General features: G+C 38.7%; 55 protein-coding genes and 1 other RNA gene (2 of these 56 running past the window's edge). 28 read left to right on the plus strand and 28 right to left on the minus strand.

The window, feature by feature from the left end; translation table 11 throughout:
• The 6 genes in view from QZZ41_RS06280 to thyX are tightly spaced (at most 14 nt apart) and all read right to left on the minus strand, a layout consistent with a single transcriptional unit that may run on beyond the window.
• Window positions 1-988, minus strand: the 5' portion of a protein-coding gene (locus QZZ41_RS06280) for a U32 family peptidase (protein WP_295069569.1). The gene continues 230 nt to the left of window position 1, outside the view; the window shows 988 of its 1218 coding nt (coding positions 1-988); its start codon is at window positions 986-988; its stop codon lies off the left edge, out of view.
• Complete coding sequence (gene mltG / locus QZZ41_RS06285; protein WP_295069571.1) at window positions 988-2460, minus strand: endolytic transglycosylase MltG; 1473 nt, start codon at window positions 2458-2460, stop codon at window positions 988-990. Before mltG ends, QZZ41_RS06280 begins: the two co-directional genes overlap by 1 nt.
• A complete protein-coding gene (locus QZZ41_RS06290) occupies window positions 2453-3013 on the minus strand; it encodes a 5-formyltetrahydrofolate cyclo-ligase (protein ID WP_242872795.1) in 561 nt (186 codons plus the stop codon). The genes mltG and QZZ41_RS06290 overlap by 8 nt, the downstream gene beginning before the upstream one ends.
• A gap of 1 nt (window position 3014) precedes the next feature.
• Window positions 3015-3557, minus strand: a complete 543-nt coding sequence (locus tag QZZ41_RS06295; protein WP_295069573.1) for a DJ-1 family glyoxalase III — start codon at window positions 3555-3557, stop codon at window positions 3015-3017.
• A 13-nt stretch (window positions 3558-3570) separates the two neighbouring features.
• Window positions 3571-4461, minus strand: coding sequence for a phosphatidylglycerol lysyltransferase domain-containing protein (locus QZZ41_RS06300; protein WP_295069575.1), 891 nt, complete (start codon window positions 4459-4461; stop codon window positions 3571-3573).
• 14 nt (window positions 4462-4475) lie between these two features.
• A complete protein-coding gene (thyX, locus tag QZZ41_RS06305) occupies window positions 4476-5246 on the minus strand; it encodes an FAD-dependent thymidylate synthase (protein WP_295069577.1) in 771 nt (256 codons plus the stop codon).
• Window positions 5247-5470: 224 nt separating this feature from the next.
• Here thyX and QZZ41_RS06310 point away from each other — a divergent pair, with 224 nt between their 5' ends.
• Window positions 5471-6745, plus strand: coding sequence for a hypothetical protein (locus tag QZZ41_RS06310; protein ID WP_295069579.1), 1275 nt, complete (start codon window positions 5471-5473; stop codon window positions 6743-6745).
• A gap of 30 nt (window positions 6746-6775) precedes the next feature.
• Here QZZ41_RS06310 and QZZ41_RS06315 read toward each other — a convergent pair whose 3' ends face one another.
• The 4 genes from QZZ41_RS06315 to sigK form a co-directional block, all read right to left on the minus strand.
• On the minus strand, window positions 6776-7738 hold the full coding sequence (locus QZZ41_RS06315; RefSeq protein ID WP_295069581.1) for an ATP-binding protein: 963 nt from the start codon (window positions 7736-7738) through the stop codon (window positions 6776-6778).
• A gap of 11 nt (window positions 7739-7749) precedes the next feature.
• On the minus strand, window positions 7750-8751 hold the full coding sequence (locus QZZ41_RS06320; protein WP_295069583.1) for a DnaD domain protein: 1002 nt from the start codon (window positions 8749-8751) through the stop codon (window positions 7750-7752).
• Window positions 8752-8872: 121 nt separating this feature from the next.
• Window positions 8873-9772 (minus strand): NAD-dependent epimerase/dehydratase family protein, encoded by a 900-nt coding sequence (locus QZZ41_RS06325; protein ID WP_295069585.1) that lies wholly within the window; start codon window positions 9770-9772, stop codon window positions 8873-8875.
• 74 nt (window positions 9773-9846) lie between these two features.
• The gene (sigK, locus tag QZZ41_RS06330) at window positions 9847-10530 is read right to left on the minus strand and encodes an RNA polymerase sporulation sigma factor SigK (RefSeq protein ID WP_295069587.1); all 684 of its coding nucleotides are present in this window, start codon (window positions 10528-10530) and stop codon (window positions 9847-9849) included.
• 200 nt (window positions 10531-10730) lie between these two features.
• On the opposite strand from sigK, the gene rpe reads away from it, so the two are divergent.
• The 11 genes from rpe (at window position 10731) to pfkA (ending at window position 23081) form a co-directional block, all read left to right on the plus strand.
• Window positions 10731-11390 carry a ribulose-phosphate 3-epimerase gene (gene rpe / locus QZZ41_RS06335; RefSeq protein WP_295069589.1) on the plus strand — a complete coding sequence of 220 codons (660 nt, stop codon included), beginning with the start codon at window positions 10731-10733 and terminating at the stop codon, window positions 11388-11390.
• Complete coding sequence (locus tag QZZ41_RS06340) at window positions 11384-12379, plus strand: RnfABCDGE type electron transport complex subunit D (protein WP_295069591.1); 996 nt, start codon at window positions 11384-11386, stop codon at window positions 12377-12379. Before rpe ends, QZZ41_RS06340 begins: the two co-directional genes overlap by 7 nt.
• Complete coding sequence (locus tag QZZ41_RS06345) at window positions 12372-13007, plus strand: Rnf-Nqr domain containing protein (protein ID WP_295069593.1); 636 nt, start codon at window positions 12372-12374, stop codon at window positions 13005-13007. The genes QZZ41_RS06340 and QZZ41_RS06345 overlap by 8 nt, the downstream gene beginning before the upstream one ends.
• Window positions 12991-13563 (plus strand): Rnf-Nqr domain containing protein, encoded by a 573-nt coding sequence (locus QZZ41_RS06350; protein ID WP_295069595.1) that lies wholly within the window; start codon window positions 12991-12993, stop codon window positions 13561-13563. The genes QZZ41_RS06345 and QZZ41_RS06350 overlap by 17 nt, the downstream gene beginning before the upstream one ends.
• Before the next feature lie 31 nt (window positions 13564-13594).
• Complete coding sequence (locus QZZ41_RS06355; protein WP_295069597.1) at window positions 13595-14797, plus strand: putative glycoside hydrolase; 1203 nt, start codon at window positions 13595-13597, stop codon at window positions 14795-14797.
• Window positions 14798-14837: 40 nt separating this feature from the next.
• Window positions 14838-15797, plus strand: coding sequence for an HPr(Ser) kinase/phosphatase (hprK, locus tag QZZ41_RS06360; RefSeq protein WP_295069599.1), 960 nt, complete (start codon window positions 14838-14840; stop codon window positions 15795-15797).
• A 40-nt stretch (window positions 15798-15837) separates the two neighbouring features.
• Entirely contained in the window at window positions 15838-16743 is a 906-nt protein-coding gene (murB, locus tag QZZ41_RS06365; RefSeq protein ID WP_295069601.1) for a UDP-N-acetylmuramate dehydrogenase, read from the plus strand.
• 24 nt (window positions 16744-16767) lie between these two features.
• Window positions 16768-17640 (plus strand): RNase adapter RapZ, encoded by an 873-nt coding sequence (gene rapZ, locus QZZ41_RS06370; RefSeq protein WP_295069603.1) that lies wholly within the window; start codon window positions 16768-16770, stop codon window positions 17638-17640.
• An 8-nt stretch (window positions 17641-17648) separates the two neighbouring features.
• Window positions 17649-18572, plus strand: coding sequence for a DNA-binding protein WhiA (gene whiA, locus QZZ41_RS06375; RefSeq protein ID WP_295069605.1), 924 nt, complete (start codon window positions 17649-17651; stop codon window positions 18570-18572).
• Window positions 18562-21969, plus strand: a complete 3408-nt coding sequence (locus tag QZZ41_RS06380; protein ID WP_295069607.1) for a DNA polymerase III subunit alpha — start codon at window positions 18562-18564, stop codon at window positions 21967-21969. The genes whiA and QZZ41_RS06380 overlap by 11 nt, the downstream gene beginning before the upstream one ends.
• Window positions 21970-22118: 149 nt before the next feature.
• On the plus strand, window positions 22119-23081 hold the full coding sequence (gene pfkA / locus QZZ41_RS06385) for a 6-phosphofructokinase (protein ID WP_295069609.1): 963 nt from the start codon (window positions 22119-22121) through the stop codon (window positions 23079-23081).
• 40 nt (window positions 23082-23121) lie between these two features.
• Here the strand turns inward: pfkA and QZZ41_RS06390 are convergent, their stop codons facing one another.
• Complete coding sequence (locus QZZ41_RS06390) at window positions 23122-24039, minus strand: S1 RNA-binding domain-containing protein (protein ID WP_295069611.1); 918 nt, start codon at window positions 24037-24039, stop codon at window positions 23122-23124.
• A gap of 85 nt (window positions 24040-24124) precedes the next feature.
• Window positions 24125-24481 (minus strand): hypothetical protein, encoded by a 357-nt coding sequence (locus QZZ41_RS06395; RefSeq protein ID WP_295069613.1) that lies wholly within the window; start codon window positions 24479-24481, stop codon window positions 24125-24127.
• 170 nt (window positions 24482-24651) lie between these two features.
• Here QZZ41_RS06395 and QZZ41_RS06400 point away from each other — a divergent pair, with 170 nt between their 5' ends.
• From QZZ41_RS06400 to QZZ41_RS06420, 5 genes are read left to right on the plus strand one after another with little or no spacing between them, the layout of a single operon-like run.
• Window positions 24652-24840: a DUF951 domain-containing protein gene (locus QZZ41_RS06400; RefSeq protein ID WP_074713920.1), complete on the plus strand. Its 189-nt coding sequence runs from the start codon at window positions 24652-24654 to the stop codon at window positions 24838-24840.
• Window positions 24841-24889: 49 nt separating this feature from the next.
• Window positions 24890-25963, plus strand: a complete 1074-nt coding sequence (gene prfA, locus QZZ41_RS06405; protein ID WP_295069615.1) for a peptide chain release factor 1 — start codon at window positions 24890-24892, stop codon at window positions 25961-25963.
• A 5-nt stretch (window positions 25964-25968) separates the two neighbouring features.
• The gene (locus tag QZZ41_RS06410; RefSeq protein WP_295069616.1) at window positions 25969-26982 is read left to right on the plus strand and encodes an L-threonylcarbamoyladenylate synthase; all 1014 of its coding nucleotides are present in this window, start codon (window positions 25969-25971) and stop codon (window positions 26980-26982) included.
• A complete protein-coding gene (gene coaE, locus QZZ41_RS06415) occupies window positions 26979-27626 on the plus strand; it encodes a dephospho-CoA kinase (protein WP_295069618.1) in 648 nt (215 codons plus the stop codon). Before QZZ41_RS06410 ends, coaE begins: the two co-directional genes overlap by 4 nt.
• A 51-nt stretch (window positions 27627-27677) precedes the next feature.
• Window positions 27678-29081, plus strand: a complete 1404-nt coding sequence (locus QZZ41_RS06420; protein ID WP_074713917.1) for an aminopeptidase — start codon at window positions 27678-27680, stop codon at window positions 29079-29081.
• 91 nt (window positions 29082-29172) lie between these two features.
• On the opposite strand, the gene QZZ41_RS06425 is transcribed toward QZZ41_RS06420, so the two are convergent.
• The 9 genes from QZZ41_RS06425 to QZZ41_RS06465 form a co-directional block, all read right to left on the minus strand.
• The gene (locus tag QZZ41_RS06425; protein WP_295069621.1) at window positions 29173-31287 is read right to left on the minus strand and encodes a polyribonucleotide nucleotidyltransferase; all 2115 of its coding nucleotides are present in this window, start codon (window positions 31285-31287) and stop codon (window positions 29173-29175) included.
• Between the two features lie 163 nt (window positions 31288-31450).
• Window positions 31451-31717, minus strand: coding sequence for a 30S ribosomal protein S15 (gene rpsO / locus QZZ41_RS06430; protein ID WP_074713915.1), 267 nt, complete (start codon window positions 31715-31717; stop codon window positions 31451-31453).
• A 236-nt stretch (window positions 31718-31953) separates the two neighbouring features.
• Window positions 31954-33825 carry an ATP-dependent zinc metalloprotease FtsH gene (gene ftsH, locus QZZ41_RS06435; protein ID WP_295069673.1) on the minus strand — a complete coding sequence of 624 codons (1872 nt, stop codon included), beginning with the start codon at window positions 33823-33825 and terminating at the stop codon, window positions 31954-31956.
• Window positions 33826-33881: 56 nt separating this feature from the next.
• Window positions 33882-35216 (minus strand): tRNA lysidine(34) synthetase TilS, encoded by a 1335-nt coding sequence (tilS, locus tag QZZ41_RS06440; RefSeq protein ID WP_295069622.1) that lies wholly within the window; start codon window positions 35214-35216, stop codon window positions 33882-33884.
• Between the two features lie 2 nt (window positions 35217-35218).
• Entirely contained in the window at window positions 35219-36574 is a 1356-nt protein-coding gene (gene dnaB / locus QZZ41_RS06445) for a replicative DNA helicase (protein ID WP_074713913.1), read from the minus strand.
• Window positions 36575-36586: 12 nt separating this feature from the next.
• Window positions 36587-37033 (minus strand): 50S ribosomal protein L9, encoded by a 447-nt coding sequence (gene rplI / locus QZZ41_RS06450; protein WP_295069625.1) that lies wholly within the window; start codon window positions 37031-37033, stop codon window positions 36587-36589.
• A 20-nt stretch (window positions 37034-37053) separates the two neighbouring features.
• Window positions 37054-39027 carry a DHH family phosphoesterase gene (locus QZZ41_RS06455; RefSeq protein WP_295069627.1) on the minus strand — a complete coding sequence of 658 codons (1974 nt, stop codon included), beginning with the start codon at window positions 39025-39027 and terminating at the stop codon, window positions 37054-37056.
• Window positions 39028-39048: 21 nt separating this feature from the next.
• Window positions 39049-40881, minus strand: a complete 1833-nt coding sequence (locus QZZ41_RS06460) for a ribonuclease J (RefSeq protein ID WP_295069629.1) — start codon at window positions 40879-40881, stop codon at window positions 39049-39051.
• 549 nt (window positions 40882-41430) lie between these two features.
• Window positions 41431-42684: a sodium:alanine symporter family protein gene (locus QZZ41_RS06465; RefSeq protein ID WP_295069631.1), complete on the minus strand. Its 1254-nt coding sequence runs from the start codon at window positions 42682-42684 to the stop codon at window positions 41431-41433.
• 115 nt (window positions 42685-42799) lie between these two features.
• On the opposite strand from QZZ41_RS06465, the gene QZZ41_RS06470 reads away from it, so the two are divergent.
• From QZZ41_RS06470 to rnpB, 3 genes are all read left to right on the plus strand, one after another.
• Window positions 42800-43252 (plus strand): PH domain-containing protein, encoded by a 453-nt coding sequence (locus QZZ41_RS06470; protein WP_295069633.1) that lies wholly within the window; start codon window positions 42800-42802, stop codon window positions 43250-43252.
• Entirely contained in the window at window positions 43242-44705 is a 1464-nt protein-coding gene (locus QZZ41_RS06475; protein WP_295069635.1) for a PH domain-containing protein, read from the plus strand. The genes QZZ41_RS06470 and QZZ41_RS06475 overlap by 11 nt, the downstream gene beginning before the upstream one ends.
• 32 nt (window positions 44706-44737) lie before the next feature.
• An RNA gene (gene rnpB, locus QZZ41_RS06480) (RNase P RNA component class A) lies at window positions 44738-45085 on the plus strand.
• A 35-nt stretch (window positions 45086-45120) separates the two neighbouring features.
• On the opposite strand, the gene QZZ41_RS06485 is transcribed toward rnpB, so the two are convergent.
• The 3 genes from QZZ41_RS06485 to QZZ41_RS06495 form a co-directional block, all read right to left on the minus strand.
• Window positions 45121-45984 (minus strand): AraC family transcriptional regulator, encoded by an 864-nt coding sequence (locus QZZ41_RS06485; RefSeq protein WP_295069637.1) that lies wholly within the window; start codon window positions 45982-45984, stop codon window positions 45121-45123.
• A 93-nt stretch (window positions 45985-46077) separates the two neighbouring features.
• Window positions 46078-46329: a hypothetical protein gene (locus tag QZZ41_RS06490; RefSeq protein ID WP_295069639.1), complete on the minus strand. Its 252-nt coding sequence runs from the start codon at window positions 46327-46329 to the stop codon at window positions 46078-46080.
• Window positions 46330-46379: 50 nt separating this feature from the next.
• Window positions 46380-47201 carry a DNA glycosylase gene (locus QZZ41_RS06495; RefSeq protein WP_295069641.1) on the minus strand — a complete coding sequence of 274 codons (822 nt, stop codon included), beginning with the start codon at window positions 47199-47201 and terminating at the stop codon, window positions 46380-46382.
• A gap of 112 nt (window positions 47202-47313) precedes the next feature.
• On the opposite strand from QZZ41_RS06495, the gene QZZ41_RS06500 reads away from it, so the two are divergent.
• From QZZ41_RS06500 to QZZ41_RS06520, 5 genes are all read left to right on the plus strand, one after another.
• Window positions 47314-48168: a TPM domain-containing protein gene (locus tag QZZ41_RS06500; protein ID WP_295069642.1), complete on the plus strand. Its 855-nt coding sequence runs from the start codon at window positions 47314-47316 to the stop codon at window positions 48166-48168.
• A 69-nt stretch (window positions 48169-48237) separates the two neighbouring features.
• Complete coding sequence (locus tag QZZ41_RS06505) at window positions 48238-50094, plus strand: ABC transporter ATP-binding protein (RefSeq protein WP_295069644.1); 1857 nt, start codon at window positions 48238-48240, stop codon at window positions 50092-50094.
• Between the two features lie 29 nt (window positions 50095-50123).
• Window positions 50124-50816 (plus strand): GTP pyrophosphokinase family protein, encoded by a 693-nt coding sequence (locus tag QZZ41_RS06510; RefSeq protein WP_295069646.1) that lies wholly within the window; start codon window positions 50124-50126, stop codon window positions 50814-50816.
• A gap of 147 nt (window positions 50817-50963) precedes the next feature.
• Window positions 50964-51266 (plus strand): DUF6514 family protein, encoded by a 303-nt coding sequence (locus tag QZZ41_RS06515; RefSeq protein WP_295069648.1) that lies wholly within the window; start codon window positions 50964-50966, stop codon window positions 51264-51266.
• A 92-nt stretch (window positions 51267-51358) separates the two neighbouring features.
• Window positions 51359-51592, plus strand: coding sequence for a PC4/YdbC family ssDNA-binding protein (locus QZZ41_RS06520; protein WP_028516597.1), 234 nt, complete (start codon window positions 51359-51361; stop codon window positions 51590-51592).
• Between the two features lie 34 nt (window positions 51593-51626).
• On the opposite strand, the gene QZZ41_RS06525 is transcribed toward QZZ41_RS06520, so the two are convergent.
• Window positions 51627-52493 (minus strand): undecaprenyl-diphosphate phosphatase, encoded by an 867-nt coding sequence (locus QZZ41_RS06525; RefSeq protein WP_295069675.1) that lies wholly within the window; start codon window positions 52491-52493, stop codon window positions 51627-51629.
• Window positions 52494-52550: 57 nt separating this feature from the next.
• A complete protein-coding gene (locus tag QZZ41_RS06530) occupies window positions 52551-53219 on the minus strand; it encodes a Crp/Fnr family transcriptional regulator (RefSeq protein ID WP_295069650.1) in 669 nt (222 codons plus the stop codon).
• 101 nt (window positions 53220-53320) lie between these two features.
• On the opposite strand from QZZ41_RS06530, the gene nrdD reads away from it, so the two are divergent.
• Both nrdD and QZZ41_RS06540 read left to right on the plus strand, forming a co-directional pair.
• Complete coding sequence (nrdD, locus tag QZZ41_RS06535; RefSeq protein ID WP_074713897.1) at window positions 53321-53587, plus strand: anaerobic ribonucleoside-triphosphate reductase; 267 nt, start codon at window positions 53321-53323, stop codon at window positions 53585-53587.
• Window positions 53588-53650: 63 nt separating this feature from the next.
• A complete protein-coding gene (locus QZZ41_RS06540; protein ID WP_295069653.1) occupies window positions 53651-54202 on the plus strand; it encodes an NADH peroxidase in 552 nt (183 codons plus the stop codon).
• Between the two features lie 86 nt (window positions 54203-54288).
• Here QZZ41_RS06540 and QZZ41_RS06545 read toward each other — a convergent pair whose 3' ends face one another.
• Window positions 54289-54681 carry a hypothetical protein gene (locus tag QZZ41_RS06545; protein WP_295069655.1) on the minus strand — a complete coding sequence of 131 codons (393 nt, stop codon included), beginning with the start codon at window positions 54679-54681 and terminating at the stop codon, window positions 54289-54291.
• Window positions 54682-55141: 460 nt separating this feature from the next.
• Here QZZ41_RS06545 and QZZ41_RS06550 point away from each other — a divergent pair, with 460 nt between their 5' ends.
• Window positions 55142-56461 (plus strand): hypothetical protein, encoded by a 1320-nt coding sequence (locus QZZ41_RS06550; protein ID WP_295069657.1) that lies wholly within the window; start codon window positions 55142-55144, stop codon window positions 56459-56461.
• A gap of 233 nt (window positions 56462-56694) precedes the next feature.
• On the opposite strand, the gene QZZ41_RS06555 is transcribed toward QZZ41_RS06550, so the two are convergent.
• Window positions 56695-57671 carry the final stretch of a hypothetical protein gene (locus QZZ41_RS06555; RefSeq protein WP_295069659.1) on the minus strand. The gene runs 1075 nt beyond the window's last position, so only the last 977 of its 2052 coding nucleotides appear in the window; its start codon lies beyond the right edge, outside the window — the gene reads right to left on this strand; it ends in the stop codon at window positions 56695-56697.

The following is a 57671-nucleotide window of genomic DNA, read 5'->3' on the forward strand; positions in this document are numbered from 1 at the left end:
CAACAACAGCAACAACATCATAATTTCTGATGTAACCGCTGTTTTCATAGTACTGTGATTCTTCGGGAGTTCCGAAGAAAAAACCGTTACAATATTTTCTGTGGCTTACCTTATATACTTCGTCTCTTATCCATTCAGGAAGGGTGAAGTTATCAGGATCTTTGTAATAATGATCCACAGCCATTCTGTAAGCGTTAGTTACAACAGCTACATAATATGCGGATTTTGCACGGCCTTCTATTTTCAGACTCTTAACACCTACCTGAGCAAGCTTGTCTATATGCTCAATCATACACATATCCTTTGAATTGAGGATATATGTACCTTTTTCATCTTCGTAAACAGGGAAGAACTCACCGGGGCGTTTTTCTTCCATAAGGTGATAGCCCCAGCGGCAAGGCTGAGCACATTCACCTCGGTTAGCGTCTCTGTTTACAAGATACTGTGAGAGCAGGCATCTGCCTGAAAAAGAAACACACATTGCACCATGTACAAATGTTTCAATATCGAGATCAGAAGATGTTTTTGCACGTATCTCAGCTATTTCATCAAGTGAAAGCTCTCGTGCAAGAACAACTCTCTTTGCGCCCATATTATAAAGTTCGCGTGCAGTAACATAGTTGACGATACCCGTCTGAGTGGAGATATGTATCTCCATATCAGGCGCATACTTTTTTATAAGCATAAGTAAACCTATATCGGCTACAATAAGCGCATCAACTTTAGCATCTACGGCTTCTTTTACAAATCTTTCAAAGAAAGGTATTTCAGAATTCCTCGGGAGCGTATTACAGGTAAGATAGACCTTGACTCCTTTAGAATGAGCAGCCGCTACAGCTTTACATAGCTGCTCAAAATCAAAGTTGAGCGGTGATGCACGCATACCGAACTGTTTTCTTCCGAGGTATACTGCATCTGCACCGTAGTTCAGAGCAGCTGTAAACCTTTCTTCATCACCGGCAGGGGCAAGAACTTCAAGTTCGTTCATCAGTATTCCTCCGATTCAGCTGCAGCAGCGGCTGCGGCAGCCTCTTCTGCCTCACGGCGTTCTTTTTCAGCTTCCTGATCAGCCTGTACTATAGCCTTGTTCTGCTCATGCTCATCATTAGTCTTAGCAAATTTTGTTTCGCCTGTGTAGATATTAGCAATGAAATAGTAATCATCTGAAGGCATCTTTTCAAGAACTGCATCTATAGCTTCTAAACCTGGGTTACATATAGCTCCGGGAGGGAGTCCCTTGCTTACATATGTGTCATATGCATTGATTATATCCTTGTTGATTACTTCCATGTGCGAACGTATTATTTCAGAGTAATTCTTTGTCGGGTCAGACTGAAGCATTCCTACTGTTTCTGCGTCAGTGTGTTCAAGTCTGTTCCAGAATACACTTGCAACATGATTCATTTCCTCGCGGTTATTAACTTCCTTTTGAACTATAGATGCAAAAGTGATGAGCTGATCCAGTGAAAGGTTGAGCTTAGCCATTCTTTCCAATCTGTCTTCGGTCATTTTCTGATTGAAGTTGAAATATATCTTCTGGCATACTTCTTCCGGATCCATATCTTTAGTAAAAGTATAAGTATCGGGGAAGAGATATCCTTCCATACGTGTTTCAGTAAACTTCAGAGTATTTGTATCTTTTGAAAGATACTTTTCAAAATCAAATCCATAATCTGATGCATTGAAATTGAAGAGGAAATCGTCAGCCTTGCAGACACCTTCGTCATCGAGCAGTTCAGCTGCTTCATAAAGGTTTATACCCTCATAGAAAGTTATTGATACTGCTTCCTTCTGTGACTCTTCCTCAACGCTCGTAAGCTTGTTTATGATCGTTTCATATGCCATGCTCGGACTTACAAAATGCTCGCCTGCAAGATATACGTCAGCTGACTTTCTGAATTTTGTAAAGAGCTGGAAGCATTTAGGGGAATTAATGATTCCTTCATCATAAAGAAGCTCGGATATCTCCTTTGTAGTGGCATTTTCTGGTACAACTATAAGCTTGGTATTATCGCTCTTGCCAATGCCAAACATATCTCTGCCAAAGGCAATGATAACAAGTGAAAGGCATATGGAAACAGCAAAAATAAATACCGTAAGAATAAGAACGCCCGGTAAACGGCTTCTTTTCTTCTTCTTTTTCTTATGGTGAGCGTTGTTTCGCTTTACGGCAGCATTATTTCTCTGAGGAATGTAATCCTGCTGTACAGGTGGAGGAACAGGACGATCATTCTTTGGAAGTTCAGCTTCCTGTCTTCTGACATTGGCAGAATCTCTTACTGCCATTTCAGGCTCTTTTGCATGAGACACAACTTTTTTTACAGGAATTTCAGCTTTTGTCTCAGCGACCTCTTCTTTTATTTCTTCTTCTTTTTTTAATGCCTCTGCTTCGCTTGATTTTTTAGCTTGATCCAGCTGATTGAGGATATCATTGATAACATCATTATTGTTATCAGCCATTGCAGAGCACCGTCCTTTCTTCAGTTACAATAAGATTTACGACAAGATCATGCTGCATGAGAGGAAGCTGCTTAACAATGAGTTCTTCATAAGCGAGAGCAATTGTGAAAATATCGGGATTTTCAGAGATGAACTCGTCATAGTATCCTCCGCCGTATCCGAGTCTGCCGCCTTCTTCTGTAAAAGCGAGCCCAGGGATTATGCAGACAGTTTTATCGGTTATAACAGGCTTTGGGAGAGCACTGTCAGGTTCGGGAATACGGTACATACCTTCATGAAGATCGGCAACTGATTCAATAAGATGAAAAGTCATTGAACGCTCAGAGCCGCATTTAGGAAGTGCCACATTTTTTCCCATTTCTATAAGCTTATCTATGAGCAGATATGTATCTACTTCCGAACCAAAAGAGGCGTAAAGCAGTACATTATCGGCTTCTTCTATTTTTTCTTCTTCAAGCAGTCTTTCGGTGATATCAAGATCTTTCGAGACTTTATCACGTATTTCCGCTCGAAGATGGGAATATTCTTTTCTAAGTTCTTTTTTATTATCCATATCAGTCACATAAAATAGCATTTCGCTGTCTTTGGCTTTCAGCCTTTGAATGACATTTTTCAACAAGTTTTAAACCAAAATCAACGGCAACACCTGCGCCTCTTGCGGTAATAAAGATACCGTCTTCAGCAACTCCGTCGTTTCCGATGTTTGCGCCGTCGAGCTGAGTTTCAAATCCCTCATAGCATACTGCGGTCTTGCCTTTGAGAAGTCCTTTGTGTCCGAGTATTGAAGGAGCAGCACATATAGCACCGATGTATTTATTGTTTGAAACACAGTAATCAATGGCAGCCTGAACATATTCAGACTTTTCGAGATTAAGTGTACCCGGCATACCTCCGGGGAGAACGATCATTTCAAGTTCATCTGTAAGAGGAGCTTCCTGAGCAATTGTATCGGTAACAACAGGGATACCGTGTGAACCTGTGATTATATTATCGCCTACACCTACAGTTATGACATTTTTGCCTGCACGTCTGAGCAGGTCGATAGGTGCAATAGCTTCTGTCTCTTCAAATCCGTTTGCAAGAAAGACGTAGATCATTTTCTTTATCCTTTCATTTAAAAGTTACAATACATTTTTTCAGAAGAAAAGCAGGGTGATATGACTGCTTTGCTTTGCGCAGTCCTTCTATCCCAAGATCTTCCTCACGATTGATATATTTATATTGAGCGGCAGCTTCTTTAGCGAAGCAATTGTTTATGCCTGTATAGATGCCGTCATATTTTGTATCTGCTTTTTCAATATGAACACAGAATGTTTCATTATTAAGCTGATCTCCGATAGTGAAAGCAGCTACTTCACCACCGATACGTATAACTCCACCTTTAAGTCCAAGTTCATGGAAGTAGGTGAAATATGTGTTTATAGCGTATTGTTCGGCTATATATGAATGATCGTGTTCTTCATTTCTGTTATTGTACTCAATAGTACTGAAAGTGATGCAGTCGTTAAAGTCATTTTCTGTCATCATTTTGAACTCAGCATCAAGCTTGCTGAAATGTGCAAGATGATTGCGCTTTCCATGATATTTTCTGCCCGAAAGAGTTATCAGATCCTGAGTATTATATATGTAATCCCAGTCGCCGTCATCGGTCGATACCGAGAAACTGTCAGGAAAAACTTCATTTAGCATTTGAAGCGTTTTTTCTGTAATTCCTGCAACTCTTAAAGGCTTCCCGAGCTTTTCGGAATAAGCCTTCATTTCCGAAATAACTTCACAGTAATCACCTTCGCCTGACGGAAAAAAGAAACGGGGGATACCGTCTTTTGATCTGAACGAACAGCATATATAAAAATCCTTATAAAAAGATATTTGCGAATCGCCAAGTCTTTTCCACGCCATATTATTGGCAAAGCTGTATTCGCAGCCCATAAACTGTGATTTGCTCAGTGCAGCGGTGATACGTTCCCTGTCGGTTATGGCAATATCTCTGAATTCAAGCATTATATCACCTGATATTAGTTCTTTTTCAAAGAAGAGAAGTACTCTTTGACTTCGTTTATTCTTCCGCAGGTCATTTTGCCCTCAGGACATTTTCCACTTGAAACGCATGAAGGACCTGCATGAGAAAAGATATGAGGTGCTACTTCAAGGCATTGTCTTAGCATTTCATTAGCTACGGCTCTTATCTCCCACTGTGCTCGGTTGCAGCAACGGTGGTGGAAAAAATTAAAAAGAGATCGTACATTCATTGTAACGACAATTTTTGTCTCACAGGCATTGGGGAGTATGAAACGAGCATCCTCATTTGCAAGCTTTGATGCCTTTGAACGAGCTGTTTTTTCATCAAGCCTCTGTGCGATCAATTCCTTTGTATGCTTTTCGGTAAGGAGTTCGGCGATCTTTGCGTAGCTGTCAGTTATTTCAGCAATAACTCTGTCGTACTCCGATTTTGCCTCGGGAAGTTCCTCGATAGCAGGAGGTGTTATAAACTCAAATCCATTCTCGTTTACGTATCTCTGACTCTTCTGTGAATACGAAGCAATACGATGTCTGACAAGCTGATGAGTACAAGCTCTTGATACACCTTCAATTCCAAAAGTAAACGAAACGTGTTCCATGACGCTTTCGTGTCCTATGGACGCAAGCATATCAATGAAACTTTCGGTTTTTTCATCTGTGAGTCCGTCTCTGAGTGACTCAATATCGCTGCTTGAGTAACAGAGCTTTGCTGCTGTTGCAACAAGTCTTTCGGGATCAGGAGTATGTGACAGGAGTTTTACCTTCAAAACAGGACACCTTCCTTATTTAAAATAAAGCATATACAATTATTGTATCATTTATTTGTCATTAAGTCAAGGAAATAACATAAAAATATTTAAGATAATTTATTTAATAAGGTGGTTTGGTGATAAATAGAAAAAATTTTTCATTTTACTATGGACAAAATAAAAAAAATGTAGTATAATAAAACAGTATCTGGAATCTACAATTATATCGGAGGAATTTACAGATGAATAAGTTTAATAAGTTTGCTGCAGCTGCTGCGGCATTCGCACTTGCTGCTGCTTCTGCAAGCTGTAGCGCACCTGAGGCAATTACATTCGGAAAGAGCTCTCAGACAGCTCTTACTGTTGATGGATATGAAGTACCCGCAGGCGTATTTATTTATAATGAGATATATGCTTATAATACTGCACAGTATGAGCTGTACTCACAGAATGGTCAGATGCCTTCCTTAGAGGATGTCAAGAAGGCAACTATCCAGTCGAAAGATGCAGTGGATTGGATACAGGATCAGGCAACTGAGGCTTGCAGAGATTTTGTTGCAAGCGAAAAGGAATTTGAAAAGATAGGCGGCGAGCTTACTGCTGATGAACTGCAACAGGTCAAGGAATACCTTGCTCAAAGCAGTTCTAATTCTACTCTTTCCGCAAACGGCGTTGGTGAAGAATCTCTCAGAAAGATAGTTGAGAATTCATTCAAGACAGAGGCAATTTTCAAGCATTATTATGGAATTGATGCTGAAAAAGGATGTTCGGAAAGCGAATTGAAGGAATATTATCAGGACAAGACTACGAGAGTAAAGTATTTCACTATAAGCCTTGTTGATGAAAATGGTGAGCAGTACGGTGCTGATGAGAAGCGTACACTTAACAAAATGGCTGATGAGTACGTTAAGGATATCAATTCTCAGAGTTCGAATGATAAGAAACTCAAGAAGATAGATGAGTGTGAGGAAGAATACAACAAGTATGTTGAAGAGCGTGCAGCAAAGGCTGCTGAAGAAGCTGCTAAGGAAGCAGGGGAGACAGTAACCACAACAACTACAACTACAACGACAACTACTACCGATGCAAGCACAACTACTACGACAACTGATCCTCATGCAAATGAAGTACTTGTAACAAAGTATACAACTACAGTTGCTGAAGAGAATAATGATGACACAGCTACAACTACTACATTGTCGGCTGAACAGGAAGCTGCTAAGAAATCACAGCAGGATTACAATGATTATCTGTTCAACAAGCTGGATAATTATAAGGCTGAAAAGTATCAGTATGATGATGATACGATCTATATAGTTATCAAGGCTGATATCAAGGAAAGAATGACAGAGGATGATCTTTGGAGCAAGGATCAGATAGATTCTCTCCTTAGTGAGCGTTATTATAAGGATTTCCAGGATATGATGAAGGGGATTTCCGAGAGTTTATCTGTTAGTAAGAATACTACTGCATATAGCAGATATTCACCGTTCAAGCTTGATCTTGAAACAGAATAAAAAAATAAGGCTGCCGTAAAGGCAGCCTTTTTATATGCTGTTTTTTCTTATCTGTAATCTGACATCTTCGCCCTTGAATTCGAGACATGAATACATAGAAACGATACGTGAAACTACTCGTTTGTCGTATCTTCGTGCGATACCTGCAAGGTCCAGGTTAGTGCTTATTATCGAGGGTTTACCGCAGTTAAGACGTGTATTGATGATGTTATAGATAGTTGCATTGTAAAACTGTGATTCATATTCTGTGCCCATATCATCGAGAATAAGCAGATCGGTATTCATTACAAGATCTATCATTTCAGATGAATGTTCATAGCTGAAATGTTCTTTTTCGATGTTCCTTAGAATGTTTATAGCAGAGTCATATATGACACTGTAGCCCTTTTCCAGAACTTTATTGGCTATAGCAAGTGAAAGATGTGTTTTGCCAAGACCTGTCTGACCAAACATGAGTATACTTTTTGAGTTGGGAGAAAAAGTTGAGGCATACTGCATGGTATATTCCAATATTTTCTTCATAGCCAGATAGTTTTCGCCGGAATAGTAAGAAAGTGAAAATCCTTCAAAGCTTGAAAGTTTTAGCTGTGAACTTTTATTAAGCTCGTCAGCTGCGATCTTTCCACAAAGACTACGTAAGCATTCACAGAATTTATTGCCGTTATATCCTGTATCACAACACTTGGGGCAGGTATAGTGCATATCAAGATAATCTTCGGGATAACCGTGTTCAGCGAGAATTTTTCGTGACATTGCCTGCGCACCGAGATTATACTGTTTTAACTGTTCAATCTTATCTGTAACATCTTTGCCTTTGTTGTTAGATATAATAGAAATAAGCTCTTTTCCTGTATTGAAAAGTACTTCATTTATCTCGCGTATCTGAGGTATTTTGCTGTTTACTTCACTTATTCGCTGCTCGTTTTCGCTGACAGCTTTCATACGTCTGTTTGTTAATATAGACTGAGCTTTATCAAAAATAGAGCTGTCCATTTTCTACCTCCTCAGTATAAGAACTGATTTATAATTGATTCATATCCTTCCATATCTGTGTCTTTGATGTCTTTTTTGGAAGGATTTCCTTTTTTATTCTTTTTGAAATCACTTTCGGCATTTTTTACGTCTTGTACTGTCATAAAACCGCTGTCACGCCATGAAAGAAGTATTTTGTTTATATAATCGAAGCTTAATTTGTTTATCTGTTCGATAGTTTTTTCGTATGCATAGTGTATGAGTTCAAGCTGGAAACCTGCGCTTTTCCACTGTTCTATGAACTCAGCCTGCTTTGCAGTAGGTCGTCTGTTCATTTCAAATTTTTTCATAATGCTGAGTATGTAGTCTTTTGTGGCGTTACGTTTTTGAATTTCGTCTTGTGCAGCTTCCATAGTGTTGATATCATTTTCAGCCCATGCGGAAGCGATTTTTTCAACATAAGCTGTGTTTGTTTTTTCAATTGAAGCACAGTAGGTAAGAAGGATAATGATAACTTCCTTTTTTAAACCGAGATGATCATACATCCAGATTATCGAATTCATTTGACTGTTTTTCAGTGTGCCTATAATTGACTCAGCAACTTTGAAAAGATCTCTTATATCCTGAGAGTCCTGCATTATCGCTGCGATCTCGCCTCCGCTGAGATTAATCTTATGGTCAGGGAGTTTAACAGCTGTGGACTGTTGCTGTGAAGCAGACTGAGATGTTGTGTTCAGCGGCTCTGGCTGCTGAGGCTGTACCATAATCGGATTGGATACTGTTTGAGAAATAGTTCCTTGAGGAGTTATAACATTAGCTTGCTGCCAGAAAAGTACAGCATCTTCTGCGGCTTGAACAGTAACACCTGTATTCGCTGATATATCCTCACTCGTACAGATTTTACCTGAACATCTCAAAAGATACAGAAGAACTTTGATCTGATCACCTGTAGCGAGTTTGAGAAAATTGTCGGCAACAATAACGGGAACGCCGAACATAGCTCCCCATATGCCGCAGTTAACTTTATATTCCAACGAATACACCTCCAAAAACACTGTAAAAAACATTATAACATATTTTTGGAGAGTTGTCACTGTACAAATTATACAATCAAACGATAAGCAAATAGTGCACTTTTATTATGATCAAGTTTTATCAAGCAAGATTTTTTTCGATATATTCTATAAGAGGCTTTCTTACTATCAATTCGCGGTTGTTAATAAACCATTCATATGATTCTCTGAGAGAATCGCTTAATGGAGTAAGATCAGGAAGTATGCTGCTCATTCGGTCAACATTTAAAATATACTCATATTTGTAAAAGGGGAAATAGCTTCTCTGCGCTATTTCAGCTCCTACATTCTTAAATATCGGCGTTTTGCCAACGATCGAATAACAAAGTGATACCCATTCTTTAATACTTACAGGAACAGGATATCCTGTATTGAAAATGTGTTCTTTTACATCTGTAACAAGAATTTTTTCGATTAGTCTGCACATATCACCTATATGTGAGAATTGAAGCTTCATACTGCCGTCTTCAGGAAGATAGAACGGTCTGTCTTGTTCTGCACATTCAAAAACAAAAGCTTCGCGGTAAAGATTATTCATAGGTCCGCAAAGATAAGGCGGTCTGATAATATATACGTCAGGGCATTTCTGCAATAAGGCGTTTTCGGCTGCGATTTTATCTGTACCGTATTTACCCCATATTGAGTTTGGTCCGACCTCCATTGTTTCATAGAAAGGCTGCGGTAATGTTTCGGGATATACTGCACTTGAACTTATAAGAATGTATTTATCAAAGCTTTCCAAACCGTTTAGGAGCAATTCGACATCTTCTGAATTATAGGCTGTTACATCTATAACTGCATCGAAATGATATAGTTTCAGAATGTTACCAAGATTTTTTCTGTCGCCGATTATAGGAATAACATTTTGGGACTGTGGTTTGCTGCCACGGTTTAACACATATACAGTGTTGCCACGTTTAGAAAAATATTCAGCAGTATATCTGCTGGCGAAAACTGTTCCGCCTGTTACAAGAATATTCATGTACTTCCTCCTAAAATAAGTTACTTAAATTATATCATAGATTTTGTGTAAGTACAATATATTATCGTGTTACTTTACAGCGTATTACTTTCAAACATTTTCTTTAATTTGCTGATAGATTTCTTTTCGAGTCTTGAAACGTATGACCTTGATATACCGAGTTTATCGGCAGTTTCGTTTTGCGTATGGGGCGATGTTCCGTATAGCCCGTATCTATACACAATTATATCGAATTCACGTGGGTCAAGACATTTTTTCAGAAAGCTGTATAGTTGCCGAGAGCGTATCATGATATCCACTTGTTCGTGTATATCAGTTCCGTCATCTATCAGATCCATTAGAGTTAGTGAATTTCCGTCTTTATCTGTTTCAATAGGCTCGTTTATATAAATATCTCCTGCGGACTTTTTGGCGGCACGGTATTGCATGAGAATTTCATTTTCGATGCATCTACTTGCGTAAGTTGAGAATTTCGCACCTTTTGTATAGTTAAAAGTTGATACTGCTTTTATTAATCCCACAGTTCCTACGGAAATAAGCTCATCCTGTTCGTCGGAGGTAGAAGCGTATTTCTTTACAATATGTGCCACAAGCCTAAGGTTATGTTCAATTAACTTTGAACGTGCAGATGTATCCCCGTTTGACATTTTATAGAAATACTCTTTTTCTTCTTTTGGGGATAAAGGCTTAGGAAATACAGAAGTATTGTCAATGTGAAGTGCGAAGAATAATAAGCTCCTTAAAAGTTCGGTCAGCATATGAATTACCTCCAATGTGATATAGAGAATAATATGCGTAAAAGCTTGGGAAATATAGTGGGGACAAAAAAATAAAATAAAAAACAATATAAGTATATTGACGTTCTGCGATAAATATTATATAATAATAGTGTATGGATTAAGAAAGATTTACTATCGCTTACTGAAACAGGCGGTCAAAATACGGAAGAAGTGATTATTTGAAAAACTATGTTTCAGCATCTGTACTGAGTGCAGATATGCTCGATTTTAGGAATGAAATAAGAAAACTTGAGAAAAGTGATATTGATATGCTGCATTTTGATGTAATGGACGGCATATTTGTCAATAATATTACATTCGGACTTCCTGTTCTGCAACAGGTAAGAAGTGCGACAGATATGACACTTGATGTTCACCTTATGATCGCAGATCCTTTAAAATATGTAAAAAGATTTGCTGAATTTGGCGCGGATATTATATCATTTCACATTGAGAGTGAAAGTGATACACTTGAAACAATAAAAGTAATCAAAGAATGTGGTATAAAGGCGGCGATCGCTATTAAGCCTGCTACCCCGGCGGAAGATGTTTATGAATATCTCCCGTATCTTGATATGGTTCTTGTTATGACTGTTGAGCCAGGATTTGGCGGTCAGAGTTTTATGCCTGAAACAGTTGATAAGATAAGAAAAATAAGAGAAAGAGTAAGCTCACTTGGAATTGAGGCAGATATTGAGGTCGACGGCGGTATAAATGATAAAACTGCATCTATTGTCTTGAATGCAGGGGCAAATGTTCTTGTTTCGGGAAGTTATCTTTTTAAATCAGATGATATGAAGGCAGCAGCAGCTGTTCTCAGGGAAGGCAAGTCATGCTGAAAAAAGCAAGAAAAGAACGCCTTATCTGGCTTGATATCATGATAACTCTTCTCACGCTGGAACTTATGTCTTATTTCTATTATGGAATACGTTCTGTAGTGCTTGCAGGAGTTTGTGTTATTACAGCTTTCATTGCTGAAATTGTTTCCCTCAGAATGATGAAGCGACGATTTACAGCAGATGATCTTACTTGTACATCTGATGCTATGATACTTGCACTGATGTTTCCTGCTGTCATGGATTACAAAATAGCAGTAATAGCAGTTCTTTTTGCCGTTATTGCTGCAAAGAATGTTTTTGGCGGACGATTGAATATGATCTTTTCGCCTGCGGCTACAGCATATATTTTTGTACTTACTTCATGGGGACATCAGCTTTTGCAGTACACAGAACCTCATGTAAAGACAGGTATATTTGAGACACCAACAGGTCTTGTTAATTCTGCATCTCATACGTTTAATATGACTGGAAATGTTGACCATACTGATTTTGAACTGCTGCTTGGTAATTTCAGCGGACCATGCGGTTCTGTAAGCATACTTCTCCTTGTGGTAGCTGCTGTAGTTCTTATTTTCAGAAGAAGTATTTCAGCTGGAGCGTTTATCGGAACAATATTCGGCACAGGATTTTTTGCTTGTGTTACTCCTATGATAAGCTCAAGGGCTGATTCTTTCAAATATTCTCTTGTTATGAATATGGTTCTTTTTTCGGCTATATATATAGTGTCAGATATCAGGATCGCGCCCAAAAGAAACTATTATGCTTTTTTTTACGGACTTTTCATAGGTGTCATATCTTATGTACTTGTGCTTACAATGGCAAAAGAAAATGCTATAGTCATTGTTTCCGTCCTCTTTACTCCTATAGCTCTTGGCTTTAAAAATCTTGAAAAACGGATCGAAAAGGCTGCTTCTGAACATACATCTGAGGAAGATAATGAAGATTCTGAGAATGTAACAGCAGGAAAGGAGATGACTGTAAGTGAATAGTCGCAAGAAAAATCTCTTCGGCGGTATTCTTCATGATAATATCGTCCTTTCGGGACTTATGGTCATTTCTCCCGTTATAATATGCGGTGATACGCTGAAAAATGCTCTTGCTCTCATATATGCTTTTTCAGCCATAACATTTTTATCGGTTCTTATTTCTTCTTTTGTTCCGAAAAAATTGCCTTATACTGCAAAAATAATCATTTATGCACTTATCTCTGCGGCAGTTTATATACCTGTAAAACTTGCTGCTGAGGAGTTCTATCCTGATTCTATAGAAAGAATTGGCATATATTATCCGCTTCTTGCAGTAAATTCACTTATTGTTTTTCAGACTGAAGCGAAGTTCTTTAAAATGAAAAAGCTTGATATGATGATCTCGCTAATATTCTGCATTATTGGATTTGATGCGGTTATGCTGTTAACGGGCTTTTTACGTGAGCTTTTTGCATATGGTACTATAAATAGCAAGATCGTTGATGTGAATACACTTATAAGCGGACTATCACAGCCTTTCGGAGGATTTATATTCCTCGGACTGATGTGTGGTGTATACAGATTTATACGTTCACTTGTATCAAAAGATCACAGACAGATAAGGAGTGAAGCAAGTGTTTCTGATAAATGATCTTATTACGCTGCTTGCTGCTAACCTTATATTGTCTCAGGCTTTGGGAACAAGTACAATTTTTATTGCAGCAGGAAGCAAAAAAAATCTTGTCGGTACAGCCTGTGTGATAACGCTGTTCACGACTATCGGTTCAGCTGCGGCTTATTTGATAGATGCTGAACTTCCGGCATCGTTTTCTGATCTGAGATTATTATTTTATACATTGATAATCGGTATACTCTATATACTTCTCCTTACAGCAGTTTATTATGTGGGAAGAAGTTACTTTGAGGATTTCCGAAAATATATTCATGTATCTGCCTTTAACTGTGCAGTTATGGGAACGCTTTTTACAATAAGCAAAAGAGCGTCAATGGACAGTTCTTTATTTGAACTCGGGGGATATGTTTCTGCCGGATTTGAAGCAGGAATAGGTTTTATTATTGCAGCACTCATTCTTACAGCAGCTTACAGAAAACTGAATTCTGCAAAAGTTCCTGCTTCTTTCAGAGGATTCCCTGCAATGCTTATATATCTTGGAATTATATCAATGGCAGTATATTCACTTAAATAATTGCAATATACTGATATAGGAGAGTAAATTAATGAAGTTCAAAAATAAAGGTAGGAAGATCTATAAGACCAAAGAAAAGAATTACTATGGTAAAAGTCCTGTTGGGAAAGCTTTTTCTGTAGGTCTGACAGTTCTGCTTATCGGCGGAATAGGTTTTATCGGATACAGTGTAGCTGAGCCTCTGATAAACTATTCAAAGAAAAAAGGTGATAATACTTCACCGACATCAACTATCTCAGAGAATGAAACAGCAACCGATGAAAATGGTCAGCCTATTACAGAAGAGCCTACTTTAACTGTTGCCCCTGTACAAAGTGCAGAACAATATCGTGCATATACGCTTGATCCGCTGGATATTTCAGACATTCAAGCAGTAAAAGCTGCTTTGAAGCGCGTTCCTGTTGATCAGGATATAAAATATGTAGAAGTTCCTCTGAAAGTTAGCGGAGGAGATATCTATTACGCAACAAATAATTATTATGCAAATTCGTCGGGCATAGTCCGTTCATCGTGTAAGCTCAGTGATATAGTTTCGACAATATCCTCAGCAGGTTATAAGCCGGTTGCAACTGTAAGTACATTTTATGATAATGTTGTGCCTAATTATTTCCGTGATATGAGCTATCTTACTGTTGAGGATGGTTCACAGTGGATAGATAATAGCGTAGAAGCAGGCGGAAAGCCATGGATGAATCCCTTTTCACAGGGAGCTGTAAACTATAATAATGATATCGTTGAAGAGGTCGCTGAAGCAGGTTTTGATAAAGTTGTATGCTATGATTTTATCTTTCCTGATTTCAGACCAAGCGATGTGGAATACCTTGGCGATAAGGTCGTAAGTGCTGACAGATATATGGCTCTTACGTCGGCAGCCAATACGATGTATGAAACAATAATGAGCAAGGGCTCTTCTATGATACTTGAGGTAAACGCCTCGGATCTTCTTAAAGGAAAAACAGATATACTTCAGCCAATGCTGCTTAAAGTAAACTCTGTAATACTGAATATTGACCTTGATACTATCAGCTATGGTGTGTATACAGATGAAACGGTATACGAGTTTACAGGCACAACGGCAGATAATGTAAGGAAAATGCTTGATCTTGTAAGTGAGGATGTTGAAGATTTCAATGTTGCTGTAAGAGTTTCAGGTGAAACTCTAAGTACTCAGGATCTTCTTGACGCAAAGGATGAAATAGTCGAATACGGGTTCGATTCATATGTACTCGGCTAAAAAATAACTCCCGATCACAGATCGGAGAATGGAGTTTGTTATGGCAGATAATTTTAAAGTCTCTCTTCAGAAGTTGATCGAAGAATTCAAGCTTGAATCGATCTTTATTCATAAAGACGCAAATGAGATCATGATCGATGAAAATGATGTTAATCGTCCCGGCTTGCAGCTTATGGGATTTTATGAGTATTTTAATCCCGAGCGTATCCAGATAATAGGCAAAATGGAGTTTGCCTATCTTTCAACTATTGACGAAAAGACCAGACGTGAGCGTTTACAGCTTCTTTTTGCTCAGCGTATCCCTGCTCTTATAATTACAAGAGAACTTCCGTATTTTGCGGAAATGCTTGAGCTTGCAAAGGAGTATGAAGTACCGCTTCTCAGAAGCAAGGAAAGCACTTCTAACTTTATAGCAGGTCTTATTGCATTCCTTAATCTCACACTTGCTCCAAGAATAACAAGACACGGCGTTCTTATAGAGATATACGGTGAAGGTGTATTTATTACAGGTGAAAGCGGTGTAGGTAAGAGCGAAACAGCTATCGAGCTTGTAAAAAGAGGTCACAGACTTGTTGCAGATGACGCTGTTGAGATCAGAAAGGTATCGAATATTAGCCTTGTAGGAAGCTCTCCTGATAATATCAGACACTTCCTTGAACTTCGAGGTATCGGTATCATAAATGCAAGAAGACTCTTCGGTATCGGTGCTGTTAAGATGACAGAAAAGATCGATCTTGTTGTTGAGCTTGAACAGTGGAATTCCGAAAAAGTATATGACAGAATGGGCGTTGATACAGAGTTCGTAAGCCTGCTTGGTGTAAAGATACCCTCACTTACTATCCCTGTAAAACCGGGACGTAACCTTGCTGTTATCCTTGAAGTAGCAGCTATGAATAACAGACAGAAGAAAATGGGCTATAATGCTGCCCGTGAGCTTCTTAACCGTCTTGGAATGGAATCAGATCCTAAGGAAGTTGTTCGTGATTATGACGCATTCTGATAATGAAGAACTACATACTAATATGATCCAGGGGGAAATAATGATAGACATAAATGAATTATCAAAGCTTTGCGAAAGGCTTGGGTGCAGGATTACACCTGAGTGTTCGCTCAGTGATTATATAACATTTCGTTTCGGCGGACCTTGCAGAGCTCTTATCAGTGTAAATTCTGCAAAGTCAGCAGCCGAGCTTATCAGATATATGAAAGCAAACGGTATAAAATATGGTATCCTCGGCAGAGGAAGTAATGTGCTTGTTTCTGATGATGGATATGACGGTGTTATCTTGCTTTTCGGAAGCGATTTTTCGCATATGGAGATAAATGGTAATACAATAAAGTGTGATGCAGGTGTCCTTCTTGCATCAGCTTGTGTTCGTGCTCAGCAGTTAGGGCTTACAGGCATGGAAAATCTTTTCGGTATCCCGGGAACTGTTGGCGGTGCATTGTATATGAATGCAGGAGCTTACGGCAGTGAAATGAAGGATGTTGTTATTTCTGCTGAGTACATTGATGAAAACTGTGAGATTCGTACCATAAGCAAAGATGATATGCAGCTGTCTTACAGACAAAGCTTTTTTTCGGGAACAACAAATGTTATCACATCTGTTACTCTTGAACTGAAATCAGGCAACTTAGATGATATTAAGAAAGCAATGTCTGAATGTATGGCTAAAAGAAGCTCTAAACAGCCTCTTGAATATCCAAGTGCAGGAAGTACTTTCAAGCGTCCCGAAGGAAGTTATGCTTCGCTTCTGATAGATCAGTGCGGACTTAAAGGACTTACCTGCGGTGGTGCTATGGTAAGTGAAAAACACAGTGGTTTTGTTATTAACAAAGGATACGCTACTTGTGCTGATGTACTTGAGCTTTGTGACAAAGTTAAAACGATAGTAAAGGAGAAAACAGGCTATCAGCTTGAGCTTGAGCCTGTTATCCTTCAGTAAACTCTTTTCAAAAAGGAGATTATTATGCAGCTTTTGATTGTAACGGGAATGTCGGGATCGGGTAAATCAAGTGTTATGGACGTTATGGAGGATATTGGATTTTATTGTATCGACAATATTCCGCCAAAGCTTATAACACAGTTTGTTGATCTGTGCAGGCAGTCCGAATCGGATATAAATAAAATAGCTGTGGCAGTTGATATCAGAACAGGTGATATGTTTGCAGAGATCTTCCGTTCATGGCAGGAGCTGAAAAATCGAAGCGATGTTGATGTAAAGGTTCTCTTTATCGAGGCTAATCATGATGTTCTGCTGAAGAGATATAAGGAAACAAGGAGAAGACACCCTCTTTCCGATAAATTCAACGGAAATATACATGATGCTATCAATTATGAGTGGGAACAACTATCACAGCTTAGAGAGATAGCTGATTATTACATAGAAACATCAAACTTCACTTCTTCCCAGCTTAAAGAACAAGTCAAAGGACTTTTTCTTGAAAAAAGTTCGGATTCTCTTATTATAAAAGTTATGTCATTTGGTTTTAAATACGGAGTTTCAACAGAAGCAGATCTTGTTTTTGATGTGAGATGTCTGCCAAATCCGTTTTATATCGAGGAACTTCGTAATCATACAGGCTGTGACAGCTGTGTCAGGGATTATGTTATGAGCTTTGATCAGTCTAAGGAGCTTTTCGCAAAGCTTACTGATCTTATTGATTATCTTATACCTCTTTATGTACTTGAAGGCAAGAGTCAGCTTGTTATCTCTTTTGGCTGTACAGGCGGAAAGCACCGTTCCATAACTTTTGCCGAGTTAATGGCGGATCATCTTATCGAAAAAGAATATAAGGTGCAGAAGTATCACAGAGATATAACTAAGGACAGAAAATTCTGAGTAAGGAAGTGGTCAAAATTTCGTTCTCAAATGATGTAAGACACGAGATATGCTCCTCTGTAAATGATAAAGACAAGAGATTTGCCTGCCTTTACGGAATGTTGCTGTTTTGTCGTACCCTTACCCGTGAAAGAATATGTTTTCAGAGTGAAAGCGGTACTTCTGCGGAACTTTTTAAGTCTCTTTTTAAAGCTGTATTCCATATTGAGCTTTCAGAAAATGTACACATACGCAAAAACGGTACAGTTCTGCACTCATATGACATTGAAGGCGAAACAGCGTTAGCGGTTTTTGAAAAATATAAAATATCAGGTTATGAAAGAGTCATAGACTCCGAGATTATTGCTACAAATAGTCTCGGAGTTTTTACAGCAGGTGTTTTTCTTGCCTGTGGAAGTGTAAATGATCCTTCAAAGGAATATCATCTTGAATTCGCCTGTCCTGAGGAAGGAATATCCGAACAGCTTCTTATGCTGCTCAATGATATTGGTGTAAACGCTAAGAAAATGCTTCGCAGAGGGCAGAATATAGTTTATATCAAGGGCAGTGAGTCCATAGAGGATACGCTGACATTTATTGGTGCTACACAGTGTACACTTGAACTTATGAATACGAAAATTTATAAGGATATAAGAAATAAAGCTAACAGAATTGCAAACTGCGACGCTGCTAACATTGATAAGGTCGTTAAATCTGCTATGAAGCAGATCGAAGATATCAAGCTGATAGATCATTCTCTTGGACTTGAAAGCTTGTCTGATGAACTGCGTGAGGTAGCTGAGATGAGACTTGAAAATATTGATATGAGTTTGCAGGAAATAGGTGAAAATCTTAGTGAGCCAATAAGCAGATCAGGTGTTAATCACAGATTCAAGAAGCTTGCAAAGCTTGCAGACGAGATAAGATGCGGAGGTATCAAACATGAGAAATGATGAATTTGTTAACCTTCATGTTCATACCGAATACAGCCTTTTAGACGGCGTTTGCCGTATAAAAAAGCTTATTGAAAGAGTTAAGGAGCTTGGACAAACAGCCGTAGCGATTACAGATCACGGCAATATGTACGGAGCTGTTGAGTTCTGGAATACAGCACGTGAAGCAGGTATAAAGCCGATAATCGGTTGTGAGGTCTATGTTGCAAGAAGGACAAGACATGATCGTGAACCGAAACTTGATGCATCTCCGTATCACCTTATTCTTTTGTGTGAAAACAATGAGGGGTATAAAAACCTTGTTAAGCTTGTATCTCTTGCAAGTATAGAGGGCTTTTACAACAGACCGCGTGTAGATTTTGAGCTTTTGCAGAAATATCACAGCGGTCTTATTTGTATGTCTGCCTGCCTTGCAGGTGAGATACCGCGTCTCCTTGTAGAAGGTCATTACGATGAAGCTAAGGCAGTCGCACTTAAATACCGCGACCTTTTTGGCAAAAACAAATTTTTTATTGAAGTTCAAAACCACGGTATAAAGGACGAATTAAGAATACTTCCGCTTTTATATAAGCTTTCAGCAGAGACAAATATTCCTCTTGCTGCAACAAATGACAGTCATTACATCAATAAAAATGATTCGGAAACGCAGAGTGTTATTATTTGTATTCAGACAGGTAAAACTCTTGATGATCCGAATGCTCTTAAGTTTGAATCGGACGAATTTTATATAAAAACAGCAGATGAAATGGCAGAACTTTTTAAGGGACACGAAGAAGCGGTTTCAAATACAGTGTCTATTGCTGAAAGATGTAATGTTGATTTTGAATTTGGAAATATTAAACTGCCAAAATTCAATATAGACGGAGTTAATGACAATAAGGAGTATTTCAGACAGCTCTGCCGTAAAGGTATGTATGAGAAATACGGCACTTCTCCTGATGAAAAAGTCATCGAGCGAATGGAGTATGAGCTTGATGTGATAACAAAAATGGGTTATACCGATTATTACCTTATTGTATGGGATTTTATCAGATATGCCCGTGAACATAATGTTCCGGTAGGTCCGGGAAGAGGTTCTGGTGCAGGCAGCTTATGTGCTTACTGCATCGGTATCACAGGAATTGATCCTATAAAATTCAATCTTCTTTTTGAACGTTTTCTCAATCCCGAACGTGTCAGTATGCCCGACTTTGATATTGACTTCTGTATCGAAGGACGACAAAGTGTAAAGGACTACGTTGTTCAGAGGTACGGAAAGGAATATGTATCGGAGATAATAGCTTTCGATACTTTGAAAGCACGTGCGGCTGTACGAGATGTAGGAAGAGTTCTTGGAATATCCTATCAACTGTGTGACAGAGTGGCAAAAGAGATCGATCCTCGTGCAACGCTCGATGAGGCACTGAAAGAAAGTGAAGAACTTGACTCACTTTATCATACAAACAGAGATGTGCGCAATATTATTGATCTTGCGAAACAAATAGAAGGTATGCCGCGTCATACTTCTACTCATGCAGCTGGAGTTGTTATATCTGCTGTTCCGCTTATTGATCTTGTACCGTTGCAGCGCAATGATGATACAGTTGTCACTCAGTATACAATGGGCGTTCTTGAGTCGCTCGGACTACTGAAAATGGACTTTCTTGGCTTGCGAAATCTCACTATAATCAGAGATACAGTTAAAGAAATACATCGTTTTGAACCTGATTTTAATATAAGCAATATTCCTACTGATGACAAAAGCGTATATAAGATGATGTCTGAAGGAGATACGCAAGGCGTATTCCAGTTTGAAAGCGAAGGCATGACAGCTCGTGTTATGGAGCTTGTTCCCGAACGTCTTGAAGATCTTATCGTTATCATTTCGTTATATCGTCCAGGTCCTATGAAATCAATACCTGTATATATCGAGAACAAAAATCATCCCGATAAGGTGACATATAAGCATCTTATTTTAAAGGATATCCTTGAAGATACATATGGCTGTATGGTCTATCAGGAACAGGTAATGGAGATATGCCGAAAGCTTGCCGGCTATTCCTATGGTCATGCAGATATAGTACGCCGTGCAATGGCTAAGAAAAAGCATGACGTTATGCTGAAAGAGCGTGAGAGCTTTGTAAAGGGTGCAGCTGCAAACGGAGTTTCGGAGGATATAGCCAATTCGATTTTCGATGAAATGGTTAGCTTTGCGTCTTATGCTTTCAATAAATCTCACGCAGCAGCCTATGCTTATCTTGCTTATCAGACCGCATATCTAAAGTGCCATTACCGCGGAATATATATGTCGGCACTTATGTCAAGCGTAATGGGGGCAAGTGCCAAACTTGCAGAGTATCTAAATTCCTGCAAGGAATATGGCATAGAAGTTCTAAAGCCCGATGTCAATAAAAGCAATAAGAACTTTACTCATGCTAACGGAAAGATATATTTCGGACTTCTTGCAATAAAGAATGTCGGAAGCGGACTTGCAGACAAGATTATAACTGAACGAAATGAAAATGGTAATTTTTACGGATTACAGGATTTCTGTGAGCGTGTAGGGGGAAGAGAGCTTAATAAAAAGGCACTTGAAAACCTTATCAAAGCAGGTGCATTTGACGGACTTGGTTTAAATCGCAGGCAGATGCTGGAAAGCTATGAGTCAATACTGGACATGACAGGTGCAGGCACAAGGGGAATTATTGAGGGGCAGCTTAATTTCCTTGACGGAGAAGATACGACCGAAATGAATGTACGCGTACCATATAAGCAGGAATACGACGAAAAAACGCTGCTTGCGCTTGAAAAAGATGCAACAGGTATGTACCTGAGCGGACATCCGCTTGCACCGTATAACTGGCTTTCGGAAATAATGCACGCACAAAAGATCAACGATATCATCACTCATACAGATATGAAAGACGGTATGAGCATAAAGCTGATATGCACTGTAGAAAGTTCAAAGCTTCATATCACGAAAAATGGCGATAAGATGTGTTTTGTGACTTTTGCAGATGAAACGGGAGAGATGGAAGGAGTTGTTTTCCCTGATCTTTTCATGATAAACGGTTCAAAGCTGAATACTGACGCAGTTGTTCTTATAAACGGAAAGCTTTCGGTAAAAGATGACCGTGTAACTGTCATATGCGGAGCAATTATTGCCGAAACCGAGTTTGAACGTCATGTATCAAATATGAAACTATGCATAAAAGCTGAGTCTGCTGATACAGCGATAAAAAATGAGCTTACGGAGCTTTGTAAGAAATATAAAGGTGATACAGTGGTATGCTGTTATCTTTCTGATATAAAAAAGACAGTTATCCCTCGTTCAAAATTGAGTCTGAAGATATCAAAAGAATCCTATGAAGAGCTGAAAAATATATATGATACCGCAAAAATAGGACTAATTCAGTAAAAAAGATAGAAAAAATAGTTTTATAAGAAAAAATAAGGAATACTCTTGACATTTTTTATACAAAGTAGTAAAATATAAGAGTATGGAATTATGCCGCAGTAAATCTGTGGGTTAAACAATATATGCCAAGTGCAGAATGGAGAATATGTATGATCAAGAAAATCGGTGTTTTAACAAGTGGAGGAGACGCTCCAGGAATGAATGCCGCTGTAAGAGCAGTTGTCAGATCGGCTCTTAGCAAGGGAATGGAAGTTTACGGAATTCGCAGAGGCTATGTTGGTCTTTTAAATGGTGACATCGTAAAGATGGACGAGAGAAGCGTTTCTGATATTATCCACAGAGGTGGTACAGTTCTTTATACTGCAAGATGCCCTGAGTTCAGAACACAGGAGGGTGTTGCAAAGGGTAAGGCTAAGCTTGATGAGCTTGGTATCGAAGGACTTGTTGTAATCGGTGGTGACGGTTCATTCAGAGGTGCAGCTGATCTTTCAGCAATGGGCGTTCTTTGCATAGGTCTCCCAGGCACTATCGATAATGATATTGCTTGCACAGACTATACTATCGGATTTGATACAGCTATGAATACAGCTATGGAAATGGCTGATAAGCTTCGTGATACATCTCAGTCACACGACAGAATTTCTGTTGTTGAGGTAATGGGACGCGGTGCAGGTCATATTGCTGTAAATACAGGTGTTGCTTGTGGTGCTACAGATATCATCACAAAGGAAGTTCCTTATGATATCAATGCGATCGCAAATACAATGCTTGCTAAGAAAGCAAAGGGCAAGCAGAACTTTGTTGTAATCGTTGCTGAGAGCGTTGGTCACTCTGATGAAATTGCTAAGATGCTTCAGGAAAAAACAGGCATTGATGCAAGATCAACAATTCTCGGTCATGTACAGAGAGGTGGTTCACCTACTGTAAGAGACAGAGTTGAAGCTACAAGAATGGGTTACTATGCTGTAGAGCTTCTTGAGCAGGGCATTGGAAATCGTGTTGTTGGTATCAAGGACAGCAAGATCGTTGATTACGATATTCAGGAAGCACTTTCAATGCATAAGGAATATGATGAAAAGCTTCATCATATCGCTGAAGAAATCGCATTCTAAATATATAATTATGCACCTGTTTTTACAGGTGCATTTTTAGTTAGAAAACACTTATTATATTTTTAGAAGAACTATCAGTTGAATATGTCCATTGGTTGATGTGATCTGACTGAATGAAGTAATTGATCTCTTTAGGTTCTGTCTTATCGCCGCAAACATCTACAATGATAAGCTTTACTTTCATCTTATCAGGAAGAATTGCCTTTATGTAGACACTTACGCTTTGACCTATACAAACATCGTCTTTGGGTTCGGCGAGTCCTGCAAGATTAGGGGATAGTTCGACAAAAATGCCATATTCCTCAATTGAACGTACTACACCGGGAACAGTTTCTCCTGCTTTGAAACAATTTGCATTTTCTTTCCATGTGCCAAGAAGCTCTTTATGGGTAAGATATATTTTATTATTTTCATTTGCTTTTACAATTACCTTTATCATTTGTCCGACTTTGAAGCGGTCTGACGGGTGTGATATTCGTGAAACGGACATAGCATCGATTGGAAGCAGCGAGGGGATACCACAACCAATATCTACGAAGCTGCCGAATTTTTCAAAATGAGTTATACGAGCATCAATGATATCTCCTGATACTAATTTTGAGATATATTCTCTCATGCACTCTTCCTGAGCTGTTTTTCGTGAAAGAACTGCTGATAATTCACCATTTTCATCAAGTTTAAGAGATCTCACTTTAAAGCATACGTATTTATTGACACGTGATATCAGGGCGATATCACGTGTCGTTCCTTCTGAGATCCCTAAAGCTCCTTCCTCACGAATAATTATACCTTTAGCACAGGGCAGATCTATTATAAGATCATGTGAAATAGTGCATAAAACAGCCTTAGCTTCAAGAATAATGCCTTTTTCCATTGCTTCGCTGAGGCCTTCTGGTGATGATATATATTTCTGATTGGAAAAGGTGTCAAAGATACAGCCTTCGGGTTTGTAATTCATGTTTGTACCTCCGTAATTTACTGTTGTTACTGTTCTTTTGAACAGTCCTGACTTTAAATTTTATGCGGAGGCAAATTCGATTATGCTATTGAGCAAATCTAATATTGAGTGCTCCCATAGAATTTAAAACTGATATTACATTATCGACAGCCGCACTTCCACAAATAATACAGGCAGAAGTCTTTCTGCTCCTTGCTGGTTCGGGGATAATATCACGGGAAGCAGGGGATTCCATTACAGCTGTGAGGAAATTTGTGTGTGTATTACAGTAAGTCGGAACGATAGAGAAACTTGTGCCTCTGCTTAGTTTTAATGCTCTGTCTGAGATTTTATTATATATCATTTTGGCTGAATACACATAGTCCACACTTTCCTTTACTCTTTTCATTGCCAGTTCGGCAAGTTCGGGAGACTCAAATTCGGCAGTAACTCTTGAAATCATATTTATAATTCCTTTCCATTTTTGTATGTGTTCAATATGTTTAAAGTGAAGTTTTTATTATTTTTCACCAAAATGAAAAAAATATACTTCTAAAATATTGATTTAAGAGCGAATTTGGGGTATAATGAAAAATGTACGATTTTTCATTTTTTCGGAAGGAGGATACTGTTTTGGATATCAGACCTGGAGATACACTTACAATGAAAAAAAATCACCCGTGCGGCGGTAATGAAATGTATGTGATACGCTCAGGAATGGATTTCAGACTTCGCTGTGTGAAATGCGCAAGAGAGTTTATGGTCGCAAGAAATAAGATTGAAAAGAGTATCCGAAGCGTTAAACACGCTGATGAGGGTTAGCTTTCTCCATTAATTTTTGTAATAATTTTAGCATTAAGGAGAATACTGAATGTTTGAAAAACTTGCTTTGATGGAGCAGAAATACGAAGAGATAAGCGATAAATTATCTGACCCTGAAATAATAAATGATAATAAGCTGTATGCTCAGCTTATGAAGGAATACAAAAATCTAACACCTATAATTGAAAAGTATCGTGAGTATAAAAAGGCACAGTCTTCCTTTGATGAAGCTAAAGAGCTGCTTGACAGCGGCGGTCTTGATAAGGACTTCAAGGAAATGGCTCAGGCTGAGTTTGAAGAATCCCGTGAAGATATAGATTCAATAACTCAGGAATTAAAGATACTTTTACTTCCGAAAGATCCAAATGATGATAAAAACGTTATTATTGAGATAAGAGGCGGTGCAGGCGGCGAAGAGGCTTCACTCTTTGCAAATTCACTGTACCGAATGTATACGATGTATGCTGAGACTATGGGGTGGAAGCAGGAAATATTAAATGCAAATCCAACCGAACTTGGTGGATTTAAGGAAATAAGTTTTTCGATAGAAGGTGAAGGAGCTTATTCTCGCCTTAAATACGAAAGCGGAGTACATCGTGTACAAAGAGTTCCCGAAACTGAATCACAGGGACGAATACACACATCTACAGTAACTGTGGCGGTACTTGTTGAAGCTGATGATGTAGAGCTTGAGATAAATCCCACAGATTTAAAAATTGACTATTTCCGCGCAAGCGGTGCAGGCGGACAGCATATAAATAAAACAGAGTCTGCTGTAAGAATAACATATCTCCCCACAAATGTTGTGGTGGAGTGTCAGGACGAAAGAAGCCAGCATAAGAACAAAGATAAAGCAATGAAAATTCTGCGCTCAAGAATTTACGAAGCTATGCAGGAGGAGCACAACGCAAAAATCGCATCGGAGAGAAAAATGCAGGTCGGAACAGGAGACCGCTCCGAGAGAATACGAACTTACAATTATCCGCAGGGACGTCTTACAGATCATCGTATAGGGCTTACTATATACAGACTTGAAGATATTCTCAACGGAAATCTTGATGAAGTATTTGATGCGCTTGCTACTGCCGATCAGGCTGCCAAGCTCGCAAATCAGGAAGCGTAGTTTTTATGGATACAGTTTTACTTAGTGATAATGAAGCAGACCTTATAAAAGCGGCTGAATTTATTAAAAACGGGAATATCGTCGGTATACCTACTGAGACTGTTTATGGTCTCGGAGCTGATGCTTCAAATGAGGAAGCTGTCAGAAAAGTCTTTGAAGCAAAAGGCAGACCAGCCGATAACCCTCTCATAGTTCATCTTGCTGACTTTTCACAGGCTTCGGAATATACAAGCTTTATACCTGAGCTTGCATTTAAGCTTGCTGATAAATTCTGTCCTGGTCCGCTTACAATTGTGCTTCCTAAAAATGATAGGATACCTATGATTACCTCAGGCGGACTTGATACAGTTGGTATAAGAGTGCCGTCTCATAAAGTTATGCACAGGATAATAGAATTATCAGGACGTCCTATAGCTGCTCCTTCAGCAAATACTTCAGGATATCCTAGTCCGACATCTGCTGCTCATGTTATGAGAGATATGAACGGTAAGATCTCAGCTGTTGTTGACGGCGGAAGTTCTGAGTTTGGTGTTGAGTCTACAGTTATAGCTATTGAAAGTGAAAATACAGCAAGAATTCTTCGTCCAGGCTGCATTACAAAGGAAATGCTTGAACAGGTTTGCAGTGAGGTCATAATAGACCATGCGATACTGCATGAGTTGGAAGCAGGTCAGAAAGCTGCTTCTCCTGGTATGAAGTATAAGCACTATTCACCCAAGGCTGATATAATCATGGTCGAGAGTGATCTTGAAAAGTTTATATCGTATGTAGGTGAGCATAATGGTGAGGGAGTTTATTCTCTTATTTTTAACAGTGACAGCGAAGTATTTCCTTACAGAAATATGACATACGGAAAAGACAGTTCCGAACAGGCTCATCTTCTATTTCAGCGTCTTCGTGAGCTTGATGATGCAGGTGCAAAAAAGGTATATGTCCGTGCTCCTGAAACAAGTGGAGTGGGACTTGCAGTATATAACCGTCTTATAAGGGCGGCAGGATTCGAGGTGATAAGGATATGAATTCTCTGAATGGAGTTATGGTCGTTGGACTTACAGGACAGACAGGTGCGGGTAAGAGTACCGTTTCAAAGGTATTTGCTTCAAATGGTTTTTCTATAATCGATGCAGACCAGGTCGCACGTAAAGTTGTAGAGAAAGGTACAAAGTGCCTTGATGAGATAGCTGATTTCTTCGGAAGTAGTGTTATAAGCAGTGACGGCACACTTAACAGAAAAGCTCTTGCAGCTATTGTTTTTTCGGATAAAGCAAAGCTTGAGACTCTGAATACAATTACATATCCTTATATCACAGGTGAGATACTTCGTCAGATTCGAGTTCACTCAATGAAAGGCGAAAAGCTTATTCTTCTTGATGCTCCGACTCTTTTTGAGAGCCGTGCAGATGATTTCTGTGAGATAATCATATCTGTGCTTGCTGATGCTGATATAAGAGAAAAGCGCATTATTTCACGCGATGGTTTGACTCAGGATCAGGCAAGAAGAAGGATGAATTCACAGCTTAATGAAGATTTTTTCAGAAGTCATTCGGATTATATAATTCATAACAATGGCAATATTGATACTGTAAACGGAATAGCGTGTGAGGTATCAGATAAGATAAGAGAGCTGTATAATAACAAACAGACTCCCGTACAAGTGCAATAATACAGCTGTAACAGCTGATTATAGATATTTCTGCGAAAGGAGAATACATTAATGGCAGAAAAAAAAGATGCAGTAAAAAAGCTTAAAGAAAAGCTTCTTGTGCAGAGAAAAAACGCTTATCATCTTATTTCAGAGAAAGAACTTAAAGCCTGCGATAAATTTTGTGAAGGCTATAAGGATTTCATGGATAAGTCCAAGATTGAGCGTGAGGTAGTTATATATTCTATAGACCTTCTGAAGAAGAAGGGCTTTGTTGAGTTTAAAGAAGGTATGAAGCTCAAAGCAGGGGATAAGATATATCGCTGCAACCGCGGTAAAGCTGTACTTGCGGCAGTTATCGGTACGGCTCCTATCACAGAAGGTGTAAGACTTTGTGCAGCTCATATTGATTCACCAAGACTTGACATGAAGCAAAATCCGCTTTACGAGGATACAGAAATGGCTCTGTTTAAGACTCATTATTATGGCGGTATCAAGAAGTATCAGTGGACAACGATACCACTTGCGCTTCACGGTGTTGTAATAAAGGCTGACGGAACTACAGTTCCTGTAAATATAGGTGAAGATGATAAAGATCCTGTTTTTTGTGTTACCGATCTTCTTCCTCATCTTGCATCTGCTCAGATGCAGAAGCCAATGGCTAAGGGAATAGCTGGTGAGCAGCTCAATATAGTTATTGGTTCACGTCCTTTCAAAGATGATGAGGAAAGTGGTTCTGTAAAGCTTAATATTATGAATATACTCTTTGAAAAGTACGGAATTACAGAGTCTGACTTTATTTCATCAGAGCTTGAGGCAGTTCCTGCTTTTAAAGCAAAGGATATCGGCTTTGACAGAAGCATGGTAGGTGCATACGGACATGATGATAAGGTTTGTGCGTATCCTGCATTAATTGCTACAGTTGATTGCAAAAAGCCGAAGCATACGGTAGTTACAGTTCTTACAGATAAGGAAGAAACTGGAAGCGATGGCAATACAGGTCTGAGATCAGCATATCTTGAGTACTTTATAGCTGATATAGCTGAAAATTTAGGCTCTGATGCAAGAACGGTGCTTTCTGCTTCTGAGTGCCTTTCAGCAGATGTTAATGCTGCATTTGATCCTACTTTCCCTGAGGTAAATGAAAGAAATAACTGTGCATACATAAATCACGGTGTTGTTATTACAAAATATACAGGCGCAAGAGGAAAAGCAGGTACATCTGATGCTTCTGCTGAATTCACAGGACGTATAAGACGTCTTATGGATAAAGAGAATGTTATTTGGCAGACAGGTGAGCTTGGCAAGGTAGATGAAGGTGGCGGCGGTACAGTTGCAGCTTATATCGCTAACCTTAATGTTGATACGATAGACCTTGGAGTACCTGTACTTTCAATGCACGCACCATATGAAATAGTATCCAAAATCGATACATATATGGCTTACAAAGCTTTTGCAGTATTTATGGCTGACTAATATAGTAAAAACTCCTCTGACTAACCGAGGAGTTTTTTATAATCGAGTATGAAAAAAATCCGTGTACATTTGTACACGGATTTCGTTATATTTAGTTATTCTTCTTTGCTTCAATATCTGCAAGAGCATCCTTACGTGAGAGGTTTATTCTACCCTGACGATCGATCTCTGTAACCTTTACAACGATCTCGTCACCGATAGAAACTACGTCCTCAACCTTTTCAACTCTCTGCTTATCAAGCTTTGAGATGTGAACAAGTCCGTCCTTGCCCGGAGCGATCTCAACAAATGCACCAAAGTCCATAATTCTTACTACCTTACCCTTGTAGATAGCACCTACTTCAGGATCGTTAGCAATTGTATGGATTATCTGGAGTGCCTTGTTAGCGTTATCTCCGTCAACACCGCTGATAAATACATTACCGTCATCGCTGATGTCGATCTTAACATCACAGTCAGCAGATATCTTCTGGATAACCTTACCGCCCTGACCGATAACTTCGCGAATCTTGTCAACAGGTATCTTAGTCTGGAGCATCTTAGGTGCATACTTATTGACAGTTGGTCTGCTCTCAGGGATAGCCTTGAGCATGATCTCGTCAAGAATATAAATACGAGCTTTTCTTGTCTTTTCAAAAGCTTCCTTAATGATAGCAGGTGTAAGACCGTCAACCTTGATATCAACCTGGATAGCTGTAATACCCTTGTGTGTACCGCCAACCTTGAAGTCCATATCGCCGAAGAAGTCCTCAAGACCCTGGATATCAACCATTGTCATGAATTCATCGCTGTCAGGCTTAGTGATAAGTCCACAGGAAATACCTGCAACAGGAGCCTTGATCGGTACGCCTGCGTCCATAAGAGCAAGTGTAGAACCGCAGATAGAACCCTGTGATGTAGAACCGTTAGATGAAAGTACTTCTGAAACGAGTCTGAGAGCATATGGGAATTCTTCAACAGGTGGGATAACAGGTGCAAGAGCTCTCTCAGCAAGAGCACCGTGACCGATCTCACGACGTCCGGGACCTCTGCTTGGCTTTGTTTCACCAACAGAATAGCTCGGGAAATTGTACTGGTGCATATATCTCTTTGAATCTTCTTCGTCAAGACCGTCTATCTTCTGAGCATCGCTTACAGGACCGAGTGTAGCGATTGTAAGAACCTGTGTCTGACCTCTTGTAAAGAGACCTGAACCGTGAACACGGGGGAGTACTCCAACTTCAGCAGCAAGAGGACGTATCTCATCAATACCACGTCCGTCAACACGCTTGCCTTCATACAGCCAGTTACGAACGATCTTCTTCTGGAGCTTATAGATACACTCATCGATCATAGCGATCTGCTCAGGGTACTTTTCGTCGAAGTTAGCGTGGATATCGTCAACGATAGGAGCAAGTCTCTCGTCACGGATATTCTTGTCGTTTGTATCAAGAGCAAATTTTACACGGTCAGCAGCAAATGCTTCGATAGCATCAAACATATCATGGTCAACTTCCATTGACTCGAATTCAAACTTTGGTTTACCTATCTGAGCGCGGATATCATTGATAAATGCTACCATTTTCTTGATCTCTTCGTGACCTGTAAGAATAGCATTGAGCATTGTATCCTCAGGAACTTCGTTTGCGCCTGCCTCGATCATTACGATCTTTTCAGCAGTACCTGCAACTGTAAGGACAAGATCTGTCTTAGCTCTCTGTTCAAGAGTAGGATTAAGAACGATCTCACCGTCAACAAGACCTACATTGATACCTGCAATAGGACCCTTCCACGGAATATCGGAAATAGAAATTGCAATAGAAGTTGCGATCATACCGGCAATCTCAGGAGAGTTATCAGGCTCAACTGCGAGAACTGTCATTACAACTGAAACATCATTTCTCATATCCTTAGGGAAGAGTGGACGAATAGGTCTGTCAACGCATCTTGAAGTAAGGATCGACTTCTCTGAAGGCTTACCCTCACGCTTTGTGAATGAGCCCGGGATTCTGCCTACAGAATAAAGTCTTTCTTCATAGTCAACTGAAAGAGGGAAGAAATCAACGCCCTCTCTTGGCTTTGCACTTGCTGTAACGTTAGCCATTACAACAGTTTCACCGTATCTTACCCAGCATGAACCATTGGAAAGACCGCAAGTCTTACCTGTTTCAACGATAAGTGGTCTGCCGGCATAGGTAGTTTCAAAAGTTCTGTAATTTTCAAACATCTGTTTTCCTCCATTTATTTATATTTATCAGAGGAGAGCTTTTAGAAGTTAGAGGTAAAAGTAAGATATATCACAACTCTTACCTCTGACTTCTAATCCCTTACTCTGATAGACGTAAAGGCAGAAGGATATAAATACCCCGCTGCCTTCATTCACACTGTAATTACTTACGGAGACCGAGCTTCTCAACGATAGCACGATATCTCTCGATATCCTTCTTCTTGAGGTAACCGAGGAGATTACGTCTGTGACCAACCATTTTAAGAAGACCTCTTCTTGAGTGGTGATCGTTCTTGTGGCTCTTGAGGTGGTTTGTAAGATCATTGATTCTTCTTGTGAGAATAGCGATCTGAACCTCAGGAGAACCTGTGTCGTTTTCGTGTGTTCTGTTAGCCTCAATAACGGCTGTCTTTTCATCCTTCAATAACATTTGAAGCACCTCTTAATAAATATTCCGTTAACTCAGAATGAGGTGAAAATCGAGGACAAGCCTCAAACCAAGTACACGGTGATAATATTATACCATAAAATTTATCTTTTGTAAAGTACTTTTTGAGAAAAATATGATTTTTTGATTTCTACTGCCCATAAAAGAAAGTCCCCTTTAGATATATGCAGATTTCATATACTAAAGGGGACGGTATAAGTCTTTTTATATAATTATGCTCAGATCTCAGTGTTATTTTCACTTACTTCAGATGTAGTATCTGTTGTATTATCGTTATCATAAAGAACGGATTCAGATATTTCACCGCGCATAAGCTTTTCAAAGTCATCACCGTCGATCTTCTCATATTTGAGAAGGTACTTTGCAAGTAAATGCATTTTATCAGCATTTGCCTTGATAAGCTCAGTACAGTCGTTGTAAGCTTTTTCAATAATAGAACGTACTTCTTCGTCTATCTGAGCAGCAACAGCTTCACTGTAGTTTCTTGTATGACCGTAATCCTTACCAAGGAAAACCTCATCGTTATCAGAGCCGTATACAACAGTTCCTATTTTCTTGGAGAATCCATATCTTGTAACCATGTTTCGAGCTGTTGCAGTTGCACGTTCAATATCATTTGAAGCACCTGTACAGATATCATCAATGAAAAGTTCCTCTGCAACACGACCGCCGAGAAGCATTACAATGCTTTCGCGCATCTGATTTCTTGAAACGTGGCGGTCATCGTTATCAGGTCTTGTGACTGTAAGTCCCGCAGCCATACCACGCTGGATAATTGTTACCTGATGAACTTTATCCTGAGTTTTGAGGTTATAAGCTGCAACTGCATGACCTGCTTCGTGATAAGCTGTTACGAGCTTGTCGTGCTCTGTAACTATTCGTGACTTCTTTTCAGGACCAGCAATTACCTTCATAGTTGCTTCTTCAATATCAGCCTCTGTGATAGCAAGACGGTTGTTTCTTGCTGCAAGAAGAGCAGCTTCATTAAGCACATTTTCAAGATCAGCACCTGTAAAGCCCTGAGTTGTACGTGCGATAGTCTTGATATTTACATCAGGACCAAGAGGCTTGTTCTTAGCGTGTACCTGGAGAATCTCTTCTCTGCCCTTAACGTCAGGATAACCTACTACTATCTGTCTATCAAATCTACCCGGTCTGAGAAGAGCGGGATCAAGTATATCACGTCTGTTAGTAGCAGCAATAACGATTACGCTTTCATTGCCTGTAAAACCGTCCATTTCAACGAGAAGCTGGTTAAGTGTCTGCTCACGTTCATCGTGGCCACCACCGAGACCTGCGCCTCTGTGACGACCTACAGCATCAATTTCATCAATAAATATGATAGCTGGAGCGTGTTTTTTAGCCTGTTCAAAAAGGTCTCTTACTCTTGAAGCACCGACACCAACGAACATTTCAACAAAGTCGGAACCAGAAATAGGGAAGAACGGACAGCCTGCTTCACCTGCAACTGCTCTTGCGAGGAGAGTTTTACCAGTACCTGGAGGGCCTAAAAGAAGAACACCCTTTGGTACTTTAGCACCGAGATCAGTGTATTTCTTAGGATTTTTAAGGTAGTCAACTATCTCAACAAGCTCCTGTTTTTCTTCATCAGCACCTGCAACGTCCTTGAATGTAGCTTTTCTTGCACTTGCACTGCTTTTCAGATTAGCCTTTCCGAAGCTTGTGTATTTACCGCCGCCGCCGCTTTGCTTCATCATAAAATAGAGAATAGCAACGCCGAGAAGTATTGTTAGAATAACAGGGATCAAAGAGTACAGCCATGTTCTGTCGGTTATTTTGATATAATCCTGTTCTAACTGTTGATCCTTCTCTTTGTCTTTATTATATTCCTGACGATAGTCCTTGGTATCTTCAAGGAATATATTTACATTAGGAACAGTATAATGTCTTTCCTTTTCTTCGTTACCAACCCTGTAGGTGAGATCACCTGTTCCGAGATCAAGTTCATAATATGATACCTGATAATTATCAAAAAGACTTATGATCTCAGAGTATTCTGTTTTATTGTTTGTTGAGTTTAGCCTTGAGCTTACATAAATAAGCAGGAAAACGGCTGCAATAATCAGCATGAGATAGGTAAAGATACCCTTGCTTTTCTTTGGTGTCAAATTATCCTCTCCATTTCTTACGATCGTATAAACGAAATTTTTAAAAACCTGGCTGTATTTGTATCGGGTGAAATACGGTCGGCAATACCGATCTTTTCAGCAAGAATGGTCCCACATTCATCTTCAATAAACAGAAGATCCGCACGTTCATCAGCAGGTATTTTTTCATTGATCAGCTTTTTTACGGAAGAAGTAAAGTCTCTTCCTTTGAGTTGGATCTTATCACCGAACTTTCTTGTTCTGACAATAAGCTTACCTCTTATTTTATCATAATCAGCAACATAAAATGTGGATTTTTTGTTAACGGCTTCAAATTTCTTCAAATTATCACATTCAATAACATCACATTTTACAATACAGCTGCCTATTATCATATCTTCACCAATAGTAATATCTGTCGATATAATGTCTTCTAAAGGCTTTTTTATTTCTTTAAGTTCAAGTACATCATTTTGGCATAGAAGAAAAAATGAACCGGAAATATTTATTTTTCCACCATTTATCAGAATATCATCAGCTTCTTCAAGTCTTTTGAATGAGTAGGGAAGGTGATTATCCGCAAGCAAACGAGAAATACAGCGTTTTCTGATTACAGCATCATACGAACTCAGACCAGTGATTTTGTTGACATTTCTGCATTTTTCTTCTGCTTCGTTAACGATTTTTTCTATAAACTCATTTTCTTCTCTTATATTGCTTATAGTATTTACAGATGTTTCATTTACTGATGAATTGATCTCAGCAAGCAGGGGAACAACCTTATGTCTGATTTTATTTCTTGTATAGTCATCAGACAGATTTGTACTGTCTGTAACATATGACTGTTCTCGCATGGAAAGATATTCTTCGATCTCCTGACGTGTAACAGTCAAAAGCGGTCGTATTATATTGCCTCGTATCACGGGAATACCTGATAGTCCCTTTACACCTGTTCCTCTTGAGAGATTGAGTATCACTGTTTCAAGATTATCATTGGCATTGTGTGCTGTAGCAAGTTTTTTGCCTTGAGAGTTTTCTTCAAAGATCTTATATCTAAGTTTTCTTGCGGCTTCTTCTACGGATATTCCTTCGGAAGCTGAAAGTGATTTAACATCACATGATAGAGCCTTAAACGTTATACTGAACCTTTGGCACAATTCACGGCAGAAGTTCTCATCTCTGTCGCTTTCAGTTCCACGTAAGCAGTGATTTACATGGACGGCTTGCACATCAATATTCAGCTTTTCTTTTAATTCATTCATAACTAAAAGAAGTGCAACACTGTCTGCGCCGCCAGATAGTCCGCATACAACGGTATCACCGTCGGTAAGCAGTTCATTTTTTATAATAAAGTTGTAAACCTTGGTTAACATATTCATACATTTTCGGGGACTTCATTATAATCCGGATTTGAGAATCGTGTATACTGACCGTCCCATATCAGCTCGACTGTACCTGTTTCACCATGACGGTTTTTAGCTACAATACATTCCGATATATTCTGACGCTGACTTTCTTTGTTGTAATATGCTTCACGATAAAGGAACAGAACGATATCTGCATCCTGCTCAATAGAACCAGATTCACGAAGGTCAGACAGCATAGGTCTTTTATCAGTACGGCTCTCCACCGCACGAGAAAGCTGTGAAAGAAGTATTACAGGTACATTTAGCTCTTTTGCCATTACCTTTAATTGACGGGTTATTTCACTGATAACAGTAACTCTGTTATCGGAATGTGAAGTTGATTCCATAAGCTGTAGGTAGTCTATAATTACTAAGCCGAGATTTTTAGTTCTTCTCAGCTTTGCTTTCATCTGTTGAACGGTCATACTTGCAGTATCGTCGATGTAAAGGGGGATAGTGCTGAGATATCCTGCGCTTGTTGCGAGTTTTACCCAGTCTTCACCTGTTATTCGACCGTTTCTGAGCGTATTTGACTCAACAAGAGCTTCTGTTGAAAGAATTCTTGTTGCAAGTTGTTCCTTTGACATTTCGAGATTGAATGTAACAACTTCTTTCTCAGAACGTCGCGCTACATTTGTAGCAATATTCATTGCAAAAGAGGTCTTACCCATACCTGGTCTTGCAGCAATAATGATAAGGTCGGACTTATTTAGTCCTGAAGTTATGCTGTCAAGAAGTGTGAAGCCTGTTCTTGCACCAACATATTTTTCTTTATCGGGACCCGATATTTTGCCAAGTCTGTCATATGCTTCTGCAATTGCATCAGAAAGCGGAACAAGTCCTTTGACATCTCTGCCCTGTCTTATATCATATATTTTCTGCTCGGCAGCATCAAGAAGAAGCTGTGCATCTTGTTCACCTGACTGTACATCATCAAGTATAGCTCTTGCAACATAGCTGAGACTTCTGAGAAAGTATTTATCTGCAACTATCTTACAATAACTTTGTATGTTAGAAGTAGAGGGGAGCAAATTGCCTATTTCAGCAAGGTATCGTCTGCCCTCGGCAGGACTTTCAAAAATATGCTGTTTTTCAGCTTCGTTGAGCACTGTAACTATATCAACAGGAAGACTCATAGAGTTCATTTGCAGCATTATAGAGTACAGTGCTTTATGCTGCTCATTGTAAAAGTATTCAGGCTTTATCAGTTCAATTACATCTGAAAGAACTGACGGCTGAGAGATTATAGCACCAAGAACGGACTGTTCAGCCTCAATACTGTGAGGGAGCTCCCGTGTCGAGAGCAGGATCTCATTTTCATCCATATTATCCACCGATCAGCCTTCGCTGACTTCTACATAAATAGTATCGGATATTCCATTATAAAGCTTTATAGTAGCTGTATAAGAGCCGAAATTCTTTATATCTGTACTGAGTGTGATCTTCTTTTTGTCTAACTGTACACCGAATTGCTTTGAAATAGCCTCAGCAACGTGTGCAGCTGTTACTGACCCGAAAAGCTTGCCGTTAGAACCTGCTTTTGCAATGACATTAACTTTCTTACCTTTAAGTTTTGCGGCAGCTTCTTTTGCAGCCTGAATGTCCATATCGATCTTATGCTGAGCAGAAGCCTGAGCTCCTTCGAGTTTGTTCATATTTTCAGCAGTTGCCTCTACCGCATAACCCTTTGGGATAAGCATATTACGAGCGTAGCCGTCTGCAACATTCTTCAATTCGCCTTTTTTTCCTGATCCTTTTACGTCCTGTAAAAAAATAACTTTCATATCTATACCGACCTTTCTTTTTATGATTCCGAACTGTTTTTACGACAGTCGTCAATAGCATAAATAAGTGCTTTAACTGCATCTGCGATCTCAACATTTTCAAGCTGAGTAGCTGCCATTGTCTGATGACCGCCTCCGCCGAGCTGTTCCATTATTATCTGGACGTTGAGGGCTCCAAGTGAGCGCGCAGAAATATTAATAGTGTTTGCTGTTCTGTAGATCACAAACGATGCGTCAACATCGGTTATGCTAAGTAACTCATCTGCTGCCTGAGGTGCAACTAATCTGATATCGTCTGACTCAAAATCAGCTGCTGCAATTGCACAGTGATTATGTATCTTTGCAGATGCTACTATCTGAGTTTTTCTTCTGTAAGAATCAATTGAATTTGAGAAGAGGAGCTTTACAGCTACGGTATCTGCACCAAGTTTTTTCAGAAAAGCTGCCGCTTCAAATGTTCTGACTCCTGTTCGCATTACAAAATTCTTGGTGTCAAGCATTATTCCTGCAAGAAGAGCATCTGCGTGGCAGCTTGCGATCTTTTCATCAGAATTGTAATTAAAATACTGGATTATCTCTGTTACCATTTCAGAAGCTGATGAAGCGTATGGCTCATGGTGGAAGATAACAGCGTCATCAATGAAATTTACTGTTTTTCTGTGATGATCCACTACAACAACAGAATGAGCTTTTTCGTAAAGTAAACGGCTTTCAACATAATCCTTATTATGAGTATCTACAATTATGAGGATATCATTGACACCTATCATGTTTTCAGCTTCAGCTGGAGTTATGAACAGACCGCAGTCAGTTTCTGCGTCAATTGTATCAATGAGATTGGAAGCGAGATTTTTAGTGCGGTCAACTGCTATATAAGCTTCTTTGCCAAATATTGATACAGCTCCTGCAAGTCCGCAGGCAGCTCCTACAGAATCAAGGTCACCAAAGCGGTGTCCCATAATAAACACTCTTTCCGAACTCATTATCAGATCCTGAAGAGCGTTTGCAATGATCCTTGTCTTTGAACGGGAACGCTTTTCAACGCCCTTTGAAACTCCGCCAAAAAACCTGTATCCGCTCTCTGTTTTCACGACAGCCTGATCTCCGCCTCTGCCGAGTGCCATATCAAGACACTGACGCGCGATCTTTTCACTTTCGGAAAGGGAAGAAGCTCCCTGACCTACGCCTATAGAGAAGGTGAGAGGGTATTTTCCAGCGATCTTGATGTTTCTTGCAGCATCAAGAAGCTTGAATTTACCGTCAATAACTTCTTTAAGGTGACGATTTTCCAGAACAGCAAAGAAAGTATTTGCAGAAGTCTTTTTTATAAAGCCGTTCGTTGTGCTCATAAAGTTTTCAATGAGCTTTTCTGTCTCTACCGAAGTCTGAGCCTTTTCGCTTTCTTTAGCGTTCTGCATTATATCGTCATAATTGTCGATTGTAATGACTACAACATTAGGATGAGATTCATCCATATTTTTCTTTATACTATAATAACTCGTATCATCGTGGAAATAGAGGACAAGAAAAGACATATCTTTTTTTGTGAACTTTTCAGTCGTAACATTATAGATACAGCCATTCAAAGGACAGAGTGCAGAGCCGTTTGCTATAAGCGACTCAAGGTCTATCTTTACAAATCCTTCAAAGTCATGTCCGTATACATCTTGTCCAAGACCGATCTTTTCAGCAAAGATCTGATTGTACCATACAAATTTTTTATTATCATCTATAACGGCAACAGGTGCAGGAAGTGAATTCATGAATTCGGCAGCTGAGCTTTCCAGATGCTGATTCATTTTTGATATTCGACGCATTGCGTTTCTTGAGTAGATGATAGTATAGACAATACAAGCAAAGATAAATGCCACAGCTGAAATAAGAACTATGTTAATGACTTTATCATTGTGGTCTATCAGCAGAAATGTGCTCGTCAAAGCTCCGAGTGCAAGCAAATGAAGAATCAGCAAAACTGCCGGAAATTTATTTTTCAACTTAAATCTCCTTTCGGAAAATCATGTCTCCATAATTATAGGAAGTATCATAGGGCTGCGCTTTGTTTTCTGATAAATGTAATCAGAAAGTGCGTCACGAAGCTTGCCCTTGAGGGAATTCCACTCTCTTAATTCGCTTGCAGAGCAGTTAGCAAGGGTATCGGTGAGAAGTCCCTTTGCTTCTTCCATAAGTTCTTCTGACTCACGGACATATACAAATCCTCTTGATATGATATCAGGACCTGCAACAATCTCGTTTGTGCTTCTTTCAATTCCTATAACGATTATGATAAGACCGTCCTGTGCAAGATGTTTTCTATCCCTGAGAACAATAGAGCCAACATCGCCGACGCCAAGTCCGTCAACAAGAACTCGTCCTGCGGGCACCTGAGATACGATCTTCATTGTATTGCCGTCAGTTTCTATTACATTGCCTATCTCAGCTATTATGACATTTTCATTTGGGAGTCCCATTTGTTTAGCGAGATCTGCGTGCTTTTTCAGATGCTTGTATTCACCATGAACAGGGATAAAGAATTTGGGCTTTGTCAGAGCCTGCATGAGTTTAAGTTCTTCCTGACAGGCGTGACCTGAAACGTGAACTTCATACATAGCCTCATAAACTACCTCAGCACCGGATTTCATCAGCTCGTTAACGACTCTTGTAACAAACTTTTCGTTACCTGGAATAGGAGTTGCAGATATGATAATGAAATCCATAGGGGTAATGTTAACCTTTTTATGGTCGTTCATTGCCATTCTGGTGAGAGCGGACATTGGTTCGCCCTGACTTCCTGTAGTTATAAGGACTATCTTTTCACTCTCATAGCGGTTCATCATTTCAATGTCAATGAATATACCGTCGGGAACGTCAAGATATCCCAGCTCAATAGCAGTATTTATAACATTTACCATGCTTCTGCCGAATACAGCGACTTTTCTGCCGTATCTTTCAGCGCAGTTGACGATCTGCTGAACACGGTGGATATTTGAAGAGAATGTTGCAATAATGATACGCTTTCCTTCACCTTTCTGGAAAAGCTTATCGAATGATTCACCGACTGTACGTTCGGAATGTGTATAGCCCGGACGCTCGGCATTTGTCGAATCAGCCATAAGTGCAAGGACTCCGCGGCTTCCAAGCTCACCAAATCTTGCAAGATCAATTATTTTACCGTCAATAGGGGAATAATCTACCTTGAAATCGCCTGTATGAACGATAACACCGGCAGGAGTGTGGATAGCCATACCTACAGAGTCAGGGATAGAATGGTTGACTTTTATGAATTCAACAGCCATACAACCCATTTTTACTGTTTTCTTTGGCTCTACGATGTTAAGGTTGACCTTTCCGTAAAGTCCCTGTTCCTTGAGTTTACCCTCAATAAGCCCGATAGTAAGACGTGTAGCGTATACAGGAACGTTGATTTTTTTAAGAAGGTAGGCAAGTCCGCCAATATGATCCTCATGACCGTGAGTTATAACGATACCTCTGATCTTTTCCTTGTTGCGCTCAACATACGTGAAATCGGGTATTACAATGTCAACACCCGGCATATCAGCATCAGGAAAGGCGAGTCCGCAGTCAAGAATGAAAATATCGTTTGAACACTCAAATACGGTCATATTCTTACCGATCTCGTTTAGACCTCCGAGAGGTATTATTTTTACAGGAGTCTTTTTGACTTCCTTTGGCTTTCTGCCTGCTTTTGGTTTGGCAGCAGCAGTTGGTTCAGCCTTTACCTTTTTTTCGGTTACTGTTTTCTCTTTCGCAGATGTTCTTTTTCTGTAGGTTCTCTTAGGCGCAGCTGCTGAATTCTGCTTCGCCTTTGTATTTTTTTCCTTTTCGTTCACTATATGACCTCGCTTTCAAAAATAGGGAAAACTTCCGCATGAACGCTGCGAAAGCCAAAAATATGTAGAAAGCCCCGGAACGGATTAAACAAAACTAACCATTATTTACCATTCTGTTTCAGAATCGGGATACAAAAATGGCTAAAATCGGCGATAAAAAGACTGACCACATACAAACAGGCGAACGTACAAACTCGTTGGTATCTGAGCCAAACCTGATGAAAATATGTGACCAATTTAATATTTGATTTCCGAAGCAAAAAAATACCGCGAATCGCCCTGCGGTTTTATATCTTAATGACGTTTTTCGCCATAAAAGCCTTTATAAATATACATAAACGTACTGCTTAAAAATGAGCAGACAGAATTATTCACACTATAATTATACAAAAACAAAATGCTTATGTCAATAGCAAAAAGCCTTTGAAACCAACATTTGGCAAAATATATAAATTTTTATATTCGGTTGAATTTATTGTGGTATTAGATAATTATTATATGCTGTATAATCTCCTTATATTAAAACAAACACTAATATCAGTTATTGACCTAATCAGATTGTTTTATTCTTTCCACCTTATTTATTAGCAGGATAAGTCCTACAATGTTAATAAAAGCCATTAATCCGTTAAAAATATCGGATATAGTCCATGCTTTATCTGCTTTAATAATTATACCGACAGCGGTAACAAGCGAAAAAACGAAGGAAAATGTATTCTTGGATAATTTATTGCTTAGAAATAAAAATGCTGTTTCTCCGCAATAATACCAGCCGATGATCGTACAAAAAGCGAATGTTGTCATTAATACAGCAATAACGAAGCATGAATTATCACCTAAAAAGTTAAGGAAAGCTTCTTCAATTGTATTGTTTTGGGACGCAGAAAGAACCGTGAGTGCGGTAAGAGTACAACAAATCATCGTATCTATAAATACTTCAAGCATACTGCACATTCCTTGTAGTTCGGCGTTTTTACAGTTATAGGACGAGCTGTGAAGAATAGGAGAACTTCCGAGTCCTGCTTCATTTGAGAATACACCGCGTCTTATGCCTGCTGAAATAGCCTTAGATATACCATATCCAGTTATTCCGCCTATACATTTGCTGATACCAAATGCTTCTCTGAATATACTTAGAAAAACGCTTGAAAGCTCAGAACGTGTTTTGTACAGAACAACAATACATATTGCAGCATATAGAGTGGTGGCGAACGGAAGAAAAATCTGCGCGGCTTTTTCAATCCTTTTAGATCCTCCTCGAACTACAGGAAAAACAATAGTAAATGCAATTATTGATAAATGAAACTTGCTGATCCCTGTACAGTTTATTATACTTTCGGACATAGCATTAGCCTGTACCATTCCACCCATTCCGAATGATGCCAGCAGACAGCAGAAGGCAAATAGTTTTGCAAGTTTTCGGCTTCCGATGCCTTTAGTCAGATATGCCATGGGTCCTTTTAACGTTTTATCACTGTATTTTGCGGAAAGCCAATTCTCAGCATATACAGTAGCCATACCGAGAAAGGCTGAGAACCACATCCAGAATACAGCCCCTGCTCCGCCAATCGCAATGGCTGATGCAACTCCTGTAATATTGCCTGTTCCCATTGCTGTGCCAAGAGACATACAAAGTGTTTTGAACTGAGTTTTTCTTATTTCCTTGTTGCGTGAACTTCTTATAATGTATGGGATCAATCTGAACTGGACAGCTTTCAGTTTTACAGTGTATACCATGCCGATAATTACTAGCAAAAAAATAAGACCTTTGCCCCATATCATACCATTTATTCTTTCGAGCATATGTATCATTTTCTCCTGTTTTATGCGTTAAAGTTTACAATTTATCTTTAATTTTCCTTTTACATTAAATAATATTTGTGATATAATAAAAATATACTATGAAAGGGGGAGGAGAATGAAACAATATGTACCTGACAGGCGCTGTCTCAGCACATTGCGTCTTATTATTACTGCGATAGCTGTAATTATTATTGCAGCAGCAAGATATTTTTTGCCGATGGATAACGTAGTATTTTATATAAATCTTGGTACGATAGCAGTCGCTTGCTTTGAGATGTTTGTTCATTTGCCCCTTTATTTTTCGTCAATAAGCTATATTGCAACAAAAAGCGAAGTAATAAAAAGTAGCGGCGTTTTTATAAAAGTACATCAATCAGTAAGATATTCCTCGGTTCAGTATACAACTGTTATAAGCAGTCCCTTTTCTCAGTATACGGGATTTAATTTTATAATATTCTTTGTTTACGGAGGACAGCTAAGACTGCTTTTTCTGAAACAGGCTGATGCCAAAGAAATAATCAGGCTGTCAGGAACTATTAACATAAGGGGTGACAGGCATGTACCATGAACACCCTATAAAGATGCTGAAATACTCCTTCAAGAACATCTGGCTTCTTGTATTTCCACTTATGCGCGGTATATACACATACCATTTTGATAAAGACTGGTTCTACAGCTGGGTGAAAGGTGCATGGTTCGATATTGCCGTACTCGGAGCTATTCTTGTTTTTGGCTTTGTCAGGTGGTTCTTTTCACGGATAGACTTCACAAGTGATGAGATAGTTCATCGTGACGGAGTTTTTGTCAGAGTCAATACGTACATTCCATATAAAAATATCAGTTCTACAACGGCAGAGCAGCCTTTTTATCTTGCTCCGTTCAAAGCGATAAGATTTCGCTGTGATACCCGTGCAGGAATATTCAAGACAGTTGACATGAAGCTTATTGTCGGGAAGAAAGCGTTTGATGCAATAATGCTTCATATGCCTGATATCAATGAAAAGAAAAAAATAGAAGGACTGCCGCAGATAAATATGCTGTCAGTACTTCTTTTTTCGATATTTTTCTCCAGTGGCTTCTCGGGCACTATTTATGTTGCTACATTTTTCTTCAAAGGTGGAGATATTGCATATAATATCATAAGTCGTTCTCTTAATATTCTTACAGCAGGTACAGCAAAAATTACAGAAAAAATGCTTCTGAAAATACCGACAGCAGCTCTTTTTATTGGTATTTTCTTCATCGTTTCATGGTTTTTGTCGTTTCTGGTGAATATTTTCAGATATGGCAGATTTGTTATAGAATGTGATAAGAAATACATGAAGATCGGCTACGGTATCCTTAACAGGAAGGAATATCGCATAAAAACTTCTCATATCAATTATACCGATCTTAGACAAAATCTTATTATGAAAATGTTTGGTGCGGTTGCGGTAAATATTAATTGTCCGGGATATGGAGCATCAAAAAACAGACTTCCTGTGCTTTTGCCGGTGAAATTTGAAAAAAATCTCAGTAAGGAACTTAACGCGATAGGAATATACAGCGGAATAAAAAATGATTACAGTGCTCAGCCTGCGGGAATAGGCTCATATCTGCTTATACCGCTGTTGGTCACAGCTCTTATAATACCGTCACATGATTGGATAGCAGAGATGTTCCCTCGTTTTGCCGAGCTTTCTTTTTTTATTGCAGTAATGCTTGAAATTCCTTCCGTATGGTTCATAATAGTGAAGTTTACTGCTTTAATGACCAGCGGAGTTGCTTTACATGATGATAAAATAATGATCCGCTGTTCAGTATGGACGAGATTTCACACTGTTGTTTCTGAAAAAGACAAAATAATCAAAATCGAGCTTGAGCAGAATTTATTACAGGCAATGAGCGGACGATGTGCAATGAGCATATGGTTTGAGGGAGAGGAGCACAGGAGATTTAAGATAAAAGCTATGAAAGCTGATGAAGTTCGTAAAATCGCCAAAAAGCTTGGGTATGAACTTGGAAATAAAGTTAGTGCTTGACTTTTGATGCAAAAAATGATATCATTATCAAGTGAGTAGACTATGCGGTAGCGGAAACGTTTTAGTTTATGAGGAAAGTCCGGGCATCACAGAGCAGGATAGCTGCTAACGGCAGCCGAGGGCGACCTTAGGGCAAGTGCAACAGAGATATACTGCCGTCAGTATTGGCGGTGATGGTGGAAAGGCGAGGTAAGAGCTCACCAGAGTGCTGGAGACAGTACTGCTATGTAAACCCTATTCGATGCAACGTCTATTGGTGCTTGTTATCTTAACGTCTGCTCGGCGGATAATAAGTAATGACGGCTTCAGCTTGTCGGCGACGATAAGCGTAGATAAATTACCGCACACGACAGAACCCGGCTTATCGGTCTGGTCACAAAAAAAGAGAGCATATGCTCTCTTTTTTATTTATGTTTTAATCTCTCCACATTTTTCTGTATGAAAAGCAGGTGAGGTTTTCAGCCTTTTTAAATTGTCTTGCGAAGTAGCTTTGATCGTTAAATCCGCATAGATGAGCTATTTCTTCCACTGATTTATCAGAAAAACGAAGCAGTTTTTTTCCGTAATTTATACGTGCGTTGATGATATGCTGGAATATAGTTTTACCGTATATCCTTTTATATTCTCTTGTAAGATAGTATTTGCTTATGTAGAACTGCGATGAAAGCTTCTCCAAAGAAAGATCTTCTGTAAAATGATCGTCAATATAGTTATTGACTGCTGCAAGCTTCTGTTTAAGGGCGGAATCATATTGTTGATCTGTTATATTTACAGAAAGTGCAAGTGTAAGTATATCAACGATATATTTGGATGTAACGATCTCTGCATCAGGTTCTTTTTTCTCATTAACTTCCAGAATATCAGTTATTGCAGAAACGACTTTGTCAAAAAAAGCAGGTCTGAAAACATTTTTTGACTGGGAAATAAAGTAATCATAGTACTGCTGAGAAGTACCGCCGTTGAAGTGTATCCAAAGAAGCTCCCACGGATCCCTTTCCGAGCTTTTATAGAAAAAAGGAGATCTACAGTCTATAAAGAAGCAATCGCCTTTAACGAGCTGAAAGTTTTCACCGCCTATAGAGAGTTCACCTTTACCGCTTATAACTGCAACAATAAGAAATGATTCCAGAGCTTGTCTTTGTATCGCAGCAGCATCTTCGGTTTTAGCAAAGCCAACTTCCTGTACATAAAAGAAAGTATTCTTTGCAGACGGACTTGGCGTACAAATTATTCTTTTGGAAAGCTTGCTGCTGAATATTTTATTCTCAACTTTTTCCACGTAAGCACATCCTTTTCATAACAGAGCAATATTGTACTAATATTATATCACGAAGTAACATATAAATCAATATCTGCTTGGGAATATCTGTTATTATTTCAAAAAAAGCAAAGTGATAATAATTATGATCATTCCTATGAACACTAGCTTTTTTCTGTATTTTGACAAATGCTTTTTTTCTTGTTTGTCAGGAATAAGAGCGGATAAAATACGCTGAGCTTCCTTCTGGGATATTGCTTCGGGCAATATCGTTACATTTGGTCTTACATAGAGAACTGCTTTCTCAAAATAGAGACTGTCAGGATTATTGATCTCTATTATTTTCTTATTTACGCCTTTTATCATAGTACCTCCGATGAAAATATTTACCGAAAGTATTGGCTAAAAATAAATGTTTATTCACTTTGCTTGGAAATACTGCGGATATAATGGAACAGATACTGCTGGGCTATACCTGCATCTTTTTTTGCAAATTCAGGAAATCCGTTTGGGTAATACTCTGCAAGGACTCTTTTTATCCATACATCTATTGGGAATGCTTCCGTTCTGTACATACCAAACAGAAGAACACATTCAGCAACCTTTGGCCCTACGCCTTTTATTTGCTTTAAAGCACTTCTTGCTTCATCTATTGGCATTTTTGATATAGCTGAAAGTTCAATAGTACCGTTTGCTACCTTTGATGCAGCATCTGCAATATATTTGGCTCTGAAACCGCTGCGAAGATACGATAGAGAGTCGGGAGTTTCAGCTGAAAGCTTTTCATAGTCAGGAAATCTGCCGTGATAATTCTCGCAAAGCCTGTCTATTATACCTTTTATTCTCGGGATATTGTTGTTTTGGGAAATAATGAAGGAAATAAGACACTCCCAGCTATCCTGCCTTAGCAGACGAATACCGCCTGCAAATTTACAAGCTTTTGAAAGAGTCTCATCTTCCGAAAAAGTCTTTTTTAACTCGGAATAATCTGTCTCAAAGTCGAAGTAGTTTATCCATTTTGAAACAAAATCATTTTCATCGGTATTATGAAAAATAAAACTTCCTTTGTCAGTCTGTGAAATAGTGAGCTTATTATTAACAAAAGCTCCCTCATATGTACATATGTGATCAGACGGTATCTTCTTCCAGCGGAAAGCCTGTCCGCAGTCAAGAGTCTCATCAAGATCAAGATCGGGTTCGTAAACGATAATATCATTTCCCTGTATCCTGTAATCCATATTTTTCTCCTTTAAATATAGTTATATATCTAAACAAAAAATCTTATACTTGATTTTTCATTTAAATTATACTAAAATATAATAGAGAATACAATAGCAAGGAATGATTTTTTTGAAAAAATTTTTATCTTCCATAATTTTTGCAGCTGCTATAGGTATGATTTTTAGTGGTTGTTCATCAAAAAGTGACACCAAAGAAAGCCGTGTAGAAGCAACAAGCCAGCCTTTTACCGAACGTGAAGTGGAGTCAGCTGACGGTACATATATTTTTGATAAAGCTAATATCCTCGACACCGAAACTCTAAAAGCCTGTAATGACTATGCAGGCTGGCTCTATAAAGAGAAGCTTATAAATACAGCCGTTATAACAGTAAATGATCTTGATGGAAAGTTCCCTTATGATTATGCTGCCGAAGAATTCAATAAGCTTTACGAAGGAAAGGGAAGCGGTCTTGTTATTCTTATAAATAACGATACAAAATATGATTCTGTGTTCAGATCAGGTGCCTGTCTGTACGGCATATCCGATAAAGCAGAGAATAATGCTGTATACTGGGAAACTAAAGAGGTATTCAAGGGCGATTACCGTTCTGCTATATTGCGACTTTTGCAGCTTGGCGAGCTTTGTCCTACACACGTTATCGACAATGCACAGGTATTTGACTCGAATCAGCTGAACAAGATCGAAAAAACGCTTAGTTCATGCAAAGAAGATGTAACAATAATTGCTTCACATAATGGTTCGGAAACGTCTAATGAACAGATACTTCAGCAGTATTATGACCGAAAATATAATAACGATAAAGGCATAATGTTTATGCTTGATACGATATCAGGAAAGGTGATCGTCCATTCGTCTGAAAAGATTTCTTCTGATATTGAAAAAGCACTTAAAGATGCAAATGCATTGTCTTCAAAGGGTGATAACTACGGAGCTGTCAACAAAATTCTTGAAGCTCTGAAATAAGCCTTAATACTAAATGAATAAATAATAATTACATGATCATATACCATTTTTATAAGGAGTTGGTACAATATGCCGCCTGTTGGAGGTCCCAGAGGAATGGGATATCTTACCGATGAAGAAAAGAAGAACAGACCTAAAGTCACAAAACAGCTGCTGAAAAGAATATTTTCCTATTTAAAGCCTTATTGGAAACAAATGGTGATAGTACTCATTGCCATTGTCATTTCTTCGATCCTTACTCTTTTGCCTTCAGTCCTCACCGGTAAGATAATTGATGAAGGACTTATAGGCAGAAGTCTTAAAAAGCTTATATTCTTTATTGTTTTATCTCTTGTTGTAACTCTCGGTGCAAATCTTATAGGTGTACTTGAAAGCTATATGAATACATGGATAGCTCAGCATATAACTTATGATATGCGCAATAAAATGTATCTGCATCTGCAAAAAATGTCACAGAGATTTTTTACTTCCAATAATCAGGGTGATATAATAACACGTATGACCAGCGACATTTCGGGAGTTCAGCAGATAATAACAAATACACTTACAAGTATACTTTCAAATTCTATCACGCTTATTGTTGCGATGATAGTAATGTTCAGACAAAACTGGGTACTTGCAATAGTCGGAATACTTGTTGTACCGTTGTTTGCTATCCCGACAAGAAGCGCAGGAAAGACAAGGTGGTCTATAACTAAAGAATCACAGGCTTGCAGTGATGAAATAAACGGTATCCTGAACGAGACTATGTCAGTAAGCGGTCAGCTTCTTGTAAAGCTTTTCGGCATGGAAAAGACAGAATACGAAAAGTATGAAAATGTAAACCGCCGAATGATTAAGCTTAATATACGCGAAGGTATGGCAGGACGCTGGTTCAGAGTAGCTCTTACAACTTTTTCAAGTATCGGTCCAATGCTTATATATCTTGCAGGCGGAATACTTATGATGAAGTTTGATTCAGATCTTACTGTAGGTGATATTACTGTACTTGTTGCACTTCTCGGCAAAATGTACGGACCTGTAAATCAGCTTCTCAATATACAAGTCGATTGGATACGTTCAATGGCTATGTTCACACGAATTTTTGAATATTACGATATGCCTGTTGAGATAGAGAATGCTCCCGATGCTATAACTCCTAAAGAAGCACCCGAGGGAAAAGTCGAGTTTAAAAACGTTGGATTCTATTACGATAAAGAACGTCAGATACTCAGTGATATAAACTTTTCTCTTGACAGTGGAAAATGTATTGCAGTTGTAGGTCCGTCAGGTTCGGGCAAAAGTACACTTGTAAATCTTATACCGCGTCTTTATGATGTTACGGCAGGCAGTGTACTGTTTGACGGTACAGACGTGAGAATGCTTGATCTTGCATATTTGCGCAGCCATATAGGTATAGTAAGTCAGGAAACCTATCTTTTTAACGGAACAATTCGTGAAAATCTTCTGTATGCAAAGCCTGATGCAACAGAAGAAGAGCTTATAAATGCTTGTAAGCAGGCTAATATATACGAATTTGTACAGAAACAGGAAAACGGGCTTGATACTGTTGTCGGCAACCGTGGTTTAAAGCTTTCAGGCGGCGAAAAACAGCGTATTTCCATTGCGCGAGTTCTGCTGAAAGATCCTGCACTTATGATATTTGATGAGGCTACTTCGGCTCTTGATTCTATATCAGAGCAAAAAATACAGGATGCTATCGAGCCTCTTATCTCGTCACGTACAAGTATTCTTATTGCGCACAGACTGTCAACTATACTTGCAGCAGATGAGATACTCGTAATAAAGGACGGTATTATCACAGAAAGAGGTACACACAGTGAGCTTGTAAACCGCGGTGGAGTCTATACAGAGCTCTATAAAACACAGTTCAGTAAAGCTGAAACAGGTGCAGAACGTTTTGAATATACGGAAGGTGAAGATTAACATTGCTTTCATGAAGGGAAGGATATGCTATGAGTGAAAAGGATTTTTACATAGAAGCATTTGATAATTTGCCTGCACTTGCTGATAACAGCGAGTCAGTTAAGGAAAAATTCGCTCACGTTTTCTATGATTTTTTACAATTGTCACATCTTTATGATTCAGCTATAGAAGTAGTAAAAACATATCTTGGCATACTTGATAATGAATTCAGCGTAAAATTTCAAAGGAACCCGATACATAATATTGAGAGTCGTTTGAAATCTCCTCAGTCAATAATAGGAAAGCTTCAAAAAAAGAATCTACCCTTATCTACAGAGGCTGCACGGAAAAATCTTCTTGATCTTGCAGGTATAAGAGTTACCTGCTATTATATAACTGATATATATGCTATCGTTGAGATGCTTTCAAGACGTGATGATTTTACAGTGATAAAGCGAAAGGACTATATAAAAAATCCAAAACCAAGCGGATACAGGAGCTATCACATGATACTAAATGTACCTGTATATTTATCTACTCACAAGGAATATGCTCCTGTAGAGATACAGATACGTACTATGGCTATGGATTTCTGGGCGAGTCTTGAGCACCAGTTGAAATATAAGACTTCCTCAGATATTCCACACGAGATATCAGAGGAACTGAAAGAATGTGCAGAAAGAATTGCACAGACGGATCTGCAGATGCAGAATATATATATGCAGATCAAAGATATGGAATAGAATTATAAAAGCTCATCGAAAACGATGAGCTTTTTCGGCATAAAAGTATTTTAAATAATCCGATTTACAAAAAAATCCCCGTTCACAAACACTCTGACTAATGTTATAATATTAAAGTCATCAGTCATAAAAGAAAGGAGCATAAAAATGTTCGGGGTAGTTAAAAAAATAAAGCGTGAGGTCATAGATAAAACGATCTATATGGAAATATTTGGCGATAACAAAGTTGCATACAGAGTTTTAAGCGGAAGAATGAGGATATTTGATGATGAAGTTATTACATACGGCATAGAAGTTATCGACCACAGAAATGGTCATAAAGAGATAATATCTGATTTTTCACGAAATATAGAAGATGCAGTAGCTTTTGCGGAAATGCTCATAAGTCTGAAAGTAAGACCTTGCCAGCTTTACAGCAAAGCACTTGATTATTTACGCGTATCCATATAAAATTTACTTTTTGGGTATGGACAAATTGATTTTTTTATGATATAATATCAAATTGAATGGTAAATAGCCATATCTGGAAAGGAGAGATCGCATTGGCTGAACTTAAATACGAGATCACAGAGAAATTGGGTGTTCTTTCTGAGAACGCTAAAGGCTGGACAAAAGAGCTTAACATGGTAAGCTGGAACGAGCACGAACCTAAGTACGACATTAGAGAATGGTCTCCTGATCATTCAAGAATGGGCAAGGGCGTAACTCTTACAGCAGACGAGCTTGCAGAGCTTAAAGAGCTTCTTGCAGGAATTGACCTTGATTCTTTTGAATAAGCATAAAAAAGCAGCTCATTGAGCTGCTTTTTTCTTATTTCAATATTGCTTTTCCGCCAAAATATGCAAGTACAAGTACTCCGAGTACTATTCTATACCAGCCAAATACCTTGAAATCGTGTTTTTTGATATAGTCCATGAGGAACTTGATAACAAAAACAGATACTAAAAATGCAACTATCATACCGACCAGAAGTACTGCAAGTTCGCTTCCTGTAAAGTCAAAACCGAACTTTACAAGCTTCAGCAGACTTGCTCCAAACATTACAGGAACAGCAAGATAAAATGTGAATTCAGCAGCAACTGTACGCGAAACACCAATAAGGAGAGCACCGACTATAGTTGCGCCTGAACGTGATGTACCCGGGAATATTGCAGCTATAAGTTGAAAAATACCGATGATAAATGCTGCTTTGTATGTAAGCTCAGCAATTGTATTTATCTTCGCTTTTTTGCCTTTGTTCCAGTTTTCAACGATAATGAATGCGATACCGAATACGATAAGTGCTATCGCAACAGTCCAGGGATTGTAGAAATGCTTATCTACCCAGTCCTCGGTTAAGTAACCTATTACAGCAGCAGGTACACAAGCAACAAGGACCTTGAACCACATCTGGAATATATCTGTTTTTACCATTTGGCCGAAAGGTGATTTATTCAGCGGATGCTGATTATCTTTTTTACCGAACGGCCAGAGCTTTTTCCAGAATATAACGACAACAGCCATGATTGCCCCCAGCTGTATAACAACGTCGAACATTTCCTTGAATTCATCGGATTTATCGAGTTTCAGAAATTCTCCCACGAGGATAAGATGACCTGTACTGCTTATCGGAAGCCATTCTGTAATGCCTTCTACAATACCAAGTATGATTGTTTTGATTATCTCCCAAAACATTATGTAAGTTTCCTTTCATATAAAATACAGATGATATTATAACATATTTAAATCTGCGTGTCAATTGTCTGAATCAAGGTTTCTTATTAATTTAAATTTTCTTTTTGATATTGTTAGCACACCTGTTCGTTTTAACCTTGTAATTTCACGTTGGAGCGCACTTCGATTTACACAAAGATAATCGGATAAAGCGGTTGTAGAGAATGGGATCTGAGGAATTTTTCCTTTTGGAGTTTTTTCTTCTATTATACTGAGACAGCTTATAAGTTTATCTTCTATAGTTCGTTGACTGAGGACTTCTATTCTTTCGTTGAGCGAGATAGCCTTTTCTGACATAAGCTCCAAAAGATTTTCAACTACCCTTGAATGACATTGGCAGGCATTTTCACATCTTTTTGTAATTTCCGATCTTCTTACAAACATTACTTCACATTCTGTTTCTGCAATTATTTCAACGCTGCTTCGCTGAGAGGCTGTAAAAGTAAAGTATACTCCAAAGATATTTTGTTCTTCGAGAGATTCCATTATTGATCTTACGCCGTTTATATCATATCTGACCATAACTGCTGTACCGTTAAGCACTATACCTAGTTTATCTGGATTATCCGAATAATCCATGATTCTTCCGCCGGGTTTGAATTTTTTAATCTCGGCGTTGAAGCAGTCTATCATACGGCGACAGTCTTCGCGTTCTATGCCTTTAAACAATATGTTATTTTCGGGTAACATAAAAAACTCCTTTCTGTTGCATTTGCAACAGATTTTTCTTTTACTTTATGATACAATATATTCAGACAAAAGTCAACACTATTCTAATGGAGGTCATTACAATGAAGGTAAATGTTATAGGTGAACAGCTTTCACAGGACGAGATCAACGCATATATTGATTATGGCAAAAAGAAGTACAGTGACAGAGAAATTCTTGGAATGACTGTAAAGACAGACGGTGAATACGTAGATCTCCAGTATGATTTTGCAAAGGATATCCCTTTTGACAGAATAAGAAGGATAACAGGATATCTTGTAGGTACTCTTGATCGTTTCAATGACGGAAAACGTGCTGAGGAGCATGACAGAGTAAAGCATTCTGTATAAATATCTGTTGATTCGGTACAAAACCGTTCACAGAATTATAATAAAAACACGGAGGTAATAATCATGAAAAAATACGTATGTCCAATTTGCGGTTACGTTCACGAAGGAGATGCACCACCTGAAAAATGTCCTCAGTGCGGCGTTCCAGGTTCAAAATTCATTGAAAAGGAAGCAGGAGAAAAGCTTGTTTTTGCTTGCGAGCATGAACTTGGAGTTGCAAAGGCTGTAACTGATACTGAAATAATCGAAGGACTCCGTTCCAACTTCAACGGCGAATGTACAGAAGTTGGTATGTATCTTGCAATGGCAAGAGTAGCATATAGAGAAGGCTATGCAGAGATAGGTGCATATTGGGAAAAGGCTGCTTACGAAGAGGCAGAGCACGCTGCAAAGTTTGCTGAGCTTCTTGGCGAGGTTCTCTCTTCTTCAACAAAAGAAAACCTTGAAAAGAGAGTTGCTGCCGAGCATGGAGCTACAGAAGGTAAGCTCAAGCTTGCTAAGAGAGCAAAAGAGCTTAATCTCGATGCTATACATGATACAGTACATGAAATGGCAAAAGACGAAGCTCGCCACGGCAAGGCTTTTGAAGGACTTCTCAAGAGATATTTTGGCTAATATTTATATTTTAGTTAATATTTAAAGAAAGACGTAGCATATGCTGCGTCTTTTTTTCGTAATAGACAACTATGTTTTTGATTATATTATTCGATCGGGATAATTGGCAGATCTATCGGCTCATCATTATATGTACGAGTGGTAGCAGACTCAGTAGGGGAATCAGTTGACTGGGTTAAAGCTGATTCAACATTTGAATTGTCGTTATCAACAGTTGTGCTTTCAGTCAAACTATCAGTTATCTTTGCTGTAGTGACTAATGCACTGTCTGTTGTTTTTTCTGTTATTGTGGTTTCGGTCTTAATTTCGATATTTGTAGTAGTTAGTGTTGCAGCAATATTGTTTTCGATTGCAGCAGTTGTTACAGTTGATGTATGTGTGGTGGTATCAGCTACATAGTCTGATGTTGAACCACCGCTGTCTTTACAGCTTGTCAGCAGAAGTGCTAACATTATTATTGCAAATATTGATTTTTTCATATTTATTCTCCGATCTTCATGATGAAATTATTATATCACTTCATTGCGGATAATGCAAGTGAGAGTAAACGAAAATCACTTTTTTTAAAATTGTAAAATTTATGCAAAAAATATTTCTTTTAAGTGTAATTGATTTTATTTTCGAATAAATTGAAAAAAAGTCAATTTTTGTATTGACAATTATAATTGACTGTGATATAATGTGGATTACTGAAAGTTGTTATTCACTAATAATACACTTCCTGTATATTGTTAAAGGTCCGAAAATTTATTAAAAAACGTAATATAATAACAAAACATATAACGCATCCTCGTCCCTTTTTCATTTAGACTTTTAATGCAAGTGTGGTAAATGATCGCTTTTTACCGCAATAATTGTGTTATTTGTATTGTTATTACGTTTATTAGCAGCAAACTGCTTTTAATAAGACATTTTTTATAAAATCGGGAGGACCTAATAATGAGAAAACACTGTGGTTGGAAAAAAACAGCAGCATTCTTGATGTCTGCGGCTCTTGTAACAGGTGCAATGCCTGTAAATGCTGGAGGTTTGTTTAACGGAAACAGCGCGATCGTTGCTAATGCAGCATCAGAATCAAAGAAACCTGAAGTTGGCACACTTTTTAAGGTTGGCGATACCATTGCGATAACAGGGGAGACCTGGTTCGTAGTTGATGATGACTTGAATTCAGGCGATTCAAGAGCAAAAGTTGAAAGTGATATTGCAATAACAGGATATGAAAGTTCTGATACGGACAATCAGTATATCTGGAAAACAGGCGATGTTGAGTTATATACACTTCACAAAGGATTTTATGTAACTCGTGAGGATTCTTATGTTGATCCTGAGGGCTTTTATATAACAAGCGGTAGCGGTACTTATGAGGATCCTTTTATTATAGGACTTAAAGCACCTAAATTCAGCGGAAAGAATATTACTCTTGATTCTGATATCGGTATGAATTTCATTGTAAATCCTGTCAGCGATGCAAATATTGATGATCTTAAAGTTAAGTTTTCTGGCGATTGCGATGAGACAGGACTTCAGCAGCTTGAACTCAAGACCATAAACGGAATAGAAGTTTACTGCGCAACCGCAAATGTTGCCACAAATAAAATGGACAGAGTAATTACTGCTGATCTTTATTATGGTGACAGTGAAACACCGATCGATACTCTTTCTTTTTCTGTAAATGAGTATCTTGATACTGTTGATACATCATCAAGTCCGAAGCTTAAAGCACTTGTTGAGGCAACAAGACAGTACGGAAAAGTTTCCACAGCTTATTTTGGAAACGGCGAGTTGCCTAAGGTAAACGACCACAAGAATGATATTGTTAATGCAGCTTATAAATTTGGTGACTATACTATATACAAGTTCAAGCCGGGATTTGAGTCAAGTGACGCTATAATCTCACTTGTTCTGAATTCAAAGATCTCTGTTCGTCTGTATACAGCTAAATATGAGCAGTCAGGTCACGATGTTGCTGCATACGATATATGGACATTCGATGAAAACAATAAGCTTCAAATTTCACCATTTGAAGAGATCTATGCATTTGACGGTGCAAACGGTAAGAAATGCTTTGAAGTTCCAAATATTAAACCTACACAGCTTGGCACTACATTCAATGTAAATTATCAGGGTACTGATTACTTATTCACACCTTTGGCATGGGCATATCGTGTTTTGAGCCATGAAGCTGCTCCTGAAAAGGACGTTGCACTGGCAAATGCACTTTATGAGTATTATATTGCCGCAACTGACTATGTTGGCTAAGGAAAGGAGAATAATATGAACATGAATGTTAAAGAAGAATACATCTCACCTGAGATAGAAGTCGTAGAATTTGATAACGAGGACGTTATCACTACAAGCAATCGTGAAACAGTTGGATATTGATAATGATTTCTGACGGTTGAGTCATTTTAAAGCAACAGGCAGTCCATTGGACTGCCTGTTTTCATATGTTAACAAAGGCGAACGCTTTGAAACGTCCGCCTTTGTTTCTATTAACTTTCTTTTTGTTCATCAGGTAATTTGGAAGAATTTAATGTTTCTTTCAGGAGCTCTTCAAACTTTGCATAGTCGAAAGAGAAATTCTCGGCACCACAGGGCTCCCAGTCACCATTAAAGTATATATAAGAACAAAGTGAAACAGCATCATTATCACCTATAAAATAACCGTCACGTATCATATATTTGGCAGGTATTCCCGTATAATTTTTTTCTGTTTCATATATCCTGTATATCGTATAGCCGTTTTTGGCGTATCTGTCGGGCCCCCAATTGTAATCCTTGAGTTCAAGCATCGGTTCAAATACATTTGCTACGAAGTCATCAAGTGCATTATTGTCATGAGTGATACATGAAGCAACAGAGGAGTATGTATAATCTGGCAGCTCGTAATCAATAATTACGTGTGGTGTAGGTGCGAGCCAATCATCATAATATTTATGAGGATCACCAAGATTTTGTTCATTCGGGTTAGTTGGTTCTGTCAGTTCAGCTTTGGTGGTCGTTTCAACTTCTTGTTTTTCATTGCTGGTAGGTTTGACCTGCTGTTGTTTATCGTTATTGTCAGGTTTATCCTCTTTTTGAGTAGTTGGCTGTACGCTTTCGGAATTGTTCTTATCCTTTTTGTCGGTGTCCTTCTTATTTTCTGGCGTTTTTTCGCTCTGTTTGTTATTGATTAGTTCGTCAAGCTTATGTTCAAATTCCGAGAGATCAAGTGTATAATACATACAGCCTGCAGGTGACCAGCCATATACAGAATCAAGCACATAATCAAGCCTTTCAACATCTCCAAGGCTGCTTATGCTGAAGCTGACGCTTCTGAGTTTGGTATCTCCTGATTTGTAGGATACATCAATATGGTATTTCTTTGTAGAGTTGGTGTTTTCGGAAGGATCATTATCATATGATATGGTCATTGACGGGAGATCGTTATATATGAAATTTGCAAGCAGTGCATCGTTCTTGTCATCGG

The sequence above is a fragment of the Ruminococcus sp. genome (assembly GCF_016283395.1).

Bases quoted from the DNA above. Each gene is read 5' to 3' on its own strand.
- mltG (WP_295069571.1), bottom strand. From the start codon at position 2,460: ATGGCTGATAACAATAATGATGTTATCAATGATATCCTCAATCAGCTG.
- QZZ41_RS06290 (WP_242872795.1), bottom strand. From the start codon at position 3,013: ATGGATAATAAAAAAGAACTTAGAAAAGAATATTCCCATCTTCGAGCG.
- QZZ41_RS06295 (WP_295069573.1), bottom strand. From the start codon at position 3,557: ATGATCTACGTCTTTCTTGCAAACGGATTTGAAGAGACAGAAGCTATT.
- QZZ41_RS06300 (WP_295069575.1), bottom strand. From the start codon at position 4,461: ATGCTTGAATTCAGAGATATTGCCATAACCGACAGGGAACGTATCACC.
- QZZ41_RS06310 (WP_295069579.1), top strand. From the start codon at position 5,471: ATGAATAAGTTTAATAAGTTTGCTGCAGCTGCTGCGGCATTCGCACTT.
- QZZ41_RS06315 (WP_295069581.1), bottom strand. From the start codon at position 7,738: ATGGACAGCTCTATTTTTGATAAAGCTCAGTCTATATTAACAAACAGA.
- QZZ41_RS06325 (WP_295069585.1), bottom strand. From the start codon at position 9,772: ATGAATATTCTTGTAACAGGCGGAACAGTTTTCGCCAGCAGATATACT.
- sigK (WP_295069587.1), bottom strand. From the start codon at position 10,530: ATGCTGACCGAACTTTTAAGGAGCTTATTATTCTTCGCACTTCACATT.
- QZZ41_RS06340 (WP_295069591.1), top strand. From the start codon at position 11,384: ATGCTGAAAAAAGCAAGAAAAGAACGCCTTATCTGGCTTGATATCATG.
- QZZ41_RS06355 (WP_295069597.1), top strand. From the start codon at position 13,595: ATGAAGTTCAAAAATAAAGGTAGGAAGATCTATAAGACCAAAGAAAAG.
- hprK (WP_295069599.1), top strand. From the start codon at position 14,838: ATGGCAGATAATTTTAAAGTCTCTCTTCAGAAGTTGATCGAAGAATTC.
- murB (WP_295069601.1), top strand. From the start codon at position 15,838: ATGATAGACATAAATGAATTATCAAAGCTTTGCGAAAGGCTTGGGTGC.
- rapZ (WP_295069603.1), top strand. From the start codon at position 16,768: ATGCAGCTTTTGATTGTAACGGGAATGTCGGGATCGGGTAAATCAAGT.
- QZZ41_RS06380 (WP_295069607.1), top strand. From the start codon at position 18,562: ATGAGAAATGATGAATTTGTTAACCTTCATGTTCATACCGAATACAGC.
- pfkA (WP_295069609.1), top strand. From the start codon at position 22,119: ATGATCAAGAAAATCGGTGTTTTAACAAGTGGAGGAGACGCTCCAGGA.
- QZZ41_RS06390 (WP_295069611.1), bottom strand. From the start codon at position 24,039: ATGAATTACAAACCCGAAGGCTGTATCTTTGACACCTTTTCCAATCAG.
- QZZ41_RS06395 (WP_295069613.1), bottom strand. From the start codon at position 24,481: ATGATTTCAAGAGTTACTGCCGAATTTGAGTCTCCCGAACTTGCCGAA.
- prfA (WP_295069615.1), top strand. From the start codon at position 24,890: ATGTTTGAAAAACTTGCTTTGATGGAGCAGAAATACGAAGAGATAAGC.
- QZZ41_RS06410 (WP_295069616.1), top strand. From the start codon at position 25,969: ATGGATACAGTTTTACTTAGTGATAATGAAGCAGACCTTATAAAAGCG.
- coaE (WP_295069618.1), top strand. From the start codon at position 26,979: ATGAATTCTCTGAATGGAGTTATGGTCGTTGGACTTACAGGACAGACA.
- QZZ41_RS06420 (WP_074713917.1), top strand. From the start codon at position 27,678: ATGGCAGAAAAAAAAGATGCAGTAAAAAAGCTTAAAGAAAAGCTTCTT.
- QZZ41_RS06425 (WP_295069621.1), bottom strand. From the start codon at position 31,287: ATGTTTGAAAATTACAGAACTTTTGAAACTACCTATGCCGGCAGACCA.
- rpsO (WP_074713915.1), bottom strand. From the start codon at position 31,717: ATGTTATTGAAGGATGAAAAGACAGCCGTTATTGAGGCTAACAGAACA.
- ftsH (WP_295069673.1), bottom strand. From the start codon at position 33,825: ATGCTGATTATTGCAGCCGTTTTCCTGCTTATTTATGTAAGCTCAAGG.
- tilS (WP_295069622.1), bottom strand. From the start codon at position 35,216: ATGTTAACCAAGGTTTACAACTTTATTATAAAAAATGAACTGCTTACC.
- dnaB (WP_074713913.1), bottom strand. From the start codon at position 36,574: ATGGATGAAAATGAGATCCTGCTCTCGACACGGGAGCTCCCTCACAGT.
- rplI (WP_295069625.1), bottom strand. From the start codon at position 37,033: ATGAAAGTTATTTTTTTACAGGACGTAAAAGGATCAGGAAAAAAAGGC.
- QZZ41_RS06465 (WP_295069631.1), bottom strand. From the start codon at position 42,684: ATGCTCGAAAGAATAAATGGTATGATATGGGGCAAAGGTCTTATTTTT.
- QZZ41_RS06470 (WP_295069633.1), top strand. From the start codon at position 42,800: ATGAAACAATATGTACCTGACAGGCGCTGTCTCAGCACATTGCGTCTT.
- QZZ41_RS06475 (WP_295069635.1), top strand. From the start codon at position 43,242: ATGTACCATGAACACCCTATAAAGATGCTGAAATACTCCTTCAAGAAC.
- QZZ41_RS06490 (WP_295069639.1), bottom strand. From the start codon at position 46,329: ATGATAAAAGGCGTAAATAAGAAAATAATAGAGATCAATAATCCTGAC.
- QZZ41_RS06495 (WP_295069641.1), bottom strand. From the start codon at position 47,201: ATGGATTACAGGATACAGGGAAATGATATTATCGTTTACGAACCCGAT.
- QZZ41_RS06505 (WP_295069644.1), top strand. From the start codon at position 48,238: ATGCCGCCTGTTGGAGGTCCCAGAGGAATGGGATATCTTACCGATGAA.
- QZZ41_RS06510 (WP_295069646.1), top strand. From the start codon at position 50,124: ATGAGTGAAAAGGATTTTTACATAGAAGCATTTGATAATTTGCCTGCA.
- QZZ41_RS06515 (WP_295069648.1), top strand. From the start codon at position 50,964: ATGTTCGGGGTAGTTAAAAAAATAAAGCGTGAGGTCATAGATAAAACG.
- QZZ41_RS06530 (WP_295069650.1), bottom strand. From the start codon at position 53,219: ATGTTACCCGAAAATAACATATTGTTTAAAGGCATAGAACGCGAAGAC.
- nrdD (WP_074713897.1), top strand. From the start codon at position 53,321: ATGAAGGTAAATGTTATAGGTGAACAGCTTTCACAGGACGAGATCAAC.
- QZZ41_RS06540 (WP_295069653.1), top strand. From the start codon at position 53,651: ATGAAAAAATACGTATGTCCAATTTGCGGTTACGTTCACGAAGGAGAT.
- QZZ41_RS06545 (WP_295069655.1), bottom strand. From the start codon at position 54,681: ATGAAAAAATCAATATTTGCAATAATAATGTTAGCACTTCTGCTGACA.
- QZZ41_RS06550 (WP_295069657.1), top strand. From the start codon at position 55,142: ATGAGAAAACACTGTGGTTGGAAAAAAACAGCAGCATTCTTGATGTCT.